General features: G+C 68.9%; 46 protein-coding genes, 1 pseudogene and 1 riboswitch (2 of these 48 running past the window's edge). Of the genes and pseudogenes, 21 read left to right on the top strand and 26 right to left on the bottom strand.

The window, feature by feature from the left end:
* Positions 1–5,053, bottom strand: partial view of an SDR family oxidoreductase gene (locus ACZ54P_RS29430; RefSeq protein WP_465464819.1) — the 5' portion only. 1,286 nt of this gene lie to the left of the window's left edge; the window shows 5,053 of its 6,339 coding nt (coding positions 1–5,053); it begins with the start codon at positions 5,051–5,053; its stop codon lies off the left edge, out of view.
* Between the two features lie 302 nt (positions 5,054–5,355).
* On the opposite strand from ACZ54P_RS29430, the gene ACZ54P_RS29425 reads away from it, so the two are divergent.
* Both ACZ54P_RS29425 and ACZ54P_RS29420 read left to right on the top strand, forming a co-directional pair.
* On the top strand, positions 5,356–6,156 hold the full coding sequence (locus ACZ54P_RS29425) for an SDR family oxidoreductase (RefSeq protein WP_465464818.1): 801 nt from the start codon (positions 5,356–5,358) through the stop codon (positions 6,154–6,156).
* A gap of 2 nt (positions 6,157–6,158) precedes the next feature.
* Positions 6,159–7,124 carry an aldo/keto reductase gene (locus tag ACZ54P_RS29420; RefSeq protein WP_465464817.1) on the top strand — a complete coding sequence of 322 codons (966 nt, stop codon included), beginning with the start codon at positions 6,159–6,161 and terminating at the stop codon, positions 7,122–7,124.
* A 193-nt stretch (positions 7,125–7,317) separates the two neighbouring features.
* On the opposite strand, the gene ACZ54P_RS29415 is transcribed toward ACZ54P_RS29420, so the two are convergent.
* The 3 genes from ACZ54P_RS29415 to ACZ54P_RS29405 form a co-directional block, all read right to left on the bottom strand.
* Positions 7,318–7,818 carry a TetR/AcrR family transcriptional regulator gene (locus ACZ54P_RS29415; protein WP_465464850.1) on the bottom strand — a complete coding sequence of 167 codons (501 nt, stop codon included), beginning with the start codon at positions 7,816–7,818 and terminating at the stop codon, positions 7,318–7,320.
* 56 nt (positions 7,819–7,874) lie between these two features.
* Positions 7,875–9,086 carry an MFS transporter gene (locus ACZ54P_RS29410; RefSeq protein ID WP_465464816.1) on the bottom strand — a complete coding sequence of 404 codons (1,212 nt, stop codon included), beginning with the start codon at positions 9,084–9,086 and terminating at the stop codon, positions 7,875–7,877.
* 97 nt (positions 9,087–9,183) lie between these two features.
* Positions 9,184–9,759, bottom strand: coding sequence for a TetR/AcrR family transcriptional regulator (locus ACZ54P_RS29405; protein WP_465464849.1), 576 nt, complete (start codon positions 9,757–9,759; stop codon positions 9,184–9,186).
* Positions 9,760–9,928: 169 nt separating this feature from the next.
* Here ACZ54P_RS29405 and ACZ54P_RS29400 point away from each other — a divergent pair, with 169 nt between their 5' ends.
* Complete coding sequence (locus tag ACZ54P_RS29400; RefSeq protein ID WP_465464815.1) at positions 9,929–11,128, top strand: oxygenase MpaB family protein; 1,200 nt, start codon at positions 9,929–9,931, stop codon at positions 11,126–11,128.
* A 63-nt stretch (positions 11,129–11,191) separates the two neighbouring features.
* Here the strand turns inward: ACZ54P_RS29400 and ACZ54P_RS29395 are convergent, their stop codons facing one another.
* Positions 11,192–13,720 carry a fibronectin type III domain-containing protein gene (locus ACZ54P_RS29395; RefSeq protein ID WP_465464814.1) on the bottom strand — a complete coding sequence of 843 codons (2,529 nt, stop codon included), beginning with the start codon at positions 13,718–13,720 and terminating at the stop codon, positions 11,192–11,194.
* Positions 13,721–14,024: 304 nt separating this feature from the next.
* Positions 14,025–16,601, bottom strand: a complete 2,577-nt coding sequence (locus ACZ54P_RS29390) for a glycoside hydrolase family 3 protein (RefSeq protein ID WP_465464848.1) — start codon at positions 16,599–16,601, stop codon at positions 14,025–14,027.
* A gap of 349 nt (positions 16,602–16,950) precedes the next feature.
* On the opposite strand from ACZ54P_RS29390, the gene ACZ54P_RS29385 reads away from it, so the two are divergent.
* Positions 16,951–17,382 (top strand): Rossmann-fold NAD(P)-binding domain-containing protein, encoded by a 432-nt coding sequence (locus ACZ54P_RS29385; protein WP_465464813.1) that lies wholly within the window; start codon positions 16,951–16,953, stop codon positions 17,380–17,382.
* Positions 17,383–17,384: 2 nt separating this feature from the next.
* On the opposite strand, the gene ACZ54P_RS29380 is transcribed toward ACZ54P_RS29385, so the two are convergent.
* On the bottom strand, positions 17,385–18,335 hold the full coding sequence (locus tag ACZ54P_RS29380) for an Lrp/AsnC family transcriptional regulator (protein ID WP_465464812.1): 951 nt from the start codon (positions 18,333–18,335) through the stop codon (positions 17,385–17,387).
* 68 nt (positions 18,336–18,403) lie between these two features.
* Between ACZ54P_RS29380 and ACZ54P_RS29375 the strand changes: the two genes are divergently transcribed.
* On the top strand, positions 18,404–19,711 hold the full coding sequence (locus ACZ54P_RS29375; protein WP_465464811.1) for an MFS transporter: 1,308 nt from the start codon (positions 18,404–18,406) through the stop codon (positions 19,709–19,711).
* Between the two features lie 125 nt (positions 19,712–19,836).
* Here the strand turns inward: ACZ54P_RS29375 and ACZ54P_RS29370 are convergent, their stop codons facing one another.
* On the bottom strand, positions 19,837–20,322 hold the full coding sequence (locus ACZ54P_RS29370) for an RrF2 family transcriptional regulator (protein WP_465464847.1): 486 nt from the start codon (positions 20,320–20,322) through the stop codon (positions 19,837–19,839).
* Between the two features lie 114 nt (positions 20,323–20,436).
* Between ACZ54P_RS29370 and ACZ54P_RS29365 the strand changes: the two genes are divergently transcribed.
* Positions 20,437–21,168, top strand: coding sequence for an SDR family oxidoreductase (locus ACZ54P_RS29365; RefSeq protein WP_465464810.1), 732 nt, complete (start codon positions 20,437–20,439; stop codon positions 21,166–21,168).
* A gap of 80 nt (positions 21,169–21,248) precedes the next feature.
* On the opposite strand, the gene glpD is transcribed toward ACZ54P_RS29365, so the two are convergent.
* Genes glpD through ACZ54P_RS29350 form a run of 3 tightly spaced genes read right to left on the bottom strand, consistent with a single transcriptional unit; the run spans position 21,249 to position 25,320 of the window.
* On the bottom strand, positions 21,249–22,964 hold the full coding sequence (gene glpD, locus ACZ54P_RS29360; protein WP_465464809.1) for a glycerol-3-phosphate dehydrogenase: 1,716 nt from the start codon (positions 22,962–22,964) through the stop codon (positions 21,249–21,251).
* A 5-nt stretch (positions 22,965–22,969) separates the two neighbouring features.
* Positions 22,970–24,487 carry a glycerol kinase GlpK gene (gene glpK / locus ACZ54P_RS29355; RefSeq protein ID WP_465464808.1) on the bottom strand — a complete coding sequence of 506 codons (1,518 nt, stop codon included), beginning with the start codon at positions 24,485–24,487 and terminating at the stop codon, positions 22,970–22,972.
* Positions 24,488–24,498: 11 nt separating this feature from the next.
* Complete coding sequence (locus tag ACZ54P_RS29350) at positions 24,499–25,320, bottom strand: MIP/aquaporin family protein (protein WP_125787025.1); 822 nt, start codon at positions 25,318–25,320, stop codon at positions 24,499–24,501.
* Between the two features lie 151 nt (positions 25,321–25,471).
* Here ACZ54P_RS29350 and ACZ54P_RS29345 point away from each other — a divergent pair, with 151 nt between their 5' ends.
* From ACZ54P_RS29345 to ACZ54P_RS29330, 4 genes are all read left to right on the top strand, one after another.
* Complete coding sequence (locus ACZ54P_RS29345) at positions 25,472–26,239, top strand: IclR family transcriptional regulator (protein WP_465464807.1); 768 nt, start codon at positions 25,472–25,474, stop codon at positions 26,237–26,239.
* A gap of 13 nt (positions 26,240–26,252) precedes the next feature.
* Complete coding sequence (gene glpK / locus ACZ54P_RS29340; protein WP_465464806.1) at positions 26,253–28,202, top strand: glycerol kinase GlpK; 1,950 nt, start codon at positions 26,253–26,255, stop codon at positions 28,200–28,202.
* A gap of 181 nt (positions 28,203–28,383) precedes the next feature.
* The gene (locus ACZ54P_RS29335) at positions 28,384–28,653 is read left to right on the top strand and encodes a hypothetical protein (RefSeq protein ID WP_465464805.1); all 270 of its coding nucleotides are present in this window, start codon (positions 28,384–28,386) and stop codon (positions 28,651–28,653) included.
* Between the two features lie 372 nt (positions 28,654–29,025).
* Positions 29,026–30,624, top strand: a complete 1,599-nt coding sequence (locus tag ACZ54P_RS29330) for a purple acid phosphatase family protein (protein WP_465464804.1) — start codon at positions 29,026–29,028, stop codon at positions 30,622–30,624.
* Between the two features lie 12 nt (positions 30,625–30,636).
* Here the strand turns inward: ACZ54P_RS29330 and ACZ54P_RS29325 are convergent, their stop codons facing one another.
* Positions 30,637–31,269 carry a MerR family transcriptional regulator gene (locus ACZ54P_RS29325; RefSeq protein ID WP_465464803.1) on the bottom strand — a complete coding sequence of 211 codons (633 nt, stop codon included), beginning with the start codon at positions 31,267–31,269 and terminating at the stop codon, positions 30,637–30,639.
* A gap of 343 nt (positions 31,270–31,612) precedes the next feature.
* Here ACZ54P_RS29325 and ACZ54P_RS29320 point away from each other — a divergent pair, with 343 nt between their 5' ends.
* From ACZ54P_RS29320 to ACZ54P_RS29300, 5 genes and pseudogenes are all read left to right on the top strand, one after another.
* Positions 31,613–32,476 carry an alkaline phosphatase family protein gene (locus ACZ54P_RS29320; protein ID WP_465464802.1) on the top strand — a complete coding sequence of 288 codons (864 nt, stop codon included), beginning with the start codon at positions 31,613–31,615 and terminating at the stop codon, positions 32,474–32,476.
* Between the two features lie 68 nt (positions 32,477–32,544).
* Positions 32,545–33,162 (top strand): annotated as a pseudogene (locus ACZ54P_RS29315) (MFS transporter); the annotation flags it as partial.
* Between the two features lie 95 nt (positions 33,163–33,257).
* Positions 33,258–34,247 (top strand): hypothetical protein, encoded by a 990-nt coding sequence (locus tag ACZ54P_RS29310; RefSeq protein ID WP_465464801.1) that lies wholly within the window; start codon positions 33,258–33,260, stop codon positions 34,245–34,247.
* A gap of 10 nt (positions 34,248–34,257) precedes the next feature.
* The gene (locus ACZ54P_RS29305) at positions 34,258–34,803 is read left to right on the top strand and encodes an isochorismatase family protein (RefSeq protein ID WP_465464800.1); all 546 of its coding nucleotides are present in this window, start codon (positions 34,258–34,260) and stop codon (positions 34,801–34,803) included.
* Positions 34,804–34,931: 128 nt separating this feature from the next.
* Positions 34,932–35,081 (top strand): VanZ family protein, encoded by a 150-nt coding sequence (locus ACZ54P_RS29300; protein WP_465464799.1) that lies wholly within the window; start codon positions 34,932–34,934, stop codon positions 35,079–35,081.
* A gap of 17 nt (positions 35,082–35,098) precedes the next feature.
* Here the strand turns inward: ACZ54P_RS29300 and ACZ54P_RS29295 are convergent, their stop codons facing one another.
* The 3 genes from ACZ54P_RS29295 to ACZ54P_RS29285 all read right to left on the bottom strand — a co-directional run bounded on the left by ACZ54P_RS29295 (position 35,099) and on the right by ACZ54P_RS29285 (position 38,295).
* Positions 35,099–36,790 carry a flavin monoamine oxidase family protein gene (locus ACZ54P_RS29295; protein WP_465464798.1) on the bottom strand — a complete coding sequence of 564 codons (1,692 nt, stop codon included), beginning with the start codon at positions 36,788–36,790 and terminating at the stop codon, positions 35,099–35,101.
* Complete coding sequence (locus ACZ54P_RS29290; protein ID WP_465464797.1) at positions 36,787–37,557, bottom strand: carbon-nitrogen hydrolase family protein; 771 nt, start codon at positions 37,555–37,557, stop codon at positions 36,787–36,789. Before ACZ54P_RS29290 ends, ACZ54P_RS29295 begins: the two co-directional genes overlap by 4 nt.
* Before the next feature lie 177 nt (positions 37,558–37,734).
* Positions 37,735–38,295, bottom strand: coding sequence for a DinB family protein (locus ACZ54P_RS29285; protein WP_465464796.1), 561 nt, complete (start codon positions 38,293–38,295; stop codon positions 37,735–37,737).
* A 63-nt stretch (positions 38,296–38,358) separates the two neighbouring features.
* Between ACZ54P_RS29285 and ACZ54P_RS29280 the strand changes: the two genes are divergently transcribed.
* Together ACZ54P_RS29280 and ACZ54P_RS29275 are read left to right on the top strand one after the other, a co-directional pair.
* Positions 38,359–39,315 (top strand): helix-turn-helix transcriptional regulator, encoded by a 957-nt coding sequence (locus ACZ54P_RS29280; RefSeq protein ID WP_465464795.1) that lies wholly within the window; start codon positions 38,359–38,361, stop codon positions 39,313–39,315.
* A 374-nt stretch (positions 39,316–39,689) separates the two neighbouring features.
* On the top strand, positions 39,690–40,940 hold the full coding sequence (locus tag ACZ54P_RS29275) for a cation:proton antiporter (protein WP_465464794.1): 1,251 nt from the start codon (positions 39,690–39,692) through the stop codon (positions 40,938–40,940).
* A 4-nt stretch (positions 40,941–40,944) separates the two neighbouring features.
* Here the strand turns inward: ACZ54P_RS29275 and ACZ54P_RS29270 are convergent, their stop codons facing one another.
* A complete protein-coding gene (locus tag ACZ54P_RS29270) occupies positions 40,945–41,454 on the bottom strand; it encodes an SRPBCC family protein (protein WP_465464793.1) in 510 nt (169 codons plus the stop codon).
* Between the two features lie 145 nt (positions 41,455–41,599).
* Positions 41,600–42,235, bottom strand: coding sequence for a DUF4230 domain-containing protein (locus tag ACZ54P_RS29265; protein WP_465464846.1), 636 nt, complete (start codon positions 42,233–42,235; stop codon positions 41,600–41,602).
* A 110-nt stretch (positions 42,236–42,345) separates the two neighbouring features.
* On the opposite strand from ACZ54P_RS29265, the gene mptB reads away from it, so the two are divergent.
* Positions 42,346–43,785, top strand: a complete 1,440-nt coding sequence (gene mptB, locus ACZ54P_RS29260; protein ID WP_465464792.1) for a polyprenol phosphomannose-dependent alpha 1,6 mannosyltransferase MptB — start codon at positions 42,346–42,348, stop codon at positions 43,783–43,785.
* 134 nt (positions 43,786–43,919) lie between these two features.
* Positions 43,920–43,988, top strand: a riboswitch (guanidine-III (ykkC-III) riboswitch).
* Between the two features lie 11 nt (positions 43,989–43,999).
* A complete protein-coding gene (locus ACZ54P_RS29255) occupies positions 44,000–44,314 on the top strand; it encodes a DMT family transporter (RefSeq protein WP_465464791.1) in 315 nt (104 codons plus the stop codon).
* Positions 44,315–44,405: 91 nt separating this feature from the next.
* Here the strand turns inward: ACZ54P_RS29255 and ACZ54P_RS29250 are convergent, their stop codons facing one another.
* Both ACZ54P_RS29250 and ACZ54P_RS29245 read right to left on the bottom strand, forming a co-directional pair.
* Complete coding sequence (locus tag ACZ54P_RS29250; protein ID WP_465464790.1) at positions 44,406–45,749, bottom strand: carbohydrate-binding protein; 1,344 nt, start codon at positions 45,747–45,749, stop codon at positions 44,406–44,408.
* Between the two features lie 132 nt (positions 45,750–45,881).
* Positions 45,882–46,865, bottom strand: a complete 984-nt coding sequence (locus ACZ54P_RS29245; RefSeq protein ID WP_465464789.1) for a LysR family transcriptional regulator — start codon at positions 46,863–46,865, stop codon at positions 45,882–45,884.
* A 346-nt stretch (positions 46,866–47,211) separates the two neighbouring features.
* On the opposite strand from ACZ54P_RS29245, the gene ACZ54P_RS29240 reads away from it, so the two are divergent.
* The gene (locus ACZ54P_RS29240; protein WP_465464788.1) at positions 47,212–47,433 is read left to right on the top strand and encodes a hypothetical protein; all 222 of its coding nucleotides are present in this window, start codon (positions 47,212–47,214) and stop codon (positions 47,431–47,433) included.
* Positions 47,434–47,470: 37 nt separating this feature from the next.
* On the opposite strand, the gene ACZ54P_RS29235 is transcribed toward ACZ54P_RS29240, so the two are convergent.
* From ACZ54P_RS29235 to ACZ54P_RS29220, 4 genes are all read right to left on the bottom strand, one after another.
* Positions 47,471–48,658, bottom strand: coding sequence for a cation:proton antiporter (locus ACZ54P_RS29235; protein ID WP_465464787.1), 1,188 nt, complete (start codon positions 48,656–48,658; stop codon positions 47,471–47,473).
* A gap of 91 nt (positions 48,659–48,749) precedes the next feature.
* Entirely contained in the window at positions 48,750–51,026 is a 2,277-nt protein-coding gene (gene secD, locus ACZ54P_RS29230; RefSeq protein ID WP_465464786.1) for a protein translocase subunit SecD, read from the bottom strand.
* A gap of 59 nt (positions 51,027–51,085) precedes the next feature.
* Positions 51,086–51,478 carry a hypothetical protein gene (locus ACZ54P_RS29225; RefSeq protein ID WP_465464785.1) on the bottom strand — a complete coding sequence of 131 codons (393 nt, stop codon included), beginning with the start codon at positions 51,476–51,478 and terminating at the stop codon, positions 51,086–51,088.
* Positions 51,479–51,705: 227 nt separating this feature from the next.
* Positions 51,706–52,134 (bottom strand): DUF7927 domain-containing protein, encoded by a 429-nt coding sequence (locus tag ACZ54P_RS29220; protein ID WP_465464784.1) that lies wholly within the window; start codon positions 52,132–52,134, stop codon positions 51,706–51,708.
* 117 nt (positions 52,135–52,251) lie between these two features.
* On the opposite strand from ACZ54P_RS29220, the gene ACZ54P_RS29215 reads away from it, so the two are divergent.
* Positions 52,252–53,178 carry a hypothetical protein gene (locus ACZ54P_RS29215; RefSeq protein ID WP_465464783.1) on the top strand — a complete coding sequence of 309 codons (927 nt, stop codon included), beginning with the start codon at positions 52,252–52,254 and terminating at the stop codon, positions 53,176–53,178.
* Between the two features lie 56 nt (positions 53,179–53,234).
* Here ACZ54P_RS29215 and ACZ54P_RS29210 read toward each other — a convergent pair whose 3' ends face one another.
* The 3 genes from ACZ54P_RS29210 to ACZ54P_RS29200 all read right to left on the bottom strand — a co-directional run.
* A complete protein-coding gene (locus ACZ54P_RS29210) occupies positions 53,235–54,773 on the bottom strand; it encodes a S8 family serine peptidase (protein WP_465464782.1) in 1,539 nt (512 codons plus the stop codon).
* Positions 54,774–54,800: 27 nt separating this feature from the next.
* Positions 54,801–56,270 carry a trypsin-like serine protease gene (locus tag ACZ54P_RS29205; RefSeq protein WP_465464781.1) on the bottom strand — a complete coding sequence of 490 codons (1,470 nt, stop codon included), beginning with the start codon at positions 56,268–56,270 and terminating at the stop codon, positions 54,801–54,803.
* Positions 56,271–56,484: 214 nt separating this feature from the next.
* Positions 56,485–57,671, bottom strand: the 3' portion of a protein-coding gene (locus ACZ54P_RS29200) for a LuxR C-terminal-related transcriptional regulator (protein WP_465464780.1). 1,654 nt of this gene lie beyond the right edge of the window; only the last 1,187 of its 2,841 coding nucleotides appear in the window; its start codon lies beyond the right edge, outside the window — the gene reads right to left on this strand; its stop codon occupies positions 56,485–56,487.

Here is a 57,671-nt window from a genome sequence, read left to right as displayed (position 1 = left end):
GTTCGAAGCTCACCGCGATCGTCCTGCCGACGACCTTGGCGAGATCGGGCGTGCCGAGCGGCGCGGGAACTCGGCTCAGCAGGTACCGGCCGGGCGCGCGGCCCACCGGGGACTCGGCGGGTGCCGTCGCCACGGTGACCGGCGCCGAGGGTTCGAGCCACTTCCGCAGCCGCGCGGCCAGCGCGCTCGCCGTCCGGTCGCGGCTGAGCTGGTCCTGGGCGTCGTCGTGCACCCGTCCGGAGAGGCCGAGCTTCGCCAACAGCGAGCCCGCGATTTCGGTGCGTTTGATGGAGTCGATGGAAAGATCCGCTTCGAGGTCGAGATCGGCGTCGATCATCTCGGCCGGATAGCCGGTACGTTCACTGATCGCGCCGATCACGGTGGCGAGGACGTCGGTTCCCGCGACGGGCGCCGGCGCCTCGGCCACGGGTTCCGCGGCGACGGCGGGCAATGGCGCGACAGGAAGGGGCGCGGCGGGCAGCTCCACGGTCGGCGGCATCGGCACGGCGGTGGCCGTGGGAAGCGGCGCGGTGCCGAGGTATCCCAGCATCACGTCCCGTTGCGCCGCCAGCATTTCGCGGCTGGTGCGGAGGAATTCGACGACGGCCTGGTCACGACCGGGCACGGGCTGGTTCATGGTCGTCCTCGGGATTCGTCGGGCGGGCACGAGCCCATGGGCGGGGACCTCGCCGCCGGGCGCGCGGACGGTCTGGCCGTCCACGGTCCAGGCAGGCGTGGGAAGCGGTCCGACGCGGACTCGGCCGCGGAAGAGCCGCTCGGTGCGGACGTCGACGCCGGTGAGCGCCAGCCGCGCGAGCGCGGTGAGGAACCCGCGCAGACCGGGGCCGCCGGGATCACACGCGACCACGGTGTGCGGCCGGTCACCGAGGATCTCCTTGACCAGCCGGGAAAGCACCTGACCAGGGCCCACCTCGACGAACGTGCGCGCCCCCACGGCGTACATGTCCTCGATCAGCTCGACGAACCGCACCGGCGCCCCGATCTGCGCGGCCAGTCCGGCGCGTACCTTCCCGGGCTCGTACGGCCCGGCGGTGCGGTTCGACCACACCGGCAAGGCGGGATCGCCGATCTCGGCGTTGTCGAGGTCGACGGCGAACACGTCGCTCGCTCCGGCCACCAACGGGCTGTGGAAGGCACACGCGACGGGGATCCGTTTGGCCGCGACCCCTCGCTCCCGCAGCTCGCGGACGGCGTCTTCGACGGCGGACGTCGGTCCGGAAAGGACGGTCTGCGCGGGTGCGTTGTGGTTGGCCAGCACGACATCGGCGTTGTCGAGGACGGGGGCCAGTTCATCACGCGACGCTTTCACCGCGGCCATGGCCCCGGGATCGGTACCGGCGACTTCGGCGATCGAGCGGGCCCTGGCCCGGCTGAGCGCCACCAGGGTCGGAGTGTCGAAGGCTCCGGCGACCGACAACGCGGCCAGCTCACCGTAGCTGTGCCCGGCCAGCAGATCCGGCCGGACGCCGAGGTCGGCGAGCAGACGACAGACAGCCGATTCGACGAGCCCGAGCGCGGGCTGCGCGACGCGCGTGTCCTTGAGCGCCTCGTCCTGCGCCGCCCTGGCGTCTTCGTCGAAAGCACGGGGCGGGAACGTGGTCGCGGCGACGTCCGGAGCGAGCCGCAGCACGTCGGCCAGCTCGGGAAAATGCACGAACAGCTCCGCCAGCATGCCCGTCCGCTGGCTGCCCTGTCCGGGGAACAGGAACGCGACCGAGCCGGATTCGGCGCCATCGGCGGTGAGCCCACCCCTGCCCTCGGCGGCCTCCCGCAGGTCCCCGAGGTCGCTCGCGACGACCGCGAGCCACGCCGGCCCGGAGCCCTCCCGAGCGGCGGCGAGCGCCGCGATCTCCCGCAGCGGACGGCCTTCGTTCGCCGCCAGCAGGTCACGCAGCACGGCGCGGGCACTGTCCACATCGGAGCCCCGGAGCAGGACCAGCTCAGCGTCCCAGTCTCGCGGCCCGTGACGCCGGTCGGGCGGGACGCCCGGAGCCGCCAGTACCGCGTGGAAATTGGTCCCACCGAACCCGAACGCGCTCACTCCGGCGAACTCGCGGCCGCGCGGGACCGGCGACGGCCGGGCGCCGGTGGAGAAGGTGAAGGGACTGCTCTTGGCGTCCCAGGCGGGGTTCGGCCTGCTCAAATGCAGCGTGGGCGGCACGATCTCATGCCACAGCGCCAGCGCCGCCTTCATCAGTCCCGCCAGCCCCGCGGCGCATTTCGTGTGCCCGATCTGGCTCTTCACCGAACCCAGCGCACACGCGCCCGGCGCGGCACCGGCGTCGAGGAAGAACTCGGTCAGCGTGGTCAATTCGGTGGCGTCGCCGACGACCGTGCCGGTGCCGTGCGCCTCCACCAGCGAGACGTCCACCGGGGAGACTCCGGCGTCGCGGTAGGCCCGTTCGAGCGCCCGGCGCTGCCCCTCGGGACGGGGCGCGGTGAGACCGAGGGCCTTACCGTCGCTGGCCGCGCCGACGCCCTTGACCACGGCGTAGACCCGGTCACCGTCGCGTTCGGCGTCGGTCCGCCGCTTGAGCACGAGGCAAGCGACGCCCTCGCCGAGTGCGATCCCGTCGGCCGCCGCGTCGAACGGGCGGCACCGCCCGGTCGGCGACAACGCGCCCGCGGAGGTGAACATGAGGTAGTCGTTGATGCCGTTGTGCAGGTCGACCGCACCGCACAGGACCATCTCGCTGGTGCCTGCCCGCAGCTCTTTCACCGCGAGGTCCAGCGCCGCCAGCGACGATCCGCACGCGGCGTCCACGGTGTAGTTGGTGCCGCCGAGGTCGAGCCGGTTGGCGATCCGGCCGGAGATGACATTGGCGAGCGTGCCCGGGAACGAGTCTTCGGTCAGCTCGGGCAACTGCGAGAGCAGCTCCTCCGGGACGTCTTCGAGATAACTCGGCAGCAGCGCGCGCAGGACCCCGGCGTTCGCCAGGTCTCCCCCGGCTTCGGCGCCGAAGATGACGCTGGTGCGCTCGCGATCGAAGCCGCCGTCGCCGTAGCCCGCGTCTTCGAGGGCGCGCCGCGCCGTCCGCAGCGACACCAGCTGTGCCGGGTCGATGCTGCCCATCGACGTCGGGGGGATGCCGTAGGAAAGCGGGTCGAAGTCCACCGCGGGCAGGAAGCCACCCCACTTGGACGTCGACTGACCGGCGTAGACGTCCTTGTCCCACCGTTGATCCGGCACCTCGGTGACGGCGTCCGCGCCACGCAGGATGGTGGACCAGAACGCCGGGAGATCGGGCGCTCCGGGGAACACACACGCCATGCCGACGATGGCGATGTCACCGTCCACAACGGACTCTTCGACGGGCGCGCCGACGGCGAGCAGTTCCGCCGCGCCTTCGGTGACTTCACGGTGCAGGGTGGCGATGTCGGTGCGCGCTTCCCGCAGGACCGTGACCTGGCCCGCCATGTACATCCCCTCGGCGAGCTGACCGAGGGTGTCGACCTCGACCAGGGCATCGCCGTCACGCCGGATCCCCTTGCTGGCGATCCGCAGCCGTCCGGTGTTCAGCTCTTCCAGTCGTTGCCATGCCTCTTGCGGCGGGACCCCGTCCGCACGGAGCCCGGCCTTCACCGCGGCGAACTCCTCGGTGTACGGGCTGGGCAGGCAGCGGGTGAGATGTCCGGGCGCGGTCTCCAGGGTGACCGTGGACCCGGCGCCGAGCACGCGATCCTGGAAGGCCCCGGTGATGGCACCGTGCGTCACGGCTTCCTCGGTGAACAGGTACGCGGTGCCCATCAGGACACCGATCCCGCCGCCTTTCACCGGCTCCGCCATCGCGGCGACCATGGCGGCGGACCTGGCGTCGTGCACGCCGCCCGCGAACAGCACCTCGACGTCGTCGGCGCCGTGTTCGCGCAAGACGTCCAGCTGCTGCTCCCACAGCACGAAACTCGACCGCGGGCCGACATGCCCGCCGCATTCGGCGCCCTCGAAGACGAACCGGCGGACCCCGGCGTCGAGGAACTGCTTCAGCAGGATCGGCGACGGCACGTGGAGGAAGGTCGCGATCCCGTCGGCTTCCAGTGCCTTGGCCTGCGCGGGTTTCCCGCCCGCGATCAGCACGCAACGCGGGCGCGCGGCCCGGATCGCCGCGAGTTGTTCGGTGCGCAGGGCCTCCGGGACGAAGCCGAGGATGCCCGCTCCCCATGGCCGTTCGCCGAGTGCCTCGGCGGTGCGGCCGAGCAGTTCGGTGGTCTTGGCGCCGTTCGCGGTGGCGACCGCGACGAACGGGAACCCGTCATGCGCGGCTACGGCGGCGGCGAAACCGGGCTGGTCGCTCACCCGCGTCATCGGACCCTGCACGACCGGGAGGCCGGTCCCCAGCGTCCGGCACAGTCGAGCGCCCTGCTCCGCCGGGCTCGCCGACGGCGGCACGGCGAGGGAACGCACGACCGATCGGACAGCGCTTTCCGCGTCCTCGAACCGGTTCGCGAACAGTGTCGCGAGCCCGTCGTCGGCCCTGGCCAGTTCGATCCTCGCCGCCGCGGGCACGTCGGCCTCCGGGAACAGGCCGAGTCCGTCGAGCACCACCCCGGCCGCGCCGCCGGCGATCGCGGCCACCGCCGTCCGCGCTCCGATGCCGCCGTACGCCCACACCGGGACTTCGTCGCCGAACCGCTCCAGCAGGCGCTGCAGCAGGACGAACGTGGTGAGATCCGAGCCGCCCGCCTCGGCGCCCTTGGCGACCAGACCGGAGGCGCCGGCGTCGAGCATCCGGACGGCCTGCTCGACGCCGGTCACCTCGGCCAGCACGGGAACCTCGGCCCTGCCCTGCCAAACTGCCCCTTCGGCCAGCAGGACGAGCCCCGCGCCGCTTTCCCGCACCTCTTCCGGTCGCCCGCGTCGGCCGTTCGGGATCCGGACCCCGAACGGGAAGCCTCTGTCCACTATGGACTCGGTCGGACCGAGGTCGAGGACGCCGAGCCCACCACCCCTGGCGACGGCGGCCGCCAGCCCCGGGTCCGGCCGACCGAGCGGGTTGACGCCGAGTACCCGCGTGCGCGCCGTCGCATGACTCACCGGCGGACCTCCTGTTCGGCTTGGCTGGGTCGAACCTCGCCGGGTTCGGCGATCTTCAGCGGGATTCCCAAGAAATAACCTACTTGCCGCAGAGAGCGCAATACTCTCCTACGAGAAGTCGAAAAACAAGGGATCACGTGCTAAAGTCCGGCGCCGGAAACAAATAAGTCGACACGGTCAGAACAGGCCACTGACCTGCACTTTTATCACCTCGACTCCAGATTTCGGCGCCGCATTGCTCACCGCCGTCACAAAACAGAAGAATTGTCATCTACAGCAGAACGAATAACCATGGAGCGCATGTGGAAGTGACAGGACGAGTCGTCGTGCTGACCGGCGCGGCACACGGTATCGGCGCCGCCATGGCCAGGCGGTTCGCCGCCGAAGGCGCCGCCGGAGTGGTGGTCTCCGACCTCGACCTCGACGCGGCCGAGAAGGTCGCCGCCGAAATCACGGGCTCGGGCGGTGCCGCGATCGCCCGCCACGCCGACGCGGCGTCCAAAGAGGACTTGAAGATGCTGGTCACCGAGGCGCGTGCGGAGTTCGGGCCGGTGGACCTGTTCTGCTCCAACGCCGGCGCCGCCTTCGGCACCGGCGTGCACGCCGCGGAAGAACAATGGACGCGGTCGTGGGCGATCAACGTCATGCAGCATGTGCACGCGGCGCAGGTCGCGCTGCCCGTGATGCTGAGCCGGGGTCAGGGATACCTGCTGATCACGGCTTCGGCAGCGGGCTTGCTCGGCACCCCCGGCGACGCGCCGTACTCGGTCACCAAACACGCGGCCGTCGGGCTCGCGGAATGGCTGGCCATCACCTACCGGCCGCGTGGCGTGCGGGTCAGCGCGCTATGCCCGCTCGGGGTGCGGACCGCGTTGCTGGAGCCGGGGATCGCCGCCGGTCATCCCGCCGCGCTCGCGGTCGCCGCCTTGGCACCGTTGCTGGAACCGGAAGACGTCGCGGAGTCCGTCATACGCGGTCTGGCGTCGGAGGAGTTCCTGATCCTGCCGCATGAATCGGTGCGGGAGACCTACGCGCGCAAGGCCGCGGGTCTAGACGAATGGATCGACCGCACCATCCTCGAAACCGGCGCGCTGAAGAGGTGAGCATGGACTACCGCAGGCTCGGCGCGAGCGGGTTGTCCGTCAGTGAAATCTCCTACGGCAACTGGCTCACGCATCCCGACGGCGCGGAGTGCGTCGAGGCCGCGCTCGACGCGGGCGTCACGACCTTCCACACCGCCGCGGCCTGGGACGGCGGTGCCGCCGAGGAGAACCTCGCGGCAGCACTGACCCCCGCCCGCCGCGGCGATCTCGTACTGTGCACCGGCGTGTTCTGGCCGGAGGGCCCCGGCGTGAACGACGCCGGCCTCAGCCGCAAACACCTGACCACGTCGCTGCACGGCTCGCTCCGGCGCCTGCGCACCGACTACATCGACGTCTACCAGTTGCTGCGGTTCGACTACCGCACCCCGCTGGAGGAGACGTTCCTCGCGCTGTCGGATCTGGTGCGGCAGGGGAAGATCCTCTACGCGGGCACCGCGGAATGGACGGCCGAACAGTTGCTGGAGGCCAAGCCGATCGCCGACCGGCTCGGTGTCCCGCTCATCGCCAACCAGCCGCACTACTCGATGCTCTGGCGGGTCGCCGAGGCACAGGTGATGCCGGTGTGCGAACGCGCGGGCATCGGCCAGTTCGCGTCCGTCCCCCTCGCACAGGGCGTGCTGACCGGCAAATACCGACCCGGCGAGATCCCGCCCGACTCGCGGGCCGCGAAGTCTCCCGAGGCCCGGCCACTGCTCCTTCCGGACCTGATCGAACGCGTCGGCATGCTGCGCGGCGTCGCCGACGAGGCTGGGCTGACCATGGCGCAACTGGCGATCGCGTGGGCGTTGCAGCACAACACCGTCGCCTCGGTGGTGACCGGGGCGAGCAGCGCCGCACAGGTGACCGAGAACGCGAAGGCGTCCGGGGTGGTGCTGGGCCTGGACGTACTGACCCAGATCGATCAGCTGCTGGGCAGCTTCGTGCAGACGGACCCGCGGTTGACCTGGTCGCCACCCGCGACCACCTGACCTGCTCGTGAGTGATTGGGGTCGTTCTGCGCTTCGAGGGCCGCGAGCGCCACGCGTGAGACGCGGACGTCCCGCTGACATCGGTCCGGTGGACAGCGGTGTTCCCAATGCCGCATTGGAGACACTCAGCGACACCACTGCGACATTGGGAACACCGCTCGAGCAGGCCCCGGTCGGCCGGGGCCCGAATCACTCACGAGGCCAGCGCGGTCCGCAGGATGGCTTCGAACCGGTCCGCCGACGGCGGCTCGTCCCGCAGCAATCCCTGCAGCAGCAATCCGTCCACGAGTCCGACCAGCATCTCGACGCGCACCGGGTCGCTGGTGTAGCGACGGGCGAAGTCCGCCAAGGCCGCGAGCCAGCGATCGGTCGACTCGCGGAGCTTCGGCTCACGGGCGGCGAGGAGGTACAGCTCGTACTCCGCCAGCAGATGCCCTGGTGTGGCGACCGCGTCGGCCATCAGGAGGGCGAACTTCCGCAGCGTGTCCTCCCCGCCGTCGGTTTCGGCGGCGAGGACGCGCATCCGCTCGGCGTCCTCGTCCATGCACCGGGTCAGCGCCGCGGTCAGCAGGTCTTCGATGCCCCGGAAGTGGTACGCGGCCGCCGTCGCGGGCACCCCCGCCTCACGGGCGACGGTTCGGTGACTCACGCCGGAAACACCTTCCTTCGCGACGATGCGAAGGGTGGCCTCGATCAGTTCCCGTTTGCGTTGCTCGCCCTTGGCCAGCCTGCCGTCGGTGATCGGCTCGTTCAGCAGGCCACCTCCTCCTTCGCGCGCACGGCGGTTTTCCCGTTCAGCAGAGGATACGAGAGCGCGGCGATCAGGATGACCAGCCCACCGGCGACGACCGCGACGGCGAACCCGCCGTCCGGCCCGAAGCGGTCGACGGCCTCGCCCGACACCGCGGCGCCGAGCGCGACACCGATGCTCAGCCCGGTGATCGCCCAGGTCATCCCCTCGGTCAGGTTCTCCGCCGGGACGACCTTTTCGATCATCCCCATTACGACGATCATCGTGGGAGAGAAGAACAACCCGGCGACGAAGACCACGACGCACAGGCTCACGACACCGTCGACGACCGTCAACGGCACCGCGCTCGCCGCCGTTCCGGCCGTGCCGATCAGGAGCAGCCGGGCAGGCGGCATGGTGATCTTGAGCGCTCCGAAGGCCAGCCCGGAGATCGCCGAACCGACGGCGTAGACCGAAACGACGATGCCCGCGGCCGCCGGAGTCCCGACGTGCTCGGCGAAAGCCACGCTGACGACGTCGACCGTGCCGACGATGACGCCCCCGGCCACCAACGTCAGGACAAGGACCCGTACCGCGCCCAGCCGGATCGCCGAACCACCCGCCGACTCGCTTATCGAAAGGGCGGGCGGTTCCGTTTCGCGCTGCGCGACGAACAGCAGCACCCCGACGGCGAGGAACACGATGGCGACCAGCGGTCCCGCTTCCGGGAAAACGGTGGTGCACAACGCCACCGACAACGCGGGCCCGATGACGAACGTCAGCTCGTCGACCACCGATTCCAGGGCGAAAGCGGTGTGCAGCCGGGGCGAATCGCGGTACAGCCGTGACCACCGAGCCCGGACCATCGCCGCCATACTGGGCATGAACCCGGCGAAGACGGCGCACACGTAAAGCGTCCAAGACGGCGCCCCGAACCGGGCGCAAAGCAGGAGCGCGCCGAGCGCCAGCACGCTGATCCCGGTCACCGGCAGCAGGATCCGGCACTGGCCCCGCCGGTCCACCAGCCGCGAGACCTGCGGTCCGAGCAGCGCCATGGACAGTGTGAACGTCGCCGAGACCAGCCCGGCGAGGCTGTAGTCACCGCGCGTCCCCACCAGCATGGTGATGATCCCGATCCCCATCATGGGGACCGGGATCCTGGCGGCCAGCCCCGCGGCGGAGAAGGCGATCGAGCCCTTCGCGGAGAACAGCTCTCGGTACCGGCCTGCCACAGCACTCCACACAAGTTGAACGATCGCTACATTTTGAACACTCGTTTCACTTTATACACACGATCCATTACCGGCGCAACGAACGCGGGCGACAGCCTTACCGCGATCGACCCGGCCGCAGCATCGGAACCAGGAACCGCCTAGCCACTTCGCGGACCTGTTCGTCGTCGTCGAGATCGATGACATGGCTCGGAGTGACCAGGAACGAGGCGGAAACCCTCGTCATCAGTTCGGCGACGAGTTCGACGTCGACGTCTTCCGAGACGTGGCCGGCGTGCTGCTCGCGGCGGAGCTGACCCGCGACGAACCGCTGCACCGTCGCCAGGGTGTACCCGCCGTCGCTGACCATCGACGGGACGAGCACGTCGGGCTCGACGGTCATCAGCCCGCCGATCAGCGGGTTGTGACGGATCGCCCGCAGCGCGCTGGCGAAACCGAGCACGACCCGGTCCGCGGCCGATTCGGCGTGCTGGATGTCGAGCAGGAACTGGTCGAAGTAACGCCGGAATTCGCGGCGCACCACCTGCTCGACCAAGGCGTCCTTGGTGGCGAAGCGGCGGTAGGCGGTGATCCGGGAGACCCCGGCCCGGCGCGCGACGTCCTCCATGGTGGAGCGGCGGATCCCCATCCGGCAGAACTGTTCGTAGGCGGCGTCGAGCAGCCGGAGCGCGATCTCGTCGCCTTCCTCGGCGCGTTCGAGCGCATCGGTGAGCGCGCGCTCCAGCAGAGAATCCGGGTCTGGCGTCTTCGCGATGATTGTGCTCTCCTTGAGATACGCGGTTGCACTACTTGTATCACAGTATCAATCCGCAGGTCCGGGACTCAAGGAGGAGTACTGGCGCATGACCCAACTCAATCGACGCAAGATGCTGATCGTCAGTGGTGGAGCGACGCTTCTGGGGGCCATGGGGCTGGCCCAGCCCGCCTGGGCGTGGAGTCCGAGCGGTTCGGTGGCCGGAACGGGGGCGGGCACCGATCCGAAATGGGTGTGGGACGCCGAAGCGGATCCAGTGGTCGCCGCGGTCCTCGACCGGGGGCAGGTGGCGCAGGTCAACCAGGCGCTGCGGACCTGGACCAGGAACGACCAGCCGACGCCGTCCGGACTCCCGCCGGACCTGCGGGAGTTCGTCGAGCACGCGCGAGCGCTGCCGTCGTGGGCCGATCAGTCCAAATTGGACAAGGCCGCGGATTTCATGAAGGTCAGCGGGCGGTTCGTCAACCTGCTGAACGGCCTCGGCGGCGGGATGCTGAGCACCGCCATCCCGAACGAAGCGAGGGCGGTCTACTACTCCAAAGGCGGCGCGGACATGAAGGACCGCGTCGCGAAGACGGCCAAGCTCGGCTACGACGTGGGTTCGCTCAACGCCTACCGGCCTGACGGCCAGATGATCGTCTCCGCGGTGAAGACCCGCCTAGTACACGCCGCCGTCCGGCACCTGCTGCCGCAATCCCCGCACTGGCAGCAGGGTATCCCGATCAGCCAGAACGACATGCTGGTCACCTGGCACACCCTGCCGACCTACACGATGCGCAAACTGACCGAGTGGCGCGTCGCGGTCTCCCCCGCGCATTCCGCCGCCTACCTGCACATCTGGCAGGTGACCGGACATATGCTCGGGATCAGCGACGAATACCTGCCCTCGACGTGGAACGCGGCTTACGCGCAGTCCACGCAGGTGCTCGACCCGGCGATGGGACCTACCCGCGAGGGCGTCGAACTCACCGACATCCTCCTCGACATGCTCGCCGAGCAGACCAGCCCCGGCGGCGCCGACCGGCCGATGGTCAACGCGCTGGCGCGGTACGTCGTCGGCGACCGGGTCTCCGAGTGGAACGGCATCCCGCGGGAACCCGTGTGGGATCCGCTGATCGGCACCGCGTTCCCGGCATTGGTGGCGTTCCACGAAAAGCTCATCCCGCTGCCGCTGGTGCCGCCGGTCGCCTGGGTACTGGACGAGGCCATCCGGCAGTACATCCGGCTGTGGCTCTCGGAGGGGAGGCCTGTGCACATCGAGATCCCCGACATGAACCGGCCTTCGTGACGAAGTGGCCGGTGCTGACCCGCCGGGTGCGGGCGGCGTGCCCGTCCGCACCCGGCGGTTCGGTCAGCCGATCTTGACGTACTCGGCGGGCGGGCCGTCGCCCGCGCTGTTGTGGGCACGCACCGTCGCCCGGACCGGCATGTCGGTGGTGCCGGGATCGGGGACGATGGTGAATCCGTTGCCGGAGATCCGTTCCTGGAGGGTGCAGGTGTCGTCGGCTTCGGCGGACTTGCACACGACGACGCCGTAGGTGACCGCCTCGTGGCCGTCGTCCGCCGGGGCCGTCCAGGTGAGGACGACGTTCGCGCCGTCACGGCGGAAGGCCAGGTTCAGCGGCGCGCTCGGCGCGATGACTCCACTGTGGACATACGCGTGACCGGTGGCCTGGGAGCAGGTTCCGGAGGCGGTCTTGGTGGCGATCACCTTGTCGTGCGCGGAACCGGTGGCGGGCGCGGTGTAGCGGCCGCCTGCCGTGATCGTGCCCAGCGCGTTCGCTCCGAGGGACCAGGTCACCGGCTGGGTGTTGGCGCAGCCGACCGGCGTGGCGGTGAGCTGCACGGTCTCCCCCGCTCGCATCTTCCGGGTCGCCGGTTCGACCTTGAGGGTGGTGAGCTTGTCACTGGATTCCCAAACCGACCACTCGTCCTGGTAGACGCTCATGCTCTTGTCCAGGTCCAGTAGCGGCACCTGGAACGACAACCCCACGTCGACCCCCACGAGCACCTTGCCCCATGGTGTCCTGGCCGAGTCGGCGTCGAAGCTCAGCGCCGGGGTGACGTAGAGGCCGGGCCCGGCGAGGTCGTAGAGCAGGATGGCGAGTTTGATCGGCACCTCGACCTTGACCAGGGCCTTGGCCTCCAGTCGCGGCTCGAACGCGGTGGTGGCCGCGGTGGTCAAGGATTCCGGCGTCCATTCACGGGTTTCCCCGCTGTAGCTGAGCCTGCCGCCGATGACCTGGTCGTAAGACGCCGCGAAGCTGAACTCCAGCGAGCCCTCCGCGGTCAGCTTGCCACTCAAGGTGAATTTCGGGCACAGCACCAGCGGGAACCAGCCGATCCAGAGCGTGTAGCACGAGAAGTCGTACTCCACCAAAGGTTTCTCCGGTTCCACCGAGCCGGAGAACATTGCGGCGAACCGGCCGTCGAGCGAGGCGTGGACGGCGGCGGTCGCGCTGATCGAAGCGCTGTTGAGGTGGAACCAGGACATGTCGACGTTCACCGCCCAGTCCGGCGTGACGGTGAGTTCGCCGGTCAGCCCGGCCTCGAAACCGACTTGGCCCTCGGCCTGGAGCTTGGTGTCGCCCGAGGTCGAGACCTGCGGTTTGTAGGCGATGCTCAGATCGAGTTTGCCGCCGATCGACTCGGCTTCGACCCTGGCTCCGGGCACCAGGGAGCGGGCCTGCCCGTCGCGCATCCAGTCGGCCTTGGGCGCGATGTGCAGCGAGGAGGTGTCGACCGCCTCCTGCAGCTTGGCGTCGGCGGTGATCAGCACGACCTTCTCACCGGAGATCCGCACCTCGGTGATCCTGCGCAGCAGGCCCTTGCGCGGCCGGGGTAGCCGTGCCTCGGCGACGATGACCTGGCCGACCGCGAGGTTCTTCACCTGAGGGGTCGCCAGGTTGAACACCACTCGGTCGTGGGTGATCTTGCTGATGGCGTCCATGCTGTTCACGCTCAGCTTGACGGTCTTGCCACCGATCTTGTAGCCCGACTTGGCCCGGCCGGTGCCCGCCGCCGCGAGGCCGCTCGCGCCGTTGGCGGCGGTCACGCTGACGGTGTGCACTTTCTGCGGGTCGAGACCGGTCAGCGTCGCTCTGCGCACGGACCCGTCCACCTTCACCGATTTGGCGCCCGGCGACGCCGTGACGGTGTAGGAGGTGATAGCCGCGCCGCCGTTGTCCACCGGTGGCTGCCACGTGACGTCCAGCGAGCCCTGGTCACCATTGGCCGAGGGCAATGCCGCCACCGCCTCCGGCTTGCCCGGCGCGTAGGCAAGTTTCGGCACGGCTCCGCCCTTGCTCGCGGCCTTGCCCGCGCCGATCTTGTTGGCCGCGGTCACCGACACGGTCTCCGTCTTGCCGTTGGTCAACCCGGTCAGCGTGGCGGTGCGGACGTTGCCCGCGACGCTGACCGTCTTCCCCGACGGCGTCGCGGTCACGGTGTAGCCGGTGATCGGCGCACCCCGGTCGGCACCGGGGTTCCAGTGCACCACCAGGCTTCTGTCCCGGCCGAGTACCGAGTCGATGGTCGGAGGCAGCGGCCTGCGCGCGACCCTCGGAATCACCGGTTCGGACTGGCCGGACCTGGGCGAGGCGACCCCTGCGACGCTCTCCACCGCGGTGAAGGTGTACTTCGTGCCATTGGTCAATCCCGTCACGCGCACCGACGTGTTGCTTCGGTCCTTGACCACGGCGGTCCGGCCACCGGGCGCGGCCGTGACGGTGATCGACCACTCCGCCGCCGGATTCCGGTCCTGGTTGGCTGGAAGGAACACCACGTCCGCGGCGCCGTCACGGGAGAACACCTCGGTCAGGTGCGGAGTGGCGAGACCGGGTGCGGCCTTGGCCTGGCCGGCGGGTACGACAACGGCCAACGAAAGGAGCACGACAAGGGCGGACAAAAACGAAAATGGGCGCGCGGCACCGCGACTGGGTCTCACAGGAATCGTCCCCTCGATCGAGCGGAAAAATGAATTCCATTCAACCGTAGCGCCGCCACGGATAACCGGGAATCGCTCGACAGGTTCGCCCACCGCGACACGTCCGGGTACCCGATCAGCACAAAGCACCGAAATCGGCATCAGCGCTGCGCGGATAGCCCATCGCTCTAGGCTTTTAGAAGTAAAGACCAGGGCGCGGATCGCGTTTAGCCTGCTGAACGCGATCCGCGCCCTGGGGTCAGTTCAGACTCGAACAAGGCCTCACATCGGGGTCTTGGGCGCCCTTCGGCACCCACCGCACATTGGCGAACGAGGCGGAGAATTGCCCCTCGGTGTACACCAGGAACGGCGTGTTGACGTTCTCCAGGTCCAACCCGTTGGCGAAACACGACACCGGGATCTTCACCGTCGACTTCGGCGCACCCGCCAGGTCGGTGAACAGCTTGGTCGCGTTCACCTCGGAGAAGCACGGATAAACGCAATGCATGCTGATCACCGTCCGATTGGCCGGTGCCTGATGCACGATCGTGTCGAACTCCAGCGCCGCGTCGGCGTTCAGGTACCCGCGAAGATCGTTGGTACCGGCGGGATTCTGGAAGTAGAGCTGCGCCGGGCCGGTGCCGGTCCAGGTCGATTTGAGGCCGTCCTGCTGGACGTTCACATCGGACTGGACGACCGCGATCTCGGCGTGCGAAGCGGTGCCGTCCGGACCGATCTCAGTGCCGCCCCAGTTTTGCGCGGAGCCGATGAAACCCTTGTACGGCGCGATATCCGTGCGGTTGAACACTTCCAGGTCCTCGGTCGCGGTGCCGCCGCCACCGGTGGAGCCACAGGTCACCGGACCCGTGGTCTCATCCAACTGCCCGACGGTGACACGCTGCCCGGTCTTGAGGCCGTAGCCGAGTTCGAACAACGGGTCGTACTCGGGCGAACCGGCGTTCAACGGCGTCTGGCAGGCGCTTTTCGGCCACGAGTACGGCAGGGTGCCCTTGAATCCGCCCTTGACGAGGACATCGGCGACGCCGCCACCCTCGGTACCGGGCAGCCAGGCCGCCACGAACGCGTCCGAGCGGTTGATCTCCTTGTTCAGGTACAGCGGGCGGCCGCCGACGTACACCGTGACGACGGGAGCGCCCTTGCCGCTGACCTTGTCCAGGACGGCGAGGTCCTCGGGGTACAGCTTCGAGGCTTCCAGCGTCTTGCGGGTCAGGTCGCCGACGCCCTCCGCGTACGGGGTCTCACCGATGACGGCGATAACGGCGTCGTAGCCCTTCAGGTCGGTGTCGCCCTTCTCGTCGAAGGTGACGTTGACGTCGCCGAGCTGCTGCTTGAGTCCGGTGAGGATCGAGGTGGCGTTCGGGAAGTCGGCGTTGGTGTTGCCGGTCCCCTGCCAGCTCAGCGTCCAGCCGCCGGTCTGGTTCTGGATGCTGTCCGCGCTCTTGCCGACCACCAGCACCTTCGACTTCGGCTTCAGCGGCAGCACGTTTCCGTTGTTCTTCAACAGCGTCTGCGACGAGCGGACAGCGTCGCGTGCCAGCCAGGTCTCCTTCAGCGCTTCGTCGGAGTTGGCGTAGGAACGCTCGGACGGCTTCTGCGACTCGTACAGCCCGGAGCGCAGCTTGACACGCAGGATGCGGGTCACCGCGTCGTCGATCCGCGCGAGCGGGATCTGGCCGCCGTTGACTTGCGCGACGGTGTTGGCGATGAACGCCTTCCAGTCGTGCGGGACCATCACGATGTCGATGCCGGCGTTGATCGCCTGCGGGCACGAGGCGTTGGTGCAGCCGGGCACCTGGCCGATGCCGTTCCAGTCGGACACGACGAGGCCGTCGAAGCCCATCTTGCCCTTCAGGATCTGGTTCAGCGCCTTGTCGCTGCCGTGCAGCTTGCCCTCGTCGATCCCGAGTTCGGCGTTGGTCCAGCTGTTGAACGACACCATCACGGTCTGCGAGCCCGCCGCGAGCGCGCCGTAGTAGCCCTGGCCGTGCACGTTGATCATCTCGGCCTCGGAGGACGGGTTGACTCCCTGGTCCTGTCCCTTGAGGGTGCCGCCGTCACCGATGAAGTGCTTGGCGGTGCCGATCACGCCGTTGTAGCCGATGCGTTTGGCCGAACCGTCCTGGAGACCGTTGATCGCCTCGTAGCCGTACGCCCGGGTGATCCGCGGGTCCTCGGAGAACCCTTCGTAGGTCCGGCCCCAGCGGTCGTCCTTGACGACGGCCAGCGTCGGCGCGAACGCCCAGTCCTGACCGGTGGCGCGGATCTGCCGGGCCGTCGCCGCGGAGATGTCGCGCACCAGGCACGGGTCGTGTGCCGCGCCGAGCCCGATGTTGTGCGGGAAGACGGTGGCGCCGTAGACGTTGTTGTTGCCGTGCACGGCATCGATGCCCCAGATCACCGGCGTCCGGGTCCGGCTGTTCTTGGCGGCGTCCCAGTAGGCGTCGGCGAGCTTCAGCCAGTCCTGCTGCGACGCGTGCTTGTCCTGGTTCGGCCACGAACCGCCGCCGTTGAGGACCGAGCCGATGGAGTACTGCCGGACCTCGTCGGGGGTGATGGCGGCGATCTCGGGCTGCGTCATCTGACCGACCTTCTCCTCGAGGGTCATCCCCTTGAGGAGCTGGGCGATCCGCTGCTCGTCACCGGCCTTGCCCTTGAACCGGCTCTCGACCTTCGGCCAGTCGGCGAGCGGCGGAAGGCTCTTCTCGATCCGGGCGCAACCGTCCCGGTCGAGCGCCGGCTTCCCGATCACGGGCTGTTCGGCCGCACCCGCCGACGGCGCGGCCGCCACGGCGCCGCCGAGCAGGGCCAGGCTCATCAAGGCGACGAGCGGACTTCGGCGCGCACGAGAACGTCTTGCCATGGTCTGGTCCATTCTGCGGGAGGCGGGGACCGGCCGATCCTCACCGGAGGGGACGGGCGCGTCAAGAGTTTCGGACCGGTACGGCCGCTGTTAATTTCTGCCATAAAATAAGACTTGACAGGTGATCCCCGGACGTCGAGCGGTGGAACGCCGCTTGACCTCCACGATGCTGGAGCTTTTACCTCGCTGACCGAAGCCTTCGAGGGCGTCACGCGGCTGCACATCACCGCGACGGCCGGGCTCGCCGACGTCGGCGCCGAACTGGCGAAACGCGCCGTGGACGCGGCTGGAGCCTCAGGAGTTCATGTCCAACACGCTGACCTGGATCGACGCGATCCGCGCCGATGGTGTGGTCCGCGAGCCCTACGACTTCCCCAGCGCGCTCGTGCACGAGGCCGACATCGCCGCCGTCGCGGTCACCGCGCTGCTGGAAGACGGCCATTCGGGTCAGGCGTACAACCTGACCGGCCCGGAAGTGCTGACCCCGCGTCAGCGGGTCGCGATCCTCGCGAACACCCTCGGCAAGGACATCACGTTCGCCGAGTTGCCCCACGAGGCGGCCATCGACCGGCTGATGACCACCGGATTCTCCCGCGCAGACGCCGAGTACGTCATCGGCTGGTACGCCGACCCGCCAGCGGAGGCGAGCACCGTGGTCGGCACGGTCGAGAAGGTGACCGGCCGCCCGGCCCGCACCTTCGCCCAGTGGGTCACGGAACACGCCGACCGGTTCTGAACTCACGCCGGAAGCGGCCCGACCGCCTTCACGATCTCCAGCACCGGAGCGGTGTGCAGCGTGCGGATCGCGCGCTGCGCACCGAGCCGCCGGGTGAGGTAGTGATGCAGCGCGGCGGGGTCAGGGCACAGCGCCTGCGCGATCAGATTGGTCGGCCCGGTCGTGGCGGCGACCACCGCCAGCTCCTCGTGGGTGGCCAGGGTCGTCGCGACCTCGTCCAGATCCGCCGGTGCGATCGCCATCCACAGGAACGCCTGGGTGGTCACGCCGTACAGGGCCGCGTTGATCTCGACGTCGAAGAAGAACGCACCGCTCGCGCGAAGATCGTCCAGGCGACGGGTCACGGTCGACGGCGCCAATCCGGTCGCGACGGCGAGCTGCGTGACGCTCATCCGGCCGTCGTGGCGGAGCACGTCGATCAGGGCGTGGTCCGCCGGGGTCAGCGGACCCTGATCGACGACGGTTTCCTTTACCCGTAACGCTTCTTGTTGTTCCTCGGTCAGCGCGGCCAACCGTCCGTGCCAAGCCGTCGGGCCGCCGAGATAGGTGTGCAGCATGAGATGCGCGGACACGGCCGTGACGGTCGCGGTGCGCGGGATGTCGTGCAGCAGCATCGCGCTCGGCGAATCCGTCGGCGTCTGCGCGATCGCGACGATCTCCGTACCGCCCGAGGTCAGCTTGACCCACGACGTGTCCGGCCGCTTCGCCAGTGAACGGGCGAGCGTCCGCGCCGTGGCGGGCTGGGCGGTGAGCCGCACAATCCACTGCGTCAGCCCCGCCCTGCCGGGATCCGGCAGGCCCACCACCCGCAACCCCGCTTCGGAGCGAAGCCGCTGGTAACGACGCGCGACGGTCTGTGTGGACACGCCCAGCACGACGCCGATCCGGCTGAACGGCGCTCGGCCGTCGAGGTGCAGCGCATGGATCAAACCGCGGTCGATCTCGTCAAGCATGGAAGATTTCGTCCATTCGCCGCCGAATTCGTGGAACGAAGCCTATCGTTCGCCCGAGTATCGCGGTCATGCAAGAGACGAAAGCCAGCCCGCTCCCGCTCGCCATCCTGCTCGCGGCCGAGGCGATGAACGTGCTGGACGCGACGATCACGCAGGTCGCCGGTCCGGCGATCCACGCCGACCTCGGCGGCCCCGCGTCGGCCATCCAGTGGTTCGGTGCCGCGTACACCCTCCCGTTCGCGGTACTCCTGATCGCCGGCGGCAGGCTCGGTGACCTCTTCGGCCGCCGCCGGATCTTCCTGTCCGGTGTCGCCGCGTTCGCCTTCGCGTCGCTTTGCTGCGCGCTCGCACCGGACACCGCCGTCCTGATCGGCGCGCGGGCGGTGCAGGGCGTGGCGGCGGCCCTGGTGATCCCGCAGACCATCGGACTGATCAAAACGCTGTACACCGGCCCGGCGCTGGCCGCGGCCCTCGGCTGGAACGGGCCGGTGGTCGGTCTTTCTGCGGTAAGCGGGCCGCTGCTCGGCGCCGCGTTGACGGAGCTGTCGACCTGGCGAGCGGCGTTCCTGGTGAACGTGCCGATCTCGATCGCGGTGCTCGCGGTGGGCAGACTGCTGCCGGAAGACCGCGTCGCGCACGGGGTCCGCTTGGACCTGCAGGGCACCGCCCTCGCCTCGCTCGGTACCGGGCTGATGGTGTATCCGCTGATCGACCGGTGGAACTGGACGCTGTTCACCGGCGGCGTCGCCGTGCTGGTGGTGTTCGGGTTCCATCAGCGGGCACGGCGGCATCCACTGGTCGAGCCGAGCCTGTTCGGCCACCGCGGCTTCCCGGCGGCGCTGGTGACGTCGACGTTGTTCTTCGCGGTGATGAACGGGCTGATGCTCGTGGTCGTCCTGCATCAGCAACTCGGCGAAGGCCGGAGCGTGCTGGCGTCCGGACTGACCCTGCTGCCGTGGTCGGGCGGGCTGGCGCTGTCGTCGTGGGCGGCGGGCCGATGGCTCGTCCCCCGCCACGGGGCACGCGTCGCGTTCGCGGGCCTGGCGTCGCTGCTCGCCGGGATCCTGCTGGCGATGACGGGTCCGTTGCCGCTCGCACTCGGGGTCGGCGGCCTCGGACTGGGGCTGTTCACGGTGCCGTTCTTCACGACGGCGCTGTCCAGGGTCCGTCCACATGAGACCGGTTCGGCGGCGGGACTGCTGAACGCGGTGCAGCAACTGGGCGCGACGCTCGGCGTCGCCGTCCTCGGCACCGTCTTCCTGCAGGGACACTCACTGACGCGGACGCTCTGGCTGGCGGCGGCGCTGGTGCTCGCGACCATGGCGGCCACCGCGCTGATGTACCGACCTAGTGAGGGGTCTCCCCAGGGGTCGTGAGCGGGGACTGCAACCAAGTAGCGAACGCCCCCTTCGCTACCTTCAGGGTAAGCAAGGGGACCTTCACGACAACGAGCCGATCACGCCCTATTTGCCTTACCCCTCAAGAGAACCCTCATCAGCACTCACGACCCCTGCCCGTCAGCGGCCTTGAACCACGCGCCGATCCCGGCGAGCGCGCCCGGACCGTAGTCACCCCGGACGTCTTCGGCCAGGTCCGCGATGGAGACCGCGCGCAACGCCGCCCGCCACTGCGTCTCGGCGTTGGCCATCGCACGGCTGATGGCGCACGGCGCCGTACACGCTTCGGGCGGCGTCGCCATCGGTCCGCGTTGCCGGATCTCGGTGCAGATGAAGGCCGGTCCGGGTCCGTCGATCGCCTCGACGACGTCGAGCACCGTGATTTCCGAAGGCGGTCGAGTGAGGACATAGCCACCGGACTTCCCCTGTACCGAGCGGATCAGGTCGGCCCGGGAAAGCGCCTGAAGCTGCTTCGCGAGGTAGCTCGGGGAGACGTCATGCAGTTGCGCCAGACGCGCGGCAGGCGCGGGTTCGTCGACCGAGGTCAGCACGACACAGCAGTGCAGGGCCCACTCGACCCCGCCGGACATCTTCACCCGGATGACTCTAACCCGCCTCTTGACTCGGACACAATATGTCTGAGTAGTATCTCGGATATGAGGTGTCCGAGTTAGCGGGCACCTGTCGACGAAGGGCACTGGGTCATGAAATTCGCGATCATCGGCGGCACCGGATTGATCGGCTCGCAGGTCGTGCGGAACCTGAACGAAGCAGGGCACGAGGCGGTCCCGCATTCGCCGTCCACCGGGGTCGACCTGCTCACGGGCCAGGGACTGGACGCCGCGCTCGACGGTGCCGACGTGGTCGTCAACCTCACGAATTCGCCGACCTTCGACGACGCGTCCCCCGCTTTCTTCCGGACGTCGATGGACAACCTCGTGGCCGCGGCGAAGAAGGCGGGCACCGGGCATTTCGTGATCCTGTCGATCGTCGGCGTCGACCAGGTGCCCGATCTCGACTACTACCGGGCGAAGACACTGCAGGAGGACATCCTCAAGGGCAGCGGAGTCCCTTACTCGATCGTCCGCGCCACCCAGTTCATGGAATTCGTCGACGCGGTCCTGTCCTGGACCGCCGACGAGAACACGGTCCGCCTGCCCAGCACGCCGATCCAGCCGATCGCCGCGGCGGACGTCGCCGCCGCCGTTTCCGAGGTCGCGGCCGGAAAGCCGCTGAACGGGACCCTCGACGTGGGCGGCCCGGACGTCTACCCGCTGGCCGAACTGGGCCGGATCACCTTGTCCGCCAAGGGAGACCCGCGTTCGGTGACCACCGACGAGACCGCGGGCATGTTCTCCGCAGTCAAGGGCGACGTCCTCACCACCAAGGACGGCGCCCGCCTCGCCAAGACCCGCTACCTCGACTGGCTCCAATAAGCATTTAGTCCTCTGAATGCGGTAGTTGCGTGCGCAAGGACCGCATCCAGAGGACTAAACGCCACCCACGAGCGCCGGGATCAGCTCGACAGCAGTGCCGGAGCGGCGAGCCGGCTGGCGTTCGCCGCTTCGTCGTCCGGCTGGGCCTGCGCGGAACGCTCCGCCTCGACCCGGGCGAGATAGTTGGTGACCTCGCGTTCCCGCTTGTGCGAGTCCCAGCCCAGCAGCGGCGCCATCAGCTCCGCGACCACCGGCGCCGCCGTCACGCCACGGTCACGTTCCTCGATGGAGATCCGCGTGCGCCGGGTCAGGACGTCCTCCAGGTGCAGCGCGCCCTCGTGCGAGACCGCGTAGACGACCTCCGCCTTGAGGTACTCCGCCGTTCCCGGGATCGGCTCGCCCAGTTCGGGACGCTCCGAAATGGACTCCAGGATGTCCTCGATCGCGGTGCCGTAACGCTGGAGCAGGTGCTCGATCCGGCCGATCGGCAGCCCCGCGCGCTGGGCGAGCGAGTGCCGCGCGCCCCACAGCTCGTGGTAACCCGTCGCGCCCACGATCGGCAGCCGCTCGGTCCACGACGACGGCGCCGGACGGCCGAGGTCCTCCACCGCGACGTCGACCGCGTCCGCCGCCATCACGCGGTACGTCGTGTACTTGCCACCGGCCACGATCACCAGGCCGGGCACCGGATGCGCCACGGCGTGCTCCCGCGACAGCTTCGTCGTCGACGTCGCCTTCGCGGCCAGCAGCGGCCGAAGCCCGGCGTAGACGCCTTCGATGTCGTCGGCGGTGATCGGCGTGCGCAGGACGGCGTTGACGTGGTCGAGCACGTAGTCGACGTCGGCCTGGCTGGCCGCCGGATGCTCGCGGTCGAGATCCCATTCGGTGTCGGTGGTGCCGACGATCCAGTGCCGTCCCCACGGAATGACGAACAGGACGCTCTTCTCAGTGCGCAGGATCAACCCGGTGTCCAGGTCGATCTTCTCGCGCGGCACCACCAGGTGGATGCCCTTCGACGCGCGCACGGTGAACGGCGCCGGGATGCCTGCCGCCTCGGCCATGTCGTCGCTCCACACGCCGGTGGCCGCGACGACCGTCTTCGCCCGGACCTCGATCTCCGCGCCGCTCTCGCGGTCGACGACCTTCGCACCGACGACGCGCTCACCGTCTCGGATCAGCGAGGTCACTCGCGCCCGGGTGAGGACGGAGGCGCCTTGCTCGGCCGCCGTCCGCGCGATCGTCATCGTGTGGCGGGCGTCGTCGACCTGGGCGTCGTAGTACTGGATCGCGCCGATCAGGGCGTCTTCGGCCAGCCCGGGCGCCACTTTCGCCGCGCCGCGTTTGGACAGATGCCGGTGCCGCGGGAGCGCGCGAGCCCCGCCGAGGGTGTCGTAGAGCGTGACACCCGCGCCGATGTAGCCGCGTTCCCAGACGCGGTGCTTGAGCGGCACCAGGAACTTCACCGGCCGGACCAGATGCGGCGCCAGCGTCTGCAGCAGCAGGCTCCGTTCCTTCAACGCCTCGCGGACCAGTTTGAAGTCGAGGTTCTCCAGGTAGCGCAGCCCGCCGTGGATCAGCTTGCTGGACCGGCTGGACGTCCCGGCGGCGAAGTCGCGAGCCTCGACGAGCGCGACGGAGAGCCCCCGCGACGCCGCGTCGAGCGCGACGCCGGCGCCGGTCACTCCCCCGCCGACGACCAGGACTTCGACCTCTTCGCGGGCGAGCTTGCGCAACGTCTCCGCGCGGTAGACCGGGGAAAGCGGTACGGGTTTCACAGTGTTTCTCCTCGTCTTCATCGGGCTCACTCGACCTCGACCCAGTCGAGCGTGCGGCCGACGGCCTTCTGCCAGCCCGCGTAGCCCTCGGCGCGCTGTTCTTCCGTCCACGACGGCTCCCAGCGCTTGTCCTCGTTCCAGTTCTGCTCCAGCTCGTCGGTGGACTTCCAGAACCCCACGGCCAGACCGGCCGCATAGGCGGCCCCGAGCGCGGTGGTCTCGGCGACGACCGGCTTCGACACCGGCACGCCGAGGATGTCGGCCTGCAGCTGCATGCAGAGTTCGTTCGCGGTCACGCCACCGTCGACACGCAACACGTCGAGCGTGACCCCGGAGTCGTTCTGCATGGCCTCGACGACGTCGCGGGTCTGATAGCAGATCGCTTCGAGCGTCGCCCGGGCCAGATGGGCGTTGGTGGTCGCCCTGGTGAGCCCGACGATCGCGCCGCGCGCGTCCGAACGCCAGTACGGCGCGAACAGGCCCGAGAACGCGGGGACGAAGTAGACGCCGCCGTTGTCCTCGACCTGGCGGGCGAGGCTCTCACTCTGCGACGCGCCGCTGATGATGCCCAGCTGGTCACGCAGCCACTGCACGGCCGAACCCGTGACGGCGATGGAGCCTTCCAGCGCGTACACCGGCTTCTCGTCACCGAACTGGTAGGCCAGCGTCGTCAGCAGGCCGTGCTTTGAGCGAACGACCTCGTGCCCGGTGTTGAGCAACAGGAAATTGCCGGTGCCGTAAGTGTTCTTCGCTTCGCCGGGGCGGAAGCACACCTGACCGACGGTCGCCGCCTGCTGGTCGCCGAGGACGCCGGTGATGGCGACCTCGCCGCCGAGCGGGCCGTCCGCGCGGGTCGTACCGAAGCGGCCGTTGTTCGACGACGGTGCGATCGACGGCAGCATCTGCTTCGGGATGTCGAAGAACGACAGCAGTTCGTCGTCCCACTCCAGGGTTTCCAGGTCCATCAGCATGGTGCGCGACGCGTTGGTCGGGTCGGTCACGTGCACGCCGCCGTCGGGCCCGCCGGTGAGGTTCCAGATCAGCCAGGAGTCGGTGGTGCCGAAGAGCGCGTAGCCCTTCTCCGCGTCTTCCCGGACGCCGTCGACGTTCTCCAGGATCCACTGCAGCTTGCCGCCGGAGAAGTACGTCGCGGGCGGCAAACCGGCCTTGCGGCGGATGATGTCGCCCTTGCCGGACCGGTCCAGCGCCGAGGCGATCCGGTCGGTGCGGGTGTCCTGCCACACGATGGCGTTGCAGTACGGGCGCCCGGTGCGGCGGTTCCACACGACGGTGGTCTCGCGCTGGTTGGTGATGCCGAGCGCGGCGAGGTCGGCGGTGGTCAGGTTCGCCTTGTTGAGCGCGGTGGCGATGACCGAACGGGTCCGCTCCCAGATCTCGGTCGGATCGTGTTCGACCCAGCCCGGCTTCGGCAGGATCTGCTCGTGTTCGAGCTGGTGACGGGCGATCTCGTTGCCACCGTGGTCGAAGATCATGAACCGCGTGCTGGTGGTGCCCTGGTCGACGGCGCCGATGTAGTCAGACATGGTTTCTCTCCCTAGGAAACGCGCTCGATGTCCTTGGCGGGCAAGGCTTCCGGTGCCGGGTCGGCGGGCAGGTAGCGTTCGATGAAGAACTTGTAGATCGCCCCACCGATGACCGCGCCGATGACCGGTGCCACGATCGGGATCCACCAGTACGGATAGCCGTATTGATCGGTGAACGCCGTGTCGTAACCGGTGAGCCAGGACATCAATCGCGGGCCGAAGTCACGGGCGGGGTTGATCGCGTAGCCGGCGTTGGTGCCCCAGGCCATGCCGATCGCGACCACGAGGAAGCCGACGACGACCGGGGCGAGGTTCGCGGCGGGCGCGGTGTTGCGGAGGTCGGTGATGGCGAAGATCACCAGCGCGAGGATCGCCGTCCCGATGATCTGGTCACGGAAAGCGCCCCAGTCACCCACCGGAAGGGTTCCGTTACCCGGAAGGGTGGAGAAGACACCCTGGGTCTTGATCGTCAGGCCGGGGTCCGCGGCGTTGAGCACCTCGGTGTAGTTCCAGCGCACCAGCAGCGCGGCGACGAACGCCCCGGCGGTCTGCGCCAAGGCGTACGGCGCGACCTTGCGCCACGAGAAGCCCTTGAACACCGCGAGCGCCACGGTGATGGCCGGGTTCAGATGCGCGCCGCTGATCCGCGAAGCGACATAGATGCCGAGCGTGACACCGATGCCCCACGCCCACGCGATGCTGTCGTGGTCGCCGATGCCCGCGGCGACGACTTGAGCCACCACCCCGCAGCCGAACAGGATGAGGATCATCGTCCCGACGAACTCCGCCGCCAGTTCGCCCGCGAGTCCGCGAGCCTTGAGGTTTCGCACCATTGCTTCCTCCACAAAGGACACCGTTGCCCTGATGAGGCCGAAGTTAAGTTCGGGGAAACCCGGGGTCAACGGACACCGGTCGGCATTGTCGAACGTCCGAAGACGATGTTCGACATTGTCGAATCAGCGCCGGTCGGGCTACGGTGTGGCCGTGCCCGGTCCGATCCAGTCCATCGAGCGCGCCGCCGCGATCCTGCGGTTGCTGGCGCGCGGTTCCGGCCGTCTCGGGGTCGGCGAGATCGCCGATTCACTCGAACTCGCCAAGGGAACGGCGCACGGGATTCTGCGTACCCTGCAAGGGGTCGGCTTTGTCGAACAGGACCGCGATTCCGGGAAATACCAACTGGGCGCGGCACTGCTGCATCTGGGCACGAGCTACCTCGACGTCAACGAACTCCGCTCGCGCGCGATCAACTGGGCCGACGCGCTGGCCGCGCGCAGCGGCGAGGCCGTCCGGATCGGCGCGCCGCTGGAGGGCCGGGTCCTGGTGGTACACCACGTGTTCCGGCCCGATGACAGCCTGCAAACCCTCGACGTCGGCACGCTGCTTCCGTTGCACGCGACCGCGCTCGGCAAAGTCCTGCTGGCCTATGACACCGGTCTCGTGGCATCGTTGCGCACCGGCGAACCGGAGGCCTACACCCGCCGGACCCTGGTCACCCAGACCGCGATCAAACGCGCCTGCGGCAAAGTGCGTGAAGCGGGCTGGGCGAGCGAGAACGGCGAAATGATCACCGGCGAGGCCGGGATCGCGGCACCGATCCGCGGCCACGGCGGCATCGTGGTCGGCTCGATCGGGGTGTCCGGCGCGGCGGACCGGATCTGCGAGCCCGACGGCAGCCCGATCCCGCGGCTGCTCGGTCACGTCCGCGACGCGGCACGGGCGGTTTCGCGCGATCTCGGCGCGTCCCGATGGTGATGGAGGTGCTCGCGTGGTCCAGCGCTATGTGATGTCGATCGATCAGGGCACCACCTCGACGCGGTGCATCCTGTTCGACGCGCGCGGCAGGCTGGTGTCGGTCGCGCAGCGCGAGCACCAGCAGCACTTCCCGCGGCCGGGCTGGGTCGAACACGACGCGACGGAGATCTGGCGCAACGTCGGCCGGATCGTGCCGCAGGCGCTGGCCGACGCCGGCGCCGAAGCCGGGCAGGTGGTCGGCCTCGGCATCGCGAACCAGCGGGAGACCACCGTGCTGTGGGACCGGCACACCGGCAACCCGGTCGGCCGCGCGATCGTCTGGCAGGACACCCGCACCGACGCGATGCTCGAACAACTCGCCCGCGAACCGGGCGCCGACCGCGTCCGGCAACTGTGCGGTCTGCCGCTGGCGACGTACTTCTCCGCGCCCCGTGTCCGGTGGCTGCTGGACCGGACGCCCGGCCTGCGGGAACGCGCCGAACGCGGCGACGTCCTGTTCGGCACGGTCGAGAGCTGGCTGATCTGGAACCTGACCGGCGGGCCCGACGGCGGCGTCCACGTCACCGACGTCACCAACGCCTCCCGCACCATGCTGATGAACCTGCGGACACTGTCGTGGGACGACGAACTGCTGGAGTTCTTCGACGTCCCGCGCGCGATGCTGCCGGAGATCCGGCCGTCGACCGAGGTGTACGGGACGACGTCGCGGGTGGTGCCCGGGATCCGGATCGCGGCGGCGCTCGGCGACCAGCAGGCCGCGCTGTTCGGCCAGACCTGCTTCGCGCCCGGCGAGGCGAAATGCACCTACGGCACCGGTAGTTTCCTGCTGCTCAACACCGGTCCGACCCCGGTGCTGTCGGACCACGGCATGTTGACGACCGTCGGTTTCAAGATCGGCGACGAACCCGCCGTGTACGCGCTGGAAGGCTCGATCGCGGTCACCGGTTCGCTGGTGCAGTGGTTCCGGGACGGGCTGGAACTGATCGGCAGCGCGCCAGAGATCGAAACGCTGGCCCGCACGGTCGAGGACAACGGCGGCTGCTACATCGTGCCCGCGTTCTCGGGTCTCTTCGCGCCGCACTGGCACAGCGAGGCACGCGGGGTGATCGCCGGATTGACGTCGTACATCACCAAGGGACACCTGGCCAGGGCCGTCCTGGAGGCGACGGGCTGGCAGACGCGCGAGGTCGTCGACGCGATGAACGCCGACTCCGGCCTCGCCCTGTCCACGCTCAAAGTGGACGGTGGGATGACCGCGGACAACCTGCTGATGCAGTTCGTCGCCGACGTCCTCGACGTTCCGGTGGTCCGCCCGATGGTCGCCGAGACCGTGTCACTCGGCGCGGCGTACGCGGCCGGACTGTCGGTCGGCTACTGGCCGGATCTGGAGGGCCTGCGCCGGAACTGGCACCGCGCCGGCCAGTGGCTCCCGTCGATGAACCCCACCCGCCGCGACAGCGAATACGCGCACTGGCGCCAAGCCGTGGAACTGACCTTCGGCTGGATGCGGCCGGGGCCGGCGGCCGCGCCCCCGGGTTCCGACCTGGTCGAGGTCGTCCTGGCCGATCACCGCCGGATCGAGCAGCTGTTCCGGGACCTCCGCAACGACGAGGCCGACCGCCCGGCGCTGGTCGCGGAACTGTCGGCGTTGCTGGTCGCCCACGTCACCGCGACGGAACGAATCGTCCGTCCCGATGCGACGGAGAGCGGTCTCGCCGCCGAACTGCTGGCGGTACTGGAAGCCGTCGACTCCGAGAAAGCCTTGGTGGCACTGGAAAATTCGGTCGCCACCCATATTCGTTCCGAGGAACGCGGACTGCTGAACGAACTCCGGCGCACCATGTCCACTTCGGACCGGACCGGCCTCGGACGGGCTTTCGTCGCGGAACGGCAACGGCAGCTGGACCTCGACTGCGGTTCGGCCGCGCACGTCCGCGAACAAGGGTCGCGGCTGCGGCTGTAGCCGTTGACGTCCGCGAGCGGCGTGCTAGCCTGTCGCCCATGCAGCGCTTCGCTCGACTCGTACTCAAGCGCGCCGGCTGAAACCAGGTCGCCGGCGCGCAGTCCGGCGACCCCTCGATACGGGGCATCTTCCCGGGACCTGGCCCTTCTGGCCGTTTCGTTCCCGTTCTTGGAGATCCACGATGTCGCTCACCACGTTCCAGGTTCCCGCCCCTCGTTCCGCGCTGATGGTCCGCCGCCGGATCGCCACCTACTTCGTCGGCGGCGTCGAACAGATCCCCGGCCTGGTCGCCGCACTCGGCTGCCTCGTCCACGACCTGTCGGTCGACGTGCGCGACGGTGTCCGGGAAAGCACGATGACCTGCGCCGTCCTTATCGCGGAGGAGGAGGTCGAGGCGTTGCTGGAGGGGCTGCGCGGCCTGCCTTCGGTGGTCTCCTCCGAACTGCTCTGACCTTCCCGCGATCGGTACTCGCGGGGAGTACATGATGGCCCCCTTCCTTGCGCCTGGCGCAAGGAAGGGGGCCATCATGTACTGGGGAAAGTGGGCTTTCACGCCTCGCCGTGGTGACTGGCGGTGTCGTTGAGGCTAGTGGTGACGGCCCGGGCCGCGCGAAGGAACACCCCGTCTGGCGGTGGGGGACGTCGGGCTCGTCCATGAAGGATCCGGGACGTCGAGTGACCCAATTTCTTCACAGACGTCGGCCGGGCCCGGAAGTCCGTGTACGTCCCCTATGACCGAAGTCACTTGCACGGTTCCATGCAGCCGGACCGGAAGCCGTCCGCACCCCTTGACTTAGTTAGGAAGCCTTCCTAACTTCAGAACATGTCTGAGACTCCCCGAAACCGCAGGTCTCAAGCCTATCGTCGACTCAGCCTTGCCGAGAAGCACGACAACTTCATCAACCAGTACTCCCGGCGGACCCTGTTCCGGGTGGGCGCGATGGGCGGCGCGGCCCTCGCCACTGGCGGCGTCCTGCTCCCCGGCACCGCTGCGGCCTCCCCCGGCCCGACCGTCCTGCTGACCGCCGACAGAACCGCGGGTTCGGCGCTGCGGCCGTTCGGCAGGCACATCGCCTACGGGGCGGACCCGTCCCAGCAGGTCGTCGTCTCCTGGCAGGTCCCGGCGACAGTGACCGCGCCGTTCGTCCGGATCGGCACGGTTCCCGGCGACTTCAGCCCGCCCATCGCGGCCGAAGTCCGGGCCCTGACCAGTCAGATGTCCTGGCAGCACCCGGTCGAGGAAGTGCCGCCGAACAGTCCCAAGACGATCACCCAGTACTACCTTCACGCCCGGATCGACCGTCTGCTGCCCAACACCACGTACTACTACGTCGTCGGCCACGAGGGTTACGACCCCGCCGCCAGGCTCGGCGAGATGGCGAGTTTCCGCACCGCGCCCGCGCCGGGTGGCGACGGCACGTTCACCTTCACCGCGTTCGGCGACCAGGGCGTCGGCTACAACGCCGTCGCGACCAGCAGCCTGATCGCGGGCCTCGACCCGGCCTTCCACCTCGCCATGGGTGACCTGAGCTACGCGCTCGAAGGTGAGGGCGGGCATCCCGAAGAAGACCAGTACGACGCGCGGTTGTGGGACTCCTTCTTCGTGCAGAACGAACCCGTCACGGCGGGGATCCCGTGGATGATGGCGCTCGGCAACCACGAGATGGAGGGCTGGTATTCGGCCGACGGCTATGGTGGCGTGCGTGCCCGGTTCACCATGCCGGACAACGCGTGGACGGGCTCCACGTGCATCTACTCGTGGCGTTACCAGAACGTCGGGATGATCAGCCTCGACGGTAACGACGTCTGCTACAACAGCCCGTCGAATCTGGATTACACCAAGGGAAAACAGCTCAAGTGGCTCGGGAAGACGCTCGCCGCCTTCCGCACCGACCCGACGATCGACTTCATCGTCGTCTACTGCCACCAGTGCACGTACTCCACCTGCCATTCCAACGGCGCCGAACTCGGCGCGCAGACGGACTGGGCGCCGCTGTTCGACAAGTACCAGGTGGACCTCGTGCTCAACGGGCACAACCACATCTACGAGCGCACCGACCCCATCCGCGCCGGCAAGGCCGTCAAGAAGGTCCCCTCGCGCGGGACCACCAACCCGGTCAAGGACGGCACCACCTACATCACCGCGGGCGGTGGCGGCGGCAGCGTCTCGGAATTCCCCGCACCCGACACCTACCTGGGACACGAGACGAGCAACGACTCCCCCGTGCCGATGAAGTACTCGGAACGGGACGGGCACAGCCTGACGAAGAAGGTCACCTGGTCCCGCGTCCGCTTCCGCGGCTACAGCCTGGTCGCGGTCGACGTCATCGCGGGCACGGGTACCACTCCGCCCAAAATGGACGTCCGGGCGATCAGCGCGGACGGCACCCTGGTCGACCAGATCATCGTGCAGCGTGCCTGATCGAGGCGGCGGCTATCCCGGTCGCCGCCTCCCTGGTTCTTCCTCGGGAAAACCAGCCGCGTTCTCGACCGTCGCCCTGAAAGCGCTTACAAGCAGCTCGGCGAGACAGTCGCGCGGAGCAGCGGAAGCGGGCCCCGTCTGCGTTCTGAGCGCGGCCAGCTGCTCATCGGCCAGCGGTGCGACCCGGTCCAGGAACTGTCCGAGGAACCGCAGGGCGGCGACGGGCGGCACCCCGGCCCCGATCAGGTCGGCGACAGCGCGTCGCACGGAGGGGCGCACGACAGCGGGCCGCCCGGCGTCGTCCCGGCCCAGTACTCCGTGCCGTTCCAGGCAACGGGCGAGCGAAGGCTGGTCGCGGACGACGCCGTCCACCGCGGCACCCAGCCGGTCGACGCCGCCGTCCACTGTGGCCGTTCCCAGCATCGCGGCGATGGAGACCAGGTTGAAGCCCTGTTTTTGCAGCGTCGTGATGCGTCGCAGCCGCCGCAGATGAACAGGTCCGTAATAGGCGGATCTGCCGTGCCGGACGGGCGACGGCAACAGCCCTCTCGTCTGATGCGCCCGGATATTGCGCGCGGACATGCCGACGATCGCGGAAAGTTCTTCGATCGTGTATCCGGCCGGTCTCGGCAAAAGGGGCTCCACGCCCCCAGCTTAACCAATGGTCCGATGAGTAGCCCACGAAGCCGGTGCAATGACGACAGCACCGTCACCCGGCTGAATTGCCGAGCGGCGATAAGTCCATCGGTTCGCCACGCCGGCCGCAAGGTCCACCCGGAGACTTGCACCTTTTCGTGCCAAGGAATGCCGGTTTTGAGGCGTTCTACACCATCCGACTGCTCCAGTCAGGCGATCTTGATGGGCCGGAGACTTTCCTGCCGTTTAAATGCAGCTGAGACATCAGATGTCTTACTCTGCCGACGCCCGCGGAGCGCCGCTGAACCCGATGGTTGGTCGTCAAAGTTTCAACCTTTTCCCAGGAGGTTTCATGTTCTGGAAACGGATCACGGTCGCGGCCGTGGCCGCGACCGGTTTGGCCACGGCGCTGATGGTGTCGCATCAGGACACTCCCGCCGCCGCGATCGAACCCGCGGCCGCGACGGTGCCCGCGTTCGACCACATCGTTCTCGTGATGTTCGAGAACAAGGACTACAAGGAGATCAACGGCAGCTCCAAGGCACCGTACTTCAACAAGCTCGCCGCACAGGGCGCCAAGTTCACCAAGGCGTACGGGACGACGCACCCGAGCCAGCCGAACTACATCGCCCAGTTCGCAGGCTCGACCCACGGTGTCGACAGCAACAAATGCCAGGATCTGGGGAACAAGGAGAACATCGCCTCCCAGCTGGCGGGTATCGGCAAGACGTTCACCGGATACGCGGAAAGCATGCCCTCCGACGGCTACACCGGCTGCACGAAGGGCAAATACGCGCGTAAGCACAACAGCTGGGTCAGCTTCAGCAACGTCCCGGCGTCGGCGAACAAACGGTTCTCGTCGTTCCCCAGCGACTTCACGAAGCTTCCCCACGTGGCTTTCGTGACCCCGGACCTGTGCAGCGACATGCACGACTGCGCGGTCGACACCGGCGACAAATGGTTGAAGAACAACCTCGACGCCTATGCCCAGTGGGCGAAGACGCACAACAGCCTCCTGATCGTCAATTTCGACGAGGACAGCGGGACGTCGGTGAACCAGATCTTCACCACTTTCGTCGGCGCCCACGTGAAGCCGGGTAGTTACAGCGAATCCGTCAACCACTACTCGATCCTCCGCACGATGGAGGCGGCGTTCGGCCTGCCGGGCATCGCCAACGCGGCGAACAAGCCACCGATCACGAGCGTGTGGCAGTAATCGGGTGAACCCCGCGGGCGTGTCCACTGTGGACACGCCCGCGCGGGCGGGAAAGGGTGGTCCAACGCGTGTACCTGTCTGCGATCGGCCGCCGGGAGCATCCCGGCGGCATGTCCAAGAAGTCGTTCGCCCTGCTGGGCGGGAACGTCTTCGCCTTGGGCACCGTCAGCCTGGTCACGGACGTCTCGTCGGAGATGGTGACGGCCGTGCTGCCGGTGTTCCTGGTGCTGGGGCTGCACCTCGGCCCCGCGGCGTACGGGGTGGTGGACGGCCTCTACACCGGCGCCACCGCCTTGCTGCGCCTGGTCGGTGGCTACGCCGCGGACCGGGTGCGGCGGCGCAAGGCGGTCGCCGGGCTGGGCTACGCGATGTCGGCGGTGGCGAAACGGGGGCTGGTGGCGGCGGGGTCGTCGGCGGCCGCCATCGGTGTGGTGCTGACCGCCGACCGGGCCGGTAAAGGCCTGCGAACCGCGCCCCGTGACGCGCTGATCACGTTGTCGGCGCCCGAGCACCTGCTGGGCCGCGCGTTCGGGGTGCACCGGGCGATGGACGGTGTCGGCGCGTTCCTCGGCCCGCTCGCCGCGGTCGGTTCGTCGACCGGAGTCGAGGGATTCGACGCCGTCTTCGTCACCAGCTTTTGCGTCGCCGCCTGCGGAGTACTGCTCCTGGCGTTGTTCGTCCGCGATCTTTCGTGGCAGTTCTGGAGTGCCACGACGGCGATCGCGATCGCCGCCGTCGCCGCCACCTTCGTTCTCTTGGCTCCCCGCAGGAAGGCACGACCGTGAACACCCGCACCCGCGTCCTGATCGCCGTCACCGGAGTACTCACGCTGGCCGCGGCCGCCGTGCTCTACGTCGGAGCAGCGGGAGCGCGCAATCAGCACACCGCCTCGGCGGGCACCAGCGGTGCCGTGACGCTCGACGGGCAGCGGTTGCTGTTCCGCAGCACCGCCGACGCCGACCGCGGTCACGTGTCCAGTGTCTCGGCGGCCGATCCGGGCGGCGCGCGGGCGGTGTCGGACGTGAGCTGCAGCCGCGTCTACGCGGCGGGCGGGACCGGGATCTGCCTGCGGCCGGAGACCGGGCTGACCACCCACCAGCTCGCCGTACTCGACAGCCGTCTCGCCGTCACGCAGGAGATCCCGTTGGTGGGGTTGCCCAACCGGGCGCGCGTCTCGCCCGACGGACGGCGGCTCGCGTGGACGGTGTTCGTCACCGGCGACTCCTACAACGGCGGCCGGTTCTCCACCCGCGCCGGCACCCTCGACCTCACCACCGACAACGTCGAAGGCACACTCGAAGACTTCGCCGTGACCGTGGACGGCAAGCCGTACCAAGCGGCCGACTTCAACTTCTGGGGCGTCACCTTCTCCAGACAACCGAACCGGTTCTACGCCACCATGTCCACCGGCTCCCATCGCTATCTCGTCGAAGGCGATTCCGCCGCCCGCACGATCCGGACGCTGCGGGACAACGTCGAGTGCCCGTCCCTGTCCCCCGACGAGACCCGCATCGCCTACAAGGCCGCCATCGACGGCGATCCCGCCAAGGGCTGGCGGGTCTCGGTGCTCGACCTCGCGAGCGGCACCGTGACACCACTGGCCGAGACCCGGAACGTCGACGACCAGCCCGCCTGGCTCGACGACCGCACCGTCGGCTACGCCCTTCCCCGCACACAAGGACATTCCGACGTCTGGGCGGTGTCCGCCGACGGCTCGGGTGCCCCGCGGCTGCTCATCCCGGAGGCCGAATCGCCCGCCGCGCTGCCCTAGGCTGCCGGACATGAAGGCAGCGCTGCTGATCGTCGACCTGCAGGACATGCTTGTTCCCCTCGTCTGGCGCGGCGAGGAACTGGCGGCCCGGATCGCCGCGCTGGCGCGCCGGGCCCGGGCGGAAGGCGTTCCCGTGATCGCCCTGCGGCAGATCGGCGCGCCCGGCACCGACTTCGACCCCGCGTCTCCCGGCACCCGGGTCAGCCCGCTGCTCGGGCTCGAACCGGTCGACGTGGTGGTCGACAAGACGGCGACGGACTCGTTCTACCGCACCGGGCTGGCAGGGCTGCTCGCCGACCGGGGCGTCGACACCGTGGTGCTGGCCGGGCTCGCCACCGACTACTGCGTCGACGCGACCACCCGGTCCGCGCAGAGCCACGGACTGGACGTCGTGCTGGTCGGCGACGGCCACGCGCCGTCCGCCGACGGCGACCCCGCCACTGGCCTGACCGCCGAGCAGGTCATCGCCCGGCACAACCTGCTCTTGAGCACGGCGATTCACCCCGGCGGACGGGTGCGCGTGGTGCCCGCGGTGGAGGTCGAGTTCTCGGCGTGAGCGGCCGTGATCATAGGAGCACCGCGCCATGATCACGAACTTCCCGCTCGACCACGCCGCCCTCGTGCCGGTGGCGATTCTGCTGGTCGCGCTCGTCTGCGCCAGTTCTCCCTGCCCGCCCGCTGACGATGTTCGCGGCGGGTTCGGGGCTGTCCGCCCTGATCGAGGCGCTGCAGGCGCTCATCCCCGCCATCGGCCGCGCCTGCGACACCGACGACCGGCTGATGAACACCATCGGCGCGGTCTTGGGCCCGCTCCTTGCGCTCGGCACAACGTAACTGGTGAAGCGCCGTGCTCAGTCCGGTAGTTCGATGGGCGCGATGTCGTCGTAGACGTCGCCGGGCCCCGGATTCGCCGGATCCGTCTCGCCGCCGAAGTGGTGCAGCACGCCCCACACCGCGTTGAGCGCCGTCTGCACCGCGCCCTCTGCCCAGCCCGCCGTCCACGAAACGTCGTCGCCCGCCAGGAAGAGGCCGCGATGGCGCTCCTCCAGCCGGTCCTGCACGAAATGCGTGAACAACCGGTGCTGGTAGCGGTAGTGGCCGGGCAGGTTGGCCTTGAACGCGCCCATGAAATGCGGTTCGGCCTCCCAGGACACCGTCACCGGGTCACCGATGATGTGCCGCCGGACGTCGACGCCGGGGTAGATCTCCCGCAGGGACTGCAGCATCACCTCGACCCGTTCGGACACCGAAAGCGGCAGCCACTTCAGCGAATCGTCGGCCCACGTGTAGGACAGGCAGATCACCGCGGGCGCGTCCGGATCGTCGCCGAGCAGGTAGGTGCCGCGCGGCATGCGGTCGGTGAGCGTCATGCTCATCGTGTCGCGGCCGGTCTCGGGGTCCTTGTCCAGCCAGAACGGCCGGTCGACCGGGACAAAGACCTTCGAGGACTCCATGTAGTGCGTGCGCTCGATCGCCGTCCAGTGGTCGATCGGGAACAGCGCCTCGTCGCACTCGATCTTCGACAGCAGCATCCAGCTCTGCGCGGTGAAAACCGCCGCGGGGTAGGTGCGGATGCGGCCCTCGGTGTCGGTCACGGTGATGTTGTTCGGCGCGGTGCGGTGCAGCCGGGCGACGCCGGGGTTCGGGCGGCCGCCGTGCAGTGAGCGCAAACTCGTCCCGGCAGGCCAGAACGCGAGGTCCTCCGGCGCGTGTTCCCACAGCCGCAACGGAAGTTGCCTGCTTCCGCCGGTGATGCTGCGATGCTCGTCGTCCGCGCCGGTGTAGACGACCCGCAGGATCTCCAAGATGGAGTTCGGGAAGTCGGTGTCCCAGCCGCCGGTGCCGAAGCCGACCTGCCCGAAGATCTCTCGGTCGCGGAACGAGGCGAACGCGGGCGAGTCGCAGAGGAAACCGTAGAACGTCTGGTTGTCCAGCCGCGGCACGAGTTCGTTCCACAGCCGCTTGATCGTCTTCGCGTCCCGGTCGCGGATGGCGGTCTGCATCTCGGTGAACGCGGCCTGCTCGTTCAGCGTGCTGTCCCAGGCGGCCGCGACCTTGCCGAAGACCGCGGGGAGTTCGTCCGCGGTGCGGGCGTAGTGGCTCTCCCCCTTGAGGTCGACGACGGTGCTCGGCGTTCCCGGGGCCAGCGGGTTCGGGAACGGCGTCGTCTCCAGGCCGACCTTGTCGATGTAGTGGAACAGCGCGGTGGACGCCGGCGGGAAGCGCATCGCGCCCATTTCCGCGACGACGTCTTCCGGGCAGCCGGGGAAGTTGACGGTGCGCAGGCGGCCGCCGATCTCGGCGATCTCGTAGACGACCGGGCGCAGGCCCAGCTTCATCAGTTCGTACGCGGTGACGATGCCCGAGAGACCGCCGCCGATCACCGCGACCTCGGTGCCGTGCCGCTCGGCCGGAAGCGTGCCGAGCCCGGCCGGATGGGCGAGGAAATCGTCGTAGGCGAACGGGAAATCGGGACCGAACATGGTGATCGGCCGACCGGCCCGCTCGTCGTGGTGGATCGCGGTCGGAACGGCGGAGGTCATGCGGTGTTTCCTTGTCCGGTCAGTGTTCGGTACAGCTCGGGCCGTCGGTCAGCCAGGTGGGTGTTCTCTTCGCGCGACGCGAGGAGCGCGTCACGCGTGACTTCGGCGCTGATCAGCTCGACCCCACCGCCCGCACGAGCGAGGACTTCGCCGGTCGGGGCGACGACGCAGGAGCGCCCGCAGTAGGTCAGTTCCTGTTCGGTGTCGCAGCGGTTCGCGTAGGCGACGAACAGCTGGCTCTCGTAGGCTCGCGCGGGTACCAGCGTGTCGGCGACCAGCTCGTACGGGCTCATCAGCGCGGTCGGCACCACGAGCAGTTCGGTTCCGGCCAGCGCGTGCGCCCGCACCAGTTCGGGGAATTCGACGTCGTAGCAGATCAGCAGCCCGACCCGGACGCCGTCGAGATCGGCCTGCACGACCGCCTCGGTGCCCGGTGTGAACCACGACCGGTCGATGTCACCGAACAGATGTGTCTTGCGGTAGTTCGCCAGGCGCCGTCCGGCCGCGTCGATCAGCTGGATGCTGTTGTGGACGTGTTCGCCGTCGCGCTCGGGATATCCGTAGGCGAGCGCCACACCGGTTTCCCTTGCCAGCGCGGACATCTGGGCCGCGGTGGGGCCGTCGGCCGGTTCGGCCAACGCATGGGAACGGGCGCCGATGTGGTAGCCGGTGGTGATCATTTCCGCGGCGATCACGAGATCGGCCCCGGACGCCGCGGCCGCACCGGGCAGTTCGGCGTAGGGGCCCTGGTGGATGGCGACCTTCATACCGACGACGATATCCGCCGCTTCACTGCGCCGATAAGGGCTGATCGTTGCGTAGATTTCTCACCAAACCTCGCTTCGCTGCACATCAGCACAATTCTGTGGCGATCTGTTGTGTGGATCACTGGTCTCGTGAGTGGTAATGACGGTTCTAACCGTCATTACCACTCACGAGGCGCGCTACGTGGACTTCTGGCCGTCGATGCTCTCGCGCAGGATGTCGGCGTGGCCCGCGTGCTGGGCGGTCTCGGCGACGACGTGTGCCAGCACCCGGCGCACGCTGCGTACCGCGCCCGGCTCGTTCCAGGGCGCTTCCGGGAGCGGATGGGCCGCGGACAGATCGGGAATCGACGCGATGATCTCCTTCGTCCGCGTGGCGACCTGTTCGTAGTACTCGAGGATCCCGGCGAGGGTGTCGCCGGGCAGCACCCGGAAGTTGTTCTGGTGGTCGATCGCCCACTGTGGGAACTCGCGCGCGGTCCCGGCGCCGAGGTCGGCCCAGGTGACGCCTTCGGGCAGGTCGTAGGTCATCGCGGACGGGCCCTCGGCCGCGAACCGCAGCCACATCTCCTCCATCGAGGCGACGTGTTTGAGCAGGCCGCCGAGGCACAGCTCGCTGGCCGTCGGGTGCTCGCCGAGTTGCTCGTCGGTGAGGCCGTTGGTGGTGGTGATCAGCGCGGCGCGGACGGTGTCGAGGGCTTCGAGCAGGTCGGCGCGTTCGGTGTTGTCGTTTTCTGGCACGAGACTCACTCTCGCAGGGGTAGAGGACAGGTTGTGGCCTCTATTCAAGGCATCATCGAAACCATGCCGAAGACCTCCGCGCGTCTGCTTTCGATGCTGTCGTTGCTGCAGGCCCGCCGCGACTGGCCGGGCGCGCTGCTGGCCGAGCGACTGGACATCAGCCCGCGCACCGTGCGGCGCGACGTCGACAGGCTCCGCGAACTCGGCTATCCGATCGCGACGATCAAGGGGCCCGACGGCGGATACCGGCTCGACGCCGGCTCCGAGCTGCCACCGCTGCTGTTCGACGACGAACAGGCGGTCGCGCTGGCCGTCGCGCTCCAGATCGCCACCACCAGCGGCGCGGGCATCGAGGAGGCTGCGATGCGGGCGCTGCACACCGTCCGGCAGGTGATGCCCTCGCGGCTGCGGCACCGGATCGACACCTTGCGCGTCACCGCCGTCGAATCGCCCGCGACCAGGGCGGATCCCGGCGTGGACGGCGAAGTCCTGTTGACGCTCGGCACCGCCGTCCATGCCCGCGAGGTCCTGCGCTTCGACTACACCGGTTCCGCGCTGCCACGCCGGGCCGAACCGCATCATCTGGTCACCTGGCACGGCCGCTGGTATCTCGTCGCCTGGGATCTCGAGCGTGCGGACTGGCGCACGTTCCGGGCCGACCGGATCACACCGCGCACCCCGACCGGGCCCCGATTCACCCCACGTGACCTGCCGTCCGCGGACGTGGCCACGTTCATCGCGAGCAGGTTCCGGGGCTCTTCCTCCTCCGATGACTGGCCGTGCCGCGGCGAAGTAATCCTCGATCTTCCCGCCGCCGAGGTGTCGCACTACGTCCGCGAGGGCGTCGTCGAAGAACTCGGGCCGCATCGGTGCCGTCTCCTGCTCGGCTCGTGGTCTTGGACCGGGCTGGCGGCGAGCTTCGGCCGGTTCGAGGCGGATATCGAGGTCATCGGGCCACCGGAACTCAGGGAGGCTTTCGCCTCGCTTGCTCGCCGCTACGCCAAGGCCGCGCGCGTTTAGTCCTCTGAATGCTGGTCAGGAATCGAGAAGCGACGCCAAGAAGTTCTCTTGAGGGGTAAGGCGAACGTGGGCGTGGCCGACACCACTACGACGCATCTCTCGAAGCCGCGACCGCTGCTGCCCATGTCGCGAAAACCACTTTCGGGACACCACATGTCCCCAAAGTGGCCTTCGCGACACAGCGGGAACACCGCTGCCCCAGCATCGAAGCCGCACGCCACGCTTGCCTTACCTCTCAAGACGCCGAAGGTCTCGGCTGCGGCGGTTGCTCGGCGCCCTTGTGGAGCGTGTCAGGCTGAAAGTCCATAAAGGACTAAAGTCGGCTACCGCTCCTCGTGCGGTTGCGCGAAGCCCCGGCCGGGTACTCCGCGCGCATGGAGCTACTCCTCGCCGGGGCCGGCGTTCTGGCGTTGTGCGCCGCGGTGCTGCCGAACCTGCTGCACGAACGCGCGTTGTCGATGCCACTGGTCCTGTTGGCCGGCGGACTGATCTTCGGGCTGCTCCCTTTGGGACACCCCTACGGCGAGGGTGTGCTCGATCCGCGATCGCATGTGCGCGCCGTCGAAGTGATCACCGAACTCGGCGTCCTGGTGTCGCTCGTGGGCGCGGGGCTGAAGTCGGACCGGCTGATCGGCTGGCGGTCGTGGAACTCGACGTGGCGGCTGCTGGCGCTCACGCTACCGCTGTCGATCTGCGCGGTGGCCCTGCTCGGCTGGTGGGCGCTCGCCCTGTCCCCGGCCGCCGCGCTGTTGCTCGGCGCCGTGCTGGCACCGACCGACCCGGTGCTGGCGAGCGATGTCCAGGTACCGGCGCCGCATACGGAGGACGGCAGGGGTTCGGACAACGAGATCAGGTTCACGCTCACCTCGGAGGCCGGACTCAATGACGGGCTGGCGATGCCGTTCGTGCTGGTGGCGCTCGCCATGGCCGGCACGGCGAGCACCTCTCCGGTGCCGTGGCTGCTGACCGAGGTCGTCGTCCCGCTCGTGGTCGCCGTGCTGGTCGGCCTCGCCTGCGGCCGGTTGCTGTCCTGGCTCATGTTCCGGGTGCGGCACGAACGGCTGCGCCTTGGCGAGTACTCCGACGGGCTGGTGGTGCTGGCCATCGCGTTTCTCCCGTTCGCGCTGTGCGAGTGGCTGGGCGGGATCGGCTTCGTCGCGGTGTTCACCACCGCCGCGACCATCCGCGCCAGCGAACGCTCACACGAGTACCACCGTGTGCTGCACGAATTCGGTGATCAGCTGGAACGGCTCTTCGTCGCGCTGGCCCTGCTCGGTCTCGGTGTCGCGCTGGGCGACGGGCTCCTGGCAGGCCTGCGGCTGGTCGAAGTCCTCGTGGCGGTGGCCGCGGTGATCGTCGTGCGCCCGCTGTTCGGCGGACTTGCCCTGATCGGCGGCGGGGCCACCCGTCCGGCGGCGACGGCGATCGCGTTCTTCGGCATCCGCGGGATCGGCAGTCTCTACTACCTGTCCTACGCGCTGGGGCACGGCGATTTCCCGATGGCCGACTCGCTCTGGCGTGTCACGGCACTCACGATCGCGGTGTCGGTCCTCGTGCACGGTCTCCTGTCCGGCCCGGTGATGCGCAAGCTGGAGAGCCGCGGCCTGCAGGAACCCGGCGTTTAGTCCGCTAAACGCGCCAGTCCCGGCCCTCGACGCGGGCCTTCACCCGCCGCAAGGTGGCGGCGATGTTGGCCCGGTTGGTCCCGGCGCGGTCGGGCTGGCCGGTGATCATGATGGCGAACGGGACGAACCACCGCGGCACCCGCAGCCAGTTCGTCACGGTGACCCGGCTGCCGTCGCCCTCGGGCCGGATGTCGTATTCCCAGCGGGAAATCGGCACGAAGAACGGCGTGCGCACGCGGTAGGCGAACCGGCTGCCCGGCTCGGCTTCGGTGATCTCGGCGTGGGTCACCCAGCGCCGCCATCCGTTGCGATTGCTGCCGGAGAACCAGTTCCCGACGGCGGCCTCGCTCGCGCCGCGGATCCAGCGGGCCTTACGGAGCTCCTCCGCGCACTCGGCCATCGCGACGGGGTCACTGACCAGCCGATACACCTTCTCCGGCGAAGCGTCGATCGAGACCTCTCCGGTGGCGAGCGGCTCGGTATAGGTCAGGGTGTGCTTCGGCTTCGTCACCATCGCGCCTCCAGTCGACCTCGTCAGCCCACCAGCACGCGGTGGCCTGGTCAAGGCCGTCGCGGCAAGCGCAGCACGATCGCGAAGATCATCGTGCGGCGGTGAGCGTTCGGAGAGCGCTCTGCGTCATCCGCGGACGAATCCAGGCTCAGCCGGCGGGTTCCGCGGGGAACGTCACCTGGAAGCCGAGCGCCGTGAGCATCCCGGTGAGCATCGCCTTCGTATTGGCCCTCGCCCGCTCGATCAGGCCGGAGCGCTGCGCGGCGTCGGCTATCCGCTGCTCGGCGGCCACGTAGAACTGTTGTTGCTGCGGCACGGACACCACCGCCGAAAGCCGGTCGATCAGCCCACGCTCTTGGCCGAAGACGTAACTGCGCTCGTTGTCCAGATTGGGTTTCGCCAGCCGAGGCTCCGGCAGTCGTACCTCGACCGACCGCCGGTCTTCCGACACGGTGAGCGCGTTCTCGACGATCGGCCCGAAATCGACGTACGCGTCGACCGAACCCGCCGCCACGAACAAGGTCCGTTCCCCGGCGATGCTCGCGGGCACCCACTTGACGTCCTTTTCGATGTCGACGATGACCTGATAGTCGCCGACCGCCGCGTGGTACTGGCTCAGATCGCGGACGGCCTGGAGCACCGCGGGCTGCGAGCGGTCCACAGTGGACGTTCCGAACGGGTTGAGCTTCGGCAGCAACCCGGTGAGCTGCAAGGCCGCCGCGACGACCAGGATTCCGGCCAGGGCGAACGCCCCGAGGCGCACCCAGCGTTTCTTCACGTCCACCACCGCCTCTCCAGGGCATGGGTACCCGGCGGACACCGAGCCAAAGCGTCCAGAGCCGTTTCTCGGACGTTCGGCGGAACCGGGTTCCGCACTTGGCGTAGTTTGGCCGCATGCAGAACGTCTTGCCCGCGCCGGAGAAGACCGGGCTGAACATCGGGACGCTGCACTGGGCGGGGTTCACCGGAATCGTCGTGCTGGTGCTGGTCACGTCCGGAATCGGTCTGCCATCGGTGCTGGTGGTGGCGCTCGGCGTCGCCGGGATGGCCATCCTCGTGCTCTCCTGGCTGGGCATCGGTCGGCTCGCCGCCGAGCTGCCGCGGCGGCGGCTGTACTGGATCGCCGTCTCGTGGTGCGCGCCGCTGCTGGCCGCGCGCCCGCTGTTCAGCGGCGACATCAACAGCTATCTGGCGCAGGGCCTGATCGCGGCCAAAGGAATCGACACCTACCTCGTCGGCCCGGCCGAGGCGCTCGGCGCCGATTCGCCGGTGACGCTGGCGGTCAGCCACTACTGGCGGGACACCCCCGCGCCGTACGGTCCGGCGTTCGTCGCGCTGGCGCGCGCGATCGCCCATATCGCCGGTGACGACCTCGTCCCGACCGTGCTGCTGCACCGATTGCTGGGGCTGGCGGGCATCGCGCTGATGGCGTGGGCGCTCCCCCGGCTGGCCCGCCGCGCCGGGGTCTCACCGTCGATCGCGCTGTGGCTGGCCCTGCTCAACCCGTTGGTGTTGTGGCACATCGTGGCGGGCGTGCACAACGACGGGCTCATGGTCGGGCTGATGGTCGCCGGACTGGAACTCGTCCTCATGGGCGCGGCGAAGACCGGCGCCGCCCGGCCGGCGTTGATCGCGGCGGGCGTGCTCGCGGTGAGTGCTGCCGCGAACGTGAAGATCGTGGCCGTCGCCGGACTGCTGTTCGTCGGCGTCGACCTGTTCCGCCGGGCGACGCCCCTCGGCCGGGTGGCGGTGGCACTCGGCCTGCCCGCCGGCTTCGCCGCGGTCACCGTGGCGATCTCACTCGGCAGCGGTCTCGGTTTCGGCTGGGTTCGGGTGCTTTCCGGGGTTTCCGGTCAGGTACACAGCTGGATGGCCCCCACCAACGAACTCGGCTTCCTCGTCGGCGGGGTGGGCAAGCTCTTCGGAGCGGATCTGACCGACAGCGCGATCGAGGTCTTCTCGCTCATCGGCGCGATCCTCGGCTTGGTCGTCGGGGCAAGGCTGCTGTGGCTCACCTACCGGGAGAAGACGCACCCGCTCTACGGCGCGGGGCTCACCTTCGCCGCGATGCTGGTCCTCGGGCCGGTCGTGCAGCCGTGGTATCTCTTGTGGACGGTCGCGTTGCTCGCCGTGAGCCTCCCGACCGACCGCGGACGCCGGATTCTCGCCGGCATCAGCGCCGTGTTCGGCGTCCTGCTCCCGCCCGCGAACGGCGGCGCCCTGTCACTGGTACTGGGCTACCTGATCGCCGTCGTGCTCCTCGGCGGAATCTTGCTCGCGCTGAAGCGAAAGAACCTCTTGCCGGAGATCAAGTTCCGCGAGAGCCGGACGTAAGGGCTCCACCGCGCGGGACCTTCACACCTTTCCCAGTACCTGATGGCCCCCTTCCTTGCGCCTGGCGCAAGGAAGGGGGCCATCAGGTACCTCACTCGGACAACGCCGCGGGGCACCCCTGTGCGATCCTGAAAGCGGAACCTCGTGATCGAGGTCCCCGGACGAGTGGGTGCCGTACCCGGCCAGCGACAAGACGGCGCTCTGGGAGCGTGTCATGTCCTGGCTTGTCCTCGTCGTTTCGGGTGTCCTGGAAGCCGTGTGGGCCACCGCCCTCGGCAGGTCCGAGGGACTGTCCCGGCTGACCCCGTCGGTGATTTTCGGCGTCGCGCTGGCGGCGAGCATGGTCGGTCTCGGTTACGCGATGAGGGATCTGCCGGTCGGTACCGCCTACGCGGTCTGGGTCGGGATCGGCGCGTCGCTCACCGTCGGCTACGGCATGTGGTCGGGAGCGGAAACCGTCTCACTGGCCAAGGTTCTGCTCATCGTGGGGATCGTCGCCTGCGTGGTGGGACTGAAAGTCCTGCACTGAAACAGAAAAAGGGACCGTCCCCGACGCACGGACGACGTCGGGGACGGTCGGGTCCGGGTCACCCCTGCGTGTGGCCCGGACGGCTAGGCGGTCAGGAGCGCGCCCAGAGGGCGGGAACGTTCGGCGGCTCCCAGCCGGCCTGAGCGGTGTGCGCCTGCAGCGCACGGTAGGAAACGCCGCCGTAGGTGACCGTCGCGCCCACGGCGTAGGAGGTACCCGCCGCCCAGGTGCCTCCCGGCGGGTTCGACGTCGTCGGGCTGGTCGGCGTCGTGGTCGGCGTCGTGGTCGTGCTGGACGGCGGGTTCGAGCCCGAAGTCACCAGACGCAGGCTGTAGACGCTCAGGATCTCCGAAAGCGGCTGGAAGTAGAACGTGCCGCCGGAGCTGCAGTTGCCGGAGCCGCCGGAGGTGACGCCCTGCGCCTGGTCGCCCGCGAGCCACGAGCCACCGGAGTCGCCCGGCTCGGCGCAGGCGTTGGTCCGGGTGAGGCCGGAAACGGTGCCCTGCGGGTAGTTCACCGAAGCGTTCTTCTGCTGGATGGTGCCGCAGCGCCAGCCGGTGGTGGAACCGGAACGGCAGACCGAGGCACCGATCGCGGCTTCCTGCGATCCCGCCACCGGCACGGTGCCCGGGTAGCGGTTCACCAGCGGCCGCGGCGTGTTGCCGGCGTCCACGCGGACCCAGGCGTAGTCGTTGCCGGGGAAGCTGGAACCCGCGACGGTCCCGCTCGGGTTCGAGGTGCGCGTGCCGGTCGTGCCGCAGTGCCCGGCGGTCACGAAGCCGCCCTCGACCGAGAAGCCGATCGAGCACCGGCCCGAACCGAAGGTGTAGGCGTTGCCGCCGATGACGTCGATCAGCGGAACCGGGCTTTCGGTGCTGGTCTCGACCCGCACCGCGTCGGCCCGCACGCCGGACGCGGTCGCCCACGTCTTCGCGGTGGCCTCGGCACCGGCGTTGGCCAGGACGACGACGGAGTTGGTGGTCGCGTCGACGTACCAGCCGGGCACACTCTTCGGCGCGCTGGATCCCTTGGTGTCCAACGACAGCTTCGCCGCGTCGAGCTGAGCGGCGCTCCGCGTGACGGTCTTCGGGATCGCTCCGGCCGCGCGGACCGTGCCCTCCAGCGCCGCGTCGGTGACGGCGACGGTCAGCGTGGTCCCGGCCGCGTCCAGCCAGGATCCGGCGTAGGACGAACCGAGCCTGGCTTTGAGGGCACTGTCGGCGTGTGCCGCCTTCTGCTCGCTCGCGAGGCGGGTTCTGGCCTGGTCCGGGCTGATCTTCAGGTCGCGCGACAGTGCCGCGACGATCTCCGACTGGACCTGGTCCGCCGCGGAGACGGTCTGACCGGCGCTGGCGCTCGGCGTCAGCGCGACGGCCGCGACCAGCCCGGCGCCGGTGATGGCCGCCGCGGCGGCCGCTACGATCTTTCGGTTCATTTAGGCGCTTCCTCGACACGTACCGGAGGGGATCTCGTCCCCGACCGTACGAGGCACCTCACGCAAAAGGTACATACCAATTAGGTCATATCCACCTCAGTGGACTGGACCTTTGAATGACCTTCGCGCAGGTCAGCGCACCGCGGCGTCCGTGTAGTCGACGCCATAACCCGGGTTCATCTCGAGGTATTTGGAGTAGACCGGCCGCCGGTCGATCAGTTCGCCGTACACCGCGCGGGACAACGCGATCATCTCCGCGGCGAAGGGGCCCATCTCCCCCCGATCCGACCAGCCGACGAGATTTCGCCAGCTCAGCGGATTTCCCGCGATCGGGACGGCGACGATACCGGGGATCTCGTGGAACAGCGGCTGGCACAGCACCACCGCGTGGCCCGATTCGACCATCTCGATACAGGTCAGGACATCGGTTTCGTACAACGAACGCGGGGTGAATCCCGACCGGGCGCACGCGGAGGCGAAACAGTCACCGAAGCAGCCGTCCCCCGGGGTCGCGCACCATCGTTCGTCCGCCAGCGCGCCGAGTTCGACCGAATCGTGCTGCGCTCGCTCGTCGCGTGCCGACATCAGCACGAAAACCGGGTGGTGGGCGAGGGTCCGCCACCGGAGACCGGGCGCCGGTGGCGGCGGGGCGTCACCGCAGACGCCGACGAAGGCGAAGTCCAGCGCGCCTTCGGCGGTCATGTCCGCGAGTTTGTTGGACGACCACGACGTATGCGTGGCGACATGGATGTCGGGATGGGTGCTGCCGAGGCGCTGCAGGAGCGCGCCGAGCATCGGGCCCGTCGCCGAGCCGAGCCGCAACGTGACCGGCTCGCCGGTACCGGTGTGCTGCGCGAGCCGCGCCGCCTCGTCGTGCAGCGACGACACGGCGGGGAGCACCATTTTGGCGCGGTCGAGGACGAGCAGGCCGAGCGCCGTCGGCCGGGTCCCGGTGTGATCACGCAGGAAGAGCTTCCCGCCGAGCGTCCGTTCGATGCGTTTCAATTGGGCGGTCAACGCGGGCTGCGCCATCCCGAGCGTGTTCGCCGCCTTGGTGATGCTCCCGAGTTCTGCGATCGCGCACATGATGCGCAGGTGGCGCAGTTCCAGCTCCATCCCTCTACGTTAGAGCGGTAACTGGACTGGACCAAGTGAAGAACTGCGCCAAATGGCTTCGGTCGTTCCGCCGCCGGCGGCACCCGGGACGAGGTTTTGGCCGCCGCCAAGGTGCTGACCAGGCACTAACACGCGGAATCGTTCCAGCGGCCGTGAAATGCCATCGATGTCAGGAATTCGGCGCCGGTCACCAGATCCGTGAAGAAATCCCTGTCCCGGCCCCCGGCGCCCCGCCTCGTCGACCGCCTCCGCCCACCGTTACGCCGGGATAACGGTTCGAAAACGGGCGCCCGCGCGGCCCCCGTCCGCCTCGTAAAGTGCCTTTTTCCGTGCCCAGGGGAGAGTTTTGTGTACATCCGCGAAGATCAACGGCGTCAAGAACATCCCACCGACGGCGTTCAAGCCGGGGAGGCTCGTCTTCGACGTGCCCGGTGCCTCCAAGGCGATCGTCGAGGACGTGCCCATGTACGCCGACAAGGTGGACATGAACACCTTTCCCTACGGCGCAATGGACGCCAAGAACGTGCAGACGCTGGAAGCGGCGATCAGGAAGGCCATGACCAGCTGAAAGCGGCTTCGAGCGGGGATCCGGCGGTCGCCGCGGCTCACGAAGTCTTGGACTTGCGGTTCAGGAACGCCGACGCGCCCACCCCGTGCGCGACGACACTCGCCAGCACCGTCACCGCCATGACGCTCAGCGCGACGTCCGCCGCGTCCCCGTCGAGCGAGTTGTAGGCCAGCAACCCGAACACGATCGACGCCGCCCCGCGCGGCGCCAGCAGGCCGATGGTCATCCGGTCACGCCACCGGAAGTCCGTCCGCAGCAAAGTGAGCAGCACCGGGATGAGCCGCGCGACGGTCAGCGCGACGACGCTGACGATCACCACCCCCCAGGTGAGGCCGAAGGACAGCACCAGCACCGCGGTACTGCCGAACACGAACCACATCAGCAGCCCGCACAGCGAACTGACCTCCTCGGCCAGCCCGAGTTCGTCCTCGCTGGGGTGCCGGGCGGTCTTGTAGGCGATCCCGCAGATGAACGCGGCGACGAACCCGTTGCCGCCGATCGCGACGGCGGTGGTGTAGGTCAGCAGCGGCAGCGCGACGGCCGCGACCCGCGCCGAATGCCGGGTGGACCAGCCGTGCCTGCCCGCCACGTTCATCGCCACCGCGGCCACCGCGCCGACGGCGGAGCCCACCAGCACCGCCAGCAAGGCCGCCGGGATCGCGGCCTGCAGGGCTTCCCCCGGCGTATTCGCGTGATGGTGACTCCCCGCGAGGGTGAGCGCGAAGATGAAGACCGGCGCGACGACGCCGTCGTTGTAGCCGCTTTCCACATTCAGCAGATGCCGCACGCGTTCGGGCACGCGGACGTCGTGCACCACCGACGTCGCGGGCGCGAAATCCGTGGGGGCGATGATGCAGGCGATCAGCAGCACCACCGCCCAGCCGAGGCCGGGCAGCACCAGCAGGCCGACGCCCAGCACGATCAGGATCGTCAGCGGCAGCGCGATCAGCAGCAACCGCACCGTTGTCTTGGCGTCGTGGCCGAGATAGCCGCCCTTGACCGCGGTGGCGTCCACGAACAGCAGCAGCGCGAGGATCAGTTCCGCGACGTTGAGGGCGATCTCGGTGTTGAGTCCCTCACCGAGGACGTTGCGGGTGCTGAACCCGATCGCCAGCCCGGCCACGACCATCGCCATCGGAGCGGTGACCCGCCACCGCTCCAGCCGCGCCGCCGTCACCGTCCACATCAGCACGACGACCGCGCCGACGAGCACGCTCTGGATCATCTACCCCGCCCCTCGTTCCCGGTGGACTCCCCCGCCACCGGGAACGAGCATAGAGACGGGACGACCGCCGCGGTCCACAAAGGAGCGACGATCACACCACCGCGCCGTTGTCGTCGCGCTTCCGTGCCCGCGGCGTCTTCCTCGCGGGGCGTCCGGCCCCTGGCCACCGCCGGTCGAGGAGGATGGCGACCGGGCCCGCGGTGGCCACAGTGGACACCGTGCCCGCCACGAGGCCTAGCAGGAGCGCGAGGGCGAAGTCGGCCAGCGACCCGTCCCCGAGGAACAGCAGCGCCCCGAGCACGAACAGCACACCGATCCCGGTGTTGATCGTCCTGGGCAAGGTCTGCAGCACCGCGATGCCGACGACGCGGGCGAACGGTTCCTTGCGGCGCTGCCCCCGGACTTCGCGTACCCGGTCGAAGACCACCACCGAATCGTTGACCGAATAGCCGATCACCGTCAGCATCGCGGCGAGGAAGACACCGTCCATCGACTTGCCCAGCCAGGCGAAGATCCCGAGGATGATCAGGACATCCTGGGCGAGCGCGGCCACCGTGGCGAGGCCGAGCCGCCAATCGAACCGCACCGCGAGGTAGGCCAGCTGCGCCAGTACCGCGAGGCCGAGCGCGACGATCGCCTTGGCGCGCAGTTCGGCGCCGAGGCTCGGGCCGATCTGCTCGTCACGGATCTCGGTGGTGTCACCGGCGACCCCGGCGACCGCCATCCGGATCCGCTCGGTGGCTGCCTCGTCGATCGGCTCGGTGCGTACCGAAATGTCCTTGTCCCCGGACATCTGCACTACGGCGCGCGGGAAGCCGGCGTCGGAAACCGCGTCCCGGACCTGTTCGACGTCGGCGGGCGCCGAGGTGCCGTACTCGATCACCCGGCCGCCGGTGAACTCCACGCCGAGGTTCGGCCCGGCCACCAAAAGCCCGGTGACGGCCGCGATCACGACGGCGCCCGCCACCATCAGCCACCGGCGCGGCCGGGCAAGGAACTCCGGATCGCGGCGGTTGACCCACCGGCGGACCCGGCCTTCGTGGGTGAGGCCGGATAGCCCCGGTTTGCGCGCGACCGCTCCCCGCATCGTGAGGTGCAGCAGCACCCGCGTGAGCACGAGCGAGATGAACAGGGCGACGACCACACCGACGGAGAGCGTCACCCCGAACCCGCGCACCGGGCCGGACGCCAGCCAGAACAGCAGTCCCGCGGCGAGCAGGGTGGTGACGTTCGAATCGACGATCGCCGACAACGCCCCGCTGAACCCGCGGCTGACCGATCGCGGCAGCGCACCACCGCGGTTGACCGCGTGTTCCTCTCTCGCCCGTTCGAAGACGAGCACGGTGGCGTCGACGGCCATCCCGATGGCCAGCACGAACCCGGCGAGCCCTGGCAAGGTCAGCGTCGCGCCGACGGCGAGCAGGGCGGCATAGGACACCGCGGCGTACGCGACCAGCGCGCCCACCGCGATCAATCCGGCCAGCCGGTACACCGCCAGCAGGAACAGCGCGGTCAGCGCCAGTCCGATCACGGCGGCGCGGGCGCTGGCGTCGATGGCGGCGGCGCCGAGCGTGGGGCCGACGGTGCGCTGCTCGATGATCTCGACCGGCGTCGGCAGCGCGCCGGCGTTGATCAGCAACGCCAGGTCCTTCGCCTCCGCCGGGGAGAACCGCCCGGTGATCTGCGTGCTCCCGCCGACGATCCCGACCCCGCAGGCGACCTGTGGGCTCACCTGCGGTGACGAGATCACCTTGTCGTCGAGCGCGATCGCCACCCGCCGGGTCGGATCACCCGGCGGGGAACACGCGGCCTGTCCGGTCAGCCGCTCCCAGGCGCGGCCGGAATCCCCTTTGAAGTCAACGGAAACGAGCCAGCCACCACCCTGCGAATCGATCGAAGACAGTGCCTCGTCGACGCCTTCGCCGGTCAGCGCCGCGGGCCCCAGCTTGAGCGGCTGGCCGCTTTCGTCGGGAAGGACCCGGGAGTCACCGGAGGCCGAGCCGGTGCCGAGCACGGGATGGAAGGACAGCTGCGCGGTCCGGCCGATCACCTCGACGGCCTCACGCGGATCCCGCACACCGGGTAATTCGACGATGATCCGGTTGTCCCCGGAGCGAGCCAGCATGGGCTCGGCGACGCCCAGCGCGTCGACGCGACGGCGCAGCACCTCGAGCGTCCGGTCGGTGGTCTCCGGTCCGGCGGTGGCGGTGGGTGAATCCTTCGTCTCCAGCACGATCTGCGTGCCACCACGCAGATCGAGCCCCAGGCGCGGGGCGGTGGTCAGCAACAGGTACACGGTCGCGGCGAGGACGACCAGCGAGACGACGGCTCGCCCGGTCATGCCTCGCCGCGCGGTTTCGCGCGGCACGACGGTTTCTCCTCGATCGGTTTCCCGGTTCGGGCACGCGGAAGACGCGCCCGTCAGCTTCAGACGGCTACTGGGAAAGGAGGAGCGCGATCCCCCAGCGCGAGGCGGTACGCCGCGCGGGAGACAGGAGTGGCTTCGGTGCGGAGCTCGCCGAGGCGGAGCAGCGTCGGCGACGCGGGCCCGTGCGGAACGGCGCCGAAGAGAGGCAGGTCACCGTGACCCTGCACACCCAAAAGCGCCGGCTCGGCGGCGAGCCTGCCCATGGCGCGTACCGGCGCCACGGCCTTGGAGAGCGACGAATCGACCGTCGCGTTCGCCCCGCGCGACTCGTCCGCGGACGCGGAATCAGCCGAGTGGAGCGCGAAGAACAGCCCGAGCGCGGTCAAGACGGCGGCGAGCAGCACCAGCACGGCCTGCCTGGCAGGCCGGTACGTCCGGCGCTCCACCGTCATCGAAACACTCCCCGGGGTTCTCCTCCGACACCCTACTGGCCGGAAACCACCGCCGTCGGTCACCTGTTCGGCCGCCATCGGGGCGGGTAGAGCGTGCGCGGCATGCTCCGGTCGGGCGCCGATGCCGTAACGCGCCACCCGCCGCGTCCAGGATGGCGGCCCGGTTCATCGTCGTGAGTGTTTGGGGTCGTTAGAACGACCCCAAACACTCACGACCTCGGCTGCGGTCAGGACTCCCTTCGTCGCCGTCCGGCCAGGAGCATCAGGGCACCGATGGCCAGCATTCCCAGCGCGAGCACCGTCATGGTCTTCACCGGCGAACCGGTGACAGCCAGTCCGGGCGGACGCGGCGTGGTCGGCGGCTGCGGTTCCGGCTTCTCCGGTGTCGGCGGCTCCGGTGGCACCCGGGTGTCCGTGCCACAGTCCGGGTTCGCGGAGCCGGGCGGGCAGTTGACGCCCGGTGTGTCGGATGTGACGGCGTTGCGGAGCCGGTGGTCACCGCGCACAGGCGACTTCACGGTGACCGCGTAGGTGACGGTGGCCTTCTTTCCCGCCTCGAGCTCGCCCTTCCAGGTGAGTTTCGGCGCGGAGTAGTTCACCGTTCCCCTGCCGGCCTTCACGGTGCCGTCGAAGGTGGCGTCACCCCGATAAATCACCTTGGACGGGACAAAACCCCCGGACGGGTGATGAAAACGATGTTCACCATCGGTGTCCACAACGGACTGTTCGGTGGAACATGGTGTTTTACCGAAAAAAATGCCACTCTCGACGGAGTGAACGACCTCAACTATCAAGGCTCCGGCCCGTACTGCTACACCCATTCCCTGTCGATGATGCTGGGCTCCGGCGCGCCGGGAACCGCCGTACTCGAGACGTTGACCGGCAGCCCGTTCGGTATGCAGCTCATCGGCGGCTCGCTGCCGCTCTTCGACCCGTTCGGCTGGGATCCCGAGTTCGGCATCGGGGACGCGCTGGCCGTCCTCGGCTGGACCGCGGCCACCGTCAGCGAAGAGGACCCGGACGCGGCCTTCGCCCGGCTCGTGGAAGGACTGGCCGACGGACCGGTCATGATCGGCCCGGTCGAAATGGGGTATCTGCGCTATCAGCCGGGCATGACCGGCCCGATCGGCGCCGACCACTATCTGGTGGCGCTCGCCGCGGACAGCGAAACCGTCACCGTCCACGACCCGCAGGGTTACCCGTACGCGCGGCTGCCGCGGACGGAGTTCGCCGCCGCCTGGCGCGCGGAGACCGTTGCCTACGGCAAACCGCACACCCTGCGCACGAACTTCGTCCGGCACACCGTCGTCAACGAGGACGCCGCGATCGTCGCGTCACTCCCCCGGGCGGCCGCCTGGCTCGGCGGCGAGAACGGGGCCGGGCTCCCGCCGGGCAGCCTCGGCAACGCCGACGCGGCCCTGTCGCTGGCCGAGCGGATCGAAGCGGGGCTTGATCCGGATTCGCGCGGGCACCTCGTCCACTTCGCGGTCCGGGTCGGCGCGCGACGACTGGACGACGCGGCGGCCTGCCTGCGCCGGGTGGACCACGGCGCCGCTGCCGAGATCGCCACCGCACAAGCCCGGCTGGTCGGCTCGTTGCAGTACGACCTCGTCACCGAAAACGACGCGCGCGCCGCGGCGACGCTCCGGACCCTCGCCCCGACCTACGGAGAACTCCGCCAGGCCCTCACCGCCTCGTGAGTGGTAATGACGGTTCTAACCGTCATTACCACTCACGAGGCCTGTCCGAAGTGGACTCAGAAGGTGATGCCGAATCCGTCGATGCTGCCGGTGTCGAACTTGTAGACGTCCTGGGCGCTCAGCTTCCAGGTCCCGTTGGCCGCCTCGCCGGAGGCGTCGACCGTGAAGGTCTGGTGCACGCCGCCGGCCGAGCCGACCCCGCCGGAACCCTTGAGGCGGTAGGCCTTGCCACTCGGCCCGATCAGGTCGAGAACGAGGTCGGCGCTGTAGGTGTGGGAGATGTCGACCTTGACCGCCAGGGACGCGGAAGCCTTGCCGTCACAGCCTTCCTGGGTCACCGAACTGGTCACCGCGGCTCCGGCGTCCGGAATGGACACCGGCGTGGTGTTCGACTTGACCCCGCACGCCGGACCGGGGCCGCCGCTGCCGATGAACGAGACGTCGAGCAGCTTGTTCGGCGAACCGCTGCCCACGTTCTTGATGACACCCGCCGTCGCGTTGGTCACCAGCGCGTCGCGGACCTGCTGCGGCGAGGCACCCGGGTTGGCCGACAGGTAAAGCGCGGCGGCGCCGACGACGTGCGGCGTCGCCATCGAGGTCCCGTTCATGGTCGCCGTCCCACCGCTGGTCGGGCTCAGTGACGTGATGTTCGAACCGGGCGCGAAGAGGTCGGTGCAGCTTCCGTAGTTGGAGAACGACGACCGGTTGTCACTCGAATCCGAGGCGTTGACGGTGATCGCCGCCGGGATCCGGGCCGGGCTGGTGTCGCAGGCGTCGGTTGAGGAGTTACCCGCCGCGACGCCGTAGACCACGCCCGAGGCGATCGACCGCTTGACCGCTTCGTCCCCGACACCGGGAGCGTCCATCGTGAGGCTCATGTTCGCCACCGCGGGCTTCTGCGCGTTGGCCGTCACCCAGTCGACGGCGTCGATGATGCCCGAGTCCGGCCCGGAGTTGTCGCAGCCCAGCACTTTCAGCCCGACGATCTTGACCTTCTTCGCCACGCCGTAGGTCTTGCTGCCGATCGTGCCCGCGGTGTGGCTGCCGTGACCGTTGCAGTCCTTACCATCGCCGCCGAAGAAGTCCTTGCCGAGACTGGCCCGGCCTTCGTACTCCGGATTCGACGGGTTGATACCGCTGTCGAGGTCGTAGGCGGTGACGCCCGCGCCTTCGTTGGGGTAGGTGTAGGTCTTGTCGAGCGGGAGGCTCTTCTGGTCGACCCGGTCCAGTCCCCACGTCGGGTTCTGCTGGGTGCCCGTGCCCCGTGCGGTGCCGTCCTCGTAGACCGCCTTGACCGACGGGTCCGCAGCCAGCTTCCGCGCTTCGGCCAGGCTCAGGCTCTTGGCCGAGAAGCCGCGGACTGCCGCGGTCCAGACCGAACGGACCTCGCCACCGTAGCGATGTGCCAGCTCCGCCGAAGCCGACTGGCCGGCCGCGGCGACGTCATGAAGAACGACGATGTACTGATCTCCGTAATGCTCCTTGGCCGGGATCACGACACCTTCGGCCTCGGCACCGACGGCCGTTCCGGCAGCGAGCGCGAGCAGCGGGCACAAGAGACCGAGTGCCAGCAGGGTTTTCGTCTTGCTACGCATGAGTGTTCACCTCTGTTTCGGCGAAGATCACTGGACAGTGAGGGTGTAGGTGGTGGTCGCGGTCTTGCCGGTGGCGTCCTTGGCGGTCACCGTGACCGGGTACGTGCCCGGTTGGAACGGCGCGAAGACCTGCATGGTCGAACTGCCGCCGCTGGACACGCTCTGCGGTGAGAAGAACGGGTTGATCGGCAACCCGGAACCACTGGCGGACAACGTGATCGATCCGCTGCCCCCGCTCGCGGTGACGGTGGCGCTCACGAGCGAACCCGCGCGGCCGGATCCGGAACCCGGGTCGACGGTCACCTTGAGGTCGCCGGCCGGCGGCTCGCCCGCGCCGACGGTGAGGGTGAGCGCGGCGGTGGCCGTCTCGGCCGTACCCTTCCCGGAAATCGTGACCTGGTAAGCCTTCTCCGGTGTCCCGGCGGCGGTCTCGATGGTCAGTTTCGTCACCTCGCCCGCCTTGATCGTGGCGGGCTGGAACGTCGCCTTGGCGCCCTCGGGCAGCCCGGTGGCCGACAGCGTGACGTCCTCGGCGCCGTTCTTGCCCGGTTTGCTGGTGACACTCGCCGAGATGTACTTGCCGGGCAGGACCTTCACCGACGACGGCGAGGCCGCGAGAGTGAAGGCCTCACCTGGCTGCTCGCCGCCGATCTGCTGGGCGACCCAGTCCCCCATCTCGTTGTTGAGTCTGCTGTAGACGCTGTACCAGCGGAAGTCACTGCGGCTCCACGAGGTGACCCCGACGACCTTCCCGTCGACGACGAACGGGCCACCGCTGTCACCGGGCAGGACGGTCTTGCGGCCGTCGGAATACCCGGCGCAGATCATCGTCTCCGGGTCGACACCGTTCTCCACACCGGTGCACTGACTCGCGTTGACGATCGGCAGGGTCAGCTTGTGCAGCGTGACGTCCTGGGTGGAGTCGTTGACGTCCTTCTTGCCGTAGCCGAGGCTGAAGCCGTCCTTGCCGGGCGTCTCCAGGCCGGTGTCGGCGGAGGTGGCGACCTTCGCGTAGCCGCCGGGCGGGACCGGGATGTCGCCGTCAGTGGTGATCACCGCGACGTCGTAACCGTTCCAGGGCTGGGTGAATCTGGGGTGGATCTGGTAGTCGACGGCCTTCAGCTGGGTGCCGCCCGCGCTCTTGAGGTCGTCGAGTCCATAAAGGACACTCTTCTCGCCTGCCAGTTCCTTGCAGTGCGCCGCGACCAGGACCTTCCGCGGCGCGATGACGGAACCGGAGCAGCTTTGCCCCCTCGGCCGGGAACCTCCTTCGCGCAACGCGGCGATGGCGTACGGGTGGTCCTTGACCGAGGCCGGCGAGCCGCCGATGCTCTGCGTGTGGACGCCGCCTTCCGGTAAGGGCGCGGCGTCGGTCGGGGCGATGGCACGGGGAGGGTCGGCGGGGACGGCGCGCAAGGACACCGCACCGGCGACGCCCGCCGGTGTCAGCGCGGCCATGGTCAGTGCGACCACGCCGAGGATTCGTTTTCTGCTCACGGTGATTCCTTTCAGAACTTCCGGATCGGGGAAGTACTCACAAAGGCCGCAGGGGAATTCGCGACTGCCCGACAACTGTCGAACGACAGGGGAAACGGAACAATAGTGGAGTGGAGCGGTCGATCCCCCATTTAAAGAAACAGGCCCCTACCTGCGGTTTCTCCGTGCCGTACCCAGCGAATCGCCGAATACGGGCCCCTAGGGAATAGGGTCGTCAGGCGGTTTGGGAACCCTCACCGGTCGCGTCGCGGAGCAGATCCTCGGTCAGGACCGTGCGCGAAGGCAGCCCCAGTTTGCGCAGCGCCCGCCCGACGTGGATCTCGACGGTGCGCGGTGACAGGAACAGCCGCTCCCCGATCGCCCGGTTGGTGAGGTTCTGGGCGGCGAGCCTGGCGACTTCGAGTTCCCTCGGCGACAACGCTTCGCCGTACCCTTTGCGGCCGCGGCGGGGCGCCTCCGGATCGCAGCGTCGCAGTGACCGGCGGCAGCGGAGCGCGTCCACGGCGGCGCCGAGGCGCACGTACGCCGTCTCCGCGGTGGTGAACGCGGAGACGGCACGGTCTCGCTCACCGGCTTCGGCGAAGCATCCGGCCGCGAGTTCGTCGGCGTAGGCGGCGAAATACGGAAGGGGCAGCGCGTGATAGGCCTGCGCGGCACCGAGCAGCAGGTCACCCGCGGCGAGTGTCTCGCCCCGGGCATGGGTGAGCATGCCGCGGCACAGCAGCGCGGCCGCGTTGGCGACCGGTGTGTCCTTGCCGTCGAGGCCCTGCCGATATTCCGCGAGCAGTTCCCTCGCCTCGACCAGCTGCCCCAGCCCGAGCATGGTGCGCACGGCGAACGGCATCAGTTCGGCCGCCCACACCCAGTTCTTCTTGCGGCGCACGGTCTCCAGCCCGTACTCGGCGAGGCGTCGGGCGGCCTGCAGGTCCTTGCCCGCCTGATGGACCGCGACGCGCCCCGCGTACGCCGAAGCCTGCACCGGGACGCTGCCCGCGGAGAGCGCGAACGCCGCGTCGAAACTGCGCAGCGCCGCCGTGGGCCGATGCTGCCCGTACTCGTACCAGCCGAGCACGAGCAAGGGCTCGGCGGCCAGCGAGCTGTCCTTGTCCACCCGCGTCAGCATCGCCCGCGCCTTCTCCGCGACGGTCGCCCACTCACCCATCGCGAGGTCCAGGCGCAGTTCTGTACCGTCGGCGAGCGCGTCGAGATAGGGCTGGTGGTCGTCGCGGATCAGCCGTCGCGCGGTCGCGAGGTAGGCCCGCGAGACCGGGTAGTGCCCGTTCCACGCCACCGCGTCGGCGAGGTTGATGTAGGTGCGCGCCACCTGACGGCACACCTCGGCCGATTCCGGGGCCCTCGGTAGCTCGGCGATGCCCTCCCAGGCGTCCGGATCGGCGACCT

The sequence above is a fragment of the Amycolatopsis sp. NPDC034160 genome, from assembly GCF_055575355.1.
Note: the sequence above shows the minus strand (reverse complement) of the source record. Positions and strands in the feature narration are given on the sequence as shown.

Bases quoted from the DNA above. Each gene is read 5' to 3' on its own strand.
- ACZ54P_RS29290 (WP_465464797.1), bottom strand. From the start codon at position 37,557: ATGAAGGTCGCCATCCACCAGGGCCCCTACGCCGAACTGCCCGGTGCG.
- ACZ54P_RS29380 (WP_465464812.1), bottom strand. From the start codon at position 18,335: ATGCTTGACGAGATCGACCGCGGTTTGATCCATGCGCTGCACCTCGAC.
- glpD (WP_465464809.1), bottom strand. From the start codon at position 22,964: ATGAAGACGAGGAGAAACACTGTGAAACCCGTACCGCTTTCCCCGGTC.
- ACZ54P_RS29295 (WP_465464798.1), bottom strand. From the start codon at position 36,790: ATGACCTCCGCCGTTCCGACCGCGATCCACCACGACGAGCGGGCCGGT.
- ACZ54P_RS29330 (WP_465464804.1), top strand. From the start codon at position 29,026: ATGTCTGAGACTCCCCGAAACCGCAGGTCTCAAGCCTATCGTCGACTC.
- ACZ54P_RS29350 (WP_125787025.1), bottom strand. From the start codon at position 25,320: ATGGTGCGAAACCTCAAGGCTCGCGGACTCGCGGGCGAACTGGCGGCG.
- ACZ54P_RS29375 (WP_465464811.1), top strand. From the start codon at position 18,404: ATGCAAGAGACGAAAGCCAGCCCGCTCCCGCTCGCCATCCTGCTCGCG.
- ACZ54P_RS29420 (WP_465464817.1), top strand. From the start codon at position 6,159: ATGGACTACCGCAGGCTCGGCGCGAGCGGGTTGTCCGTCAGTGAAATC.
- ACZ54P_RS29250 (WP_465464790.1), bottom strand. From the start codon at position 45,749: ATGAACCGAAAGATCGTAGCGGCCGCCGCGGCGGCCATCACCGGCGCC.
- ACZ54P_RS29400 (WP_465464815.1), top strand. From the start codon at position 9,929: ATGACCCAACTCAATCGACGCAAGATGCTGATCGTCAGTGGTGGAGCG.
- ACZ54P_RS29305 (WP_465464800.1), top strand. From the start codon at position 34,258: ATGAAGGCAGCGCTGCTGATCGTCGACCTGCAGGACATGCTTGTTCCC.
- ACZ54P_RS29275 (WP_465464794.1), top strand. From the start codon at position 39,690: ATGGAGCTACTCCTCGCCGGGGCCGGCGTTCTGGCGTTGTGCGCCGCG.
- ACZ54P_RS29335 (WP_465464805.1), top strand. From the start codon at position 28,384: ATGTCGCTCACCACGTTCCAGGTTCCCGCCCCTCGTTCCGCGCTGATG.
- ACZ54P_RS29365 (WP_465464810.1), top strand. From the start codon at position 20,437: ATGAAATTCGCGATCATCGGCGGCACCGGATTGATCGGCTCGCAGGTC.
- ACZ54P_RS29210 (WP_465464782.1), bottom strand. From the start codon at position 54,773: ATGCGTAGCAAGACGAAAACCCTGCTGGCACTCGGTCTCTTGTGCCCG.
- ACZ54P_RS29235 (WP_465464787.1), bottom strand. From the start codon at position 48,658: ATGATCCAGAGCGTGCTCGTCGGCGCGGTCGTCGTGCTGATGTGGACG.
- ACZ54P_RS29370 (WP_465464847.1), bottom strand. From the start codon at position 20,322: ATGTCCGGCGGGGTCGAGTGGGCCCTGCACTGCTGTGTCGTGCTGACC.
- ACZ54P_RS29245 (WP_465464789.1), bottom strand. From the start codon at position 46,865: ATGGAGCTGGAACTGCGCCACCTGCGCATCATGTGCGCGATCGCAGAA.
- glpK (WP_465464808.1), bottom strand. From the start codon at position 24,487: ATGTCTGACTACATCGGCGCCGTCGACCAGGGCACCACCAGCACGCGG.
- mptB (WP_465464792.1), top strand. From the start codon at position 42,346: ATGCAGAACGTCTTGCCCGCGCCGGAGAAGACCGGGCTGAACATCGGG.
- ACZ54P_RS29320 (WP_465464802.1), top strand. From the start codon at position 31,613: ATGTTCTGGAAACGGATCACGGTCGCGGCCGTGGCCGCGACCGGTTTG.
- ACZ54P_RS29300 (WP_465464799.1), top strand. From the start codon at position 34,932: ATGTTCGCGGCGGGTTCGGGGCTGTCCGCCCTGATCGAGGCGCTGCAG.
- ACZ54P_RS29255 (WP_465464791.1), top strand. From the start codon at position 44,000: ATGTCCTGGCTTGTCCTCGTCGTTTCGGGTGTCCTGGAAGCCGTGTGG.
- ACZ54P_RS29225 (WP_465464785.1), bottom strand. From the start codon at position 51,478: ATGACGGTGGAGCGCCGGACGTACCGGCCTGCCAGGCAGGCCGTGCTG.
- ACZ54P_RS29270 (WP_465464793.1), bottom strand. From the start codon at position 41,454: ATGGTGACGAAGCCGAAGCACACCCTGACCTATACCGAGCCGCTCGCC.
- ACZ54P_RS29280 (WP_465464795.1), top strand. From the start codon at position 38,359: ATGCCGAAGACCTCCGCGCGTCTGCTTTCGATGCTGTCGTTGCTGCAG.
- ACZ54P_RS29390 (WP_465464848.1), bottom strand. From the start codon at position 16,601: ATGAGCCTGGCCCTGCTCGGCGGCGCCGTGGCGGCCGCGCCGTCGGCG.
- ACZ54P_RS29385 (WP_465464813.1), top strand. From the start codon at position 16,951: ATGTCCAACACGCTGACCTGGATCGACGCGATCCGCGCCGATGGTGTG.